The 53,377-nt window shown below is 72.1% G+C and carries 55 protein-coding genes (1 of these 55 cut by a window edge); 28 read left to right on the top strand and 27 right to left on the bottom strand.

Annotated elements, in window-relative coordinates; genetic code table 11:
* The 6 genes from ACE3Q8_RS18015 to ACE3Q8_RS17990 form a co-directional block, all read right to left on the bottom strand.
* Nucleotides 1–145, bottom strand: the beginning of a protein-coding gene (locus ACE3Q8_RS18015; protein ID WP_374471679.1) for a potassium channel family protein. The gene continues 674 nt to the left of window position 1, outside the view; only the first 145 of its 819 coding nucleotides appear in the window; the start codon lies at nt 143–145; its stop codon lies beyond the left edge, outside the window.
* Between the two features lie 19 nt (nt 146–164).
* Nucleotides 165–647, bottom strand: coding sequence for a DUF2721 domain-containing protein (locus ACE3Q8_RS18010; protein WP_374471678.1), 483 nt, complete (start codon nt 645–647; stop codon nt 165–167).
* Between the two features lie 106 nt (nt 648–753).
* The gene (locus ACE3Q8_RS18005; RefSeq protein ID WP_374471677.1) at nt 754–1,569 is read right to left on the bottom strand and encodes an SDR family oxidoreductase; all 816 of its coding nucleotides are present in this window, start codon (nt 1,567–1,569) and stop codon (nt 754–756) included.
* A 34-nt stretch (nt 1,570–1,603) separates the two neighbouring features.
* Nucleotides 1,604–2,008 (bottom strand): heme-binding protein, encoded by a 405-nt coding sequence (locus ACE3Q8_RS18000; protein WP_374471676.1) that lies wholly within the window; start codon nt 2,006–2,008, stop codon nt 1,604–1,606.
* Between the two features lie 172 nt (nt 2,009–2,180).
* Nucleotides 2,181–2,708: a nuclear transport factor 2 family protein gene (locus ACE3Q8_RS17995; protein WP_374471675.1), complete on the bottom strand. Its 528-nt coding sequence runs from the start codon at nt 2,706–2,708 to the stop codon at nt 2,181–2,183.
* Nucleotides 2,709–2,848: 140 nt separating this feature from the next.
* Nucleotides 2,849–3,778, bottom strand: a complete 930-nt coding sequence (locus tag ACE3Q8_RS17990; protein ID WP_374471674.1) for a LysR family transcriptional regulator — start codon at nt 3,776–3,778, stop codon at nt 2,849–2,851.
* A 108-nt stretch (nt 3,779–3,886) separates the two neighbouring features.
* Here ACE3Q8_RS17990 and ACE3Q8_RS17985 point away from each other — a divergent pair, with 108 nt between their 5' ends.
* Both ACE3Q8_RS17985 and ACE3Q8_RS17980 read left to right on the top strand, forming a co-directional pair.
* Nucleotides 3,887–4,471: an FMN-dependent NADH-azoreductase gene (locus ACE3Q8_RS17985; RefSeq protein WP_374471673.1), complete on the top strand. Its 585-nt coding sequence runs from the start codon at nt 3,887–3,889 to the stop codon at nt 4,469–4,471.
* Between the two features lie 829 nt (nt 4,472–5,300).
* Entirely contained in the window at nt 5,301–7,199 is a 1,899-nt protein-coding gene (locus ACE3Q8_RS17980; protein ID WP_374471672.1) for a BCCT family transporter, read from the top strand.
* 152 nt (nt 7,200–7,351) lie between these two features.
* Here ACE3Q8_RS17980 and ACE3Q8_RS17975 read toward each other — a convergent pair whose 3' ends face one another.
* Nucleotides 7,352–8,227: a hypothetical protein gene (locus ACE3Q8_RS17975; protein ID WP_374471671.1), complete on the bottom strand. Its 876-nt coding sequence runs from the start codon at nt 8,225–8,227 to the stop codon at nt 7,352–7,354.
* A gap of 5 nt (nt 8,228–8,232) precedes the next feature.
* A complete protein-coding gene (locus ACE3Q8_RS17970; protein ID WP_374471670.1) occupies nt 8,233–9,525 on the bottom strand; it encodes a hemolysin family protein in 1,293 nt (430 codons plus the stop codon).
* Nucleotides 9,526–10,130: 605 nt separating this feature from the next.
* Between ACE3Q8_RS17970 and ACE3Q8_RS17965 the strand changes: the two genes are divergently transcribed.
* From ACE3Q8_RS17965 to ACE3Q8_RS17950, 4 genes are all read left to right on the top strand, one after another.
* Nucleotides 10,131–11,705 carry a transglycosylase SLT domain-containing protein gene (locus ACE3Q8_RS17965; RefSeq protein WP_374471669.1) on the top strand — a complete coding sequence of 525 codons (1,575 nt, stop codon included), beginning with the start codon at nt 10,131–10,133 and terminating at the stop codon, nt 11,703–11,705.
* A gap of 366 nt (nt 11,706–12,071) precedes the next feature.
* On the top strand, nt 12,072–12,494 hold the full coding sequence (locus ACE3Q8_RS17960; RefSeq protein ID WP_374471668.1) for a PRC-barrel domain-containing protein: 423 nt from the start codon (nt 12,072–12,074) through the stop codon (nt 12,492–12,494).
* Between the two features lie 95 nt (nt 12,495–12,589).
* Complete coding sequence (locus ACE3Q8_RS17955; RefSeq protein ID WP_374471667.1) at nt 12,590–13,744, top strand: glutathione S-transferase C-terminal domain-containing protein; 1,155 nt, start codon at nt 12,590–12,592, stop codon at nt 13,742–13,744.
* A gap of 158 nt (nt 13,745–13,902) precedes the next feature.
* Nucleotides 13,903–15,189 (top strand): cation:proton antiporter, encoded by a 1,287-nt coding sequence (locus tag ACE3Q8_RS17950; protein WP_374471666.1) that lies wholly within the window; start codon nt 13,903–13,905, stop codon nt 15,187–15,189.
* Between the two features lie 4 nt (nt 15,190–15,193).
* Here ACE3Q8_RS17950 and ACE3Q8_RS17945 read toward each other — a convergent pair whose 3' ends face one another.
* On the bottom strand, nt 15,194–15,850 hold the full coding sequence (locus ACE3Q8_RS17945; protein WP_374471665.1) for a fasciclin domain-containing protein: 657 nt from the start codon (nt 15,848–15,850) through the stop codon (nt 15,194–15,196).
* A gap of 168 nt (nt 15,851–16,018) precedes the next feature.
* Here ACE3Q8_RS17945 and ACE3Q8_RS17940 point away from each other — a divergent pair, with 168 nt between their 5' ends.
* The 3 genes from ACE3Q8_RS17940 to ACE3Q8_RS17930 all read left to right on the top strand — a co-directional run bounded on the left by ACE3Q8_RS17940 (nt 16,019) and on the right by ACE3Q8_RS17930 (nt 16,711).
* A complete protein-coding gene (locus ACE3Q8_RS17940) occupies nt 16,019–16,240 on the top strand; it encodes a hypothetical protein (protein WP_374471664.1) in 222 nt (73 codons plus the stop codon).
* A 68-nt stretch (nt 16,241–16,308) separates the two neighbouring features.
* On the top strand, nt 16,309–16,557 hold the full coding sequence (locus ACE3Q8_RS17935; RefSeq protein ID WP_374471663.1) for a hypothetical protein: 249 nt from the start codon (nt 16,309–16,311) through the stop codon (nt 16,555–16,557).
* A gap of 13 nt (nt 16,558–16,570) precedes the next feature.
* On the top strand, nt 16,571–16,711 hold the full coding sequence (locus ACE3Q8_RS17930; protein WP_374471662.1) for a hypothetical protein: 141 nt from the start codon (nt 16,571–16,573) through the stop codon (nt 16,709–16,711).
* On the opposite strand, the gene ACE3Q8_RS17925 is transcribed toward ACE3Q8_RS17930, so the two are convergent.
* From ACE3Q8_RS17925 to ACE3Q8_RS17900, 6 genes are read right to left on the bottom strand one after another with little or no spacing between them, the layout of a single operon-like run.
* Nucleotides 16,708–16,872: a hypothetical protein gene (locus ACE3Q8_RS17925; protein WP_374471661.1), complete on the bottom strand. Its 165-nt coding sequence runs from the start codon at nt 16,870–16,872 to the stop codon at nt 16,708–16,710. The two genes, ACE3Q8_RS17930 and ACE3Q8_RS17925, sit on opposite strands and share 4 nt — an antisense overlap.
* Before the next feature lie 29 nt (nt 16,873–16,901).
* Complete coding sequence (locus ACE3Q8_RS17920; RefSeq protein WP_374471660.1) at nt 16,902–17,972, bottom strand: sodium:calcium antiporter; 1,071 nt, start codon at nt 17,970–17,972, stop codon at nt 16,902–16,904.
* An 8-nt stretch (nt 17,973–17,980) separates the two neighbouring features.
* Entirely contained in the window at nt 17,981–18,286 is a 306-nt protein-coding gene (locus tag ACE3Q8_RS17915; RefSeq protein ID WP_374471659.1) for a hypothetical protein, read from the bottom strand.
* 1 nt (nt 18,287) lies between these two features.
* The gene (locus ACE3Q8_RS17910) at nt 18,288–20,822 is read right to left on the bottom strand and encodes a cbb3-type cytochrome c oxidase subunit I (RefSeq protein WP_374471658.1); all 2,535 of its coding nucleotides are present in this window, start codon (nt 20,820–20,822) and stop codon (nt 18,288–18,290) included.
* Nucleotides 20,819–21,799, bottom strand: coding sequence for a cytochrome c oxidase subunit II (coxB, locus tag ACE3Q8_RS17905; protein WP_374471657.1), 981 nt, complete (start codon nt 21,797–21,799; stop codon nt 20,819–20,821). The genes ACE3Q8_RS17910 and coxB overlap by 4 nt, the downstream gene beginning before the upstream one ends.
* Nucleotides 21,762–22,151: a c-type cytochrome gene (locus ACE3Q8_RS17900; protein WP_374471656.1), complete on the bottom strand. Its 390-nt coding sequence runs from the start codon at nt 22,149–22,151 to the stop codon at nt 21,762–21,764. Before ACE3Q8_RS17900 ends, coxB begins: the two co-directional genes overlap by 38 nt.
* A gap of 83 nt (nt 22,152–22,234) precedes the next feature.
* Here ACE3Q8_RS17900 and ACE3Q8_RS17895 point away from each other — a divergent pair, with 83 nt between their 5' ends.
* Nucleotides 22,235–22,930, top strand: coding sequence for a cytochrome c (locus ACE3Q8_RS17895; RefSeq protein WP_374471655.1), 696 nt, complete (start codon nt 22,235–22,237; stop codon nt 22,928–22,930).
* On the opposite strand, the gene ACE3Q8_RS17890 is transcribed toward ACE3Q8_RS17895, so the two are convergent.
* Together ACE3Q8_RS17890 and ACE3Q8_RS17885 are read right to left on the bottom strand one after the other, a co-directional pair.
* A complete protein-coding gene (locus tag ACE3Q8_RS17890) occupies nt 22,812–23,501 on the bottom strand; it encodes a cytochrome b (RefSeq protein ID WP_374471654.1) in 690 nt (229 codons plus the stop codon). The two genes, ACE3Q8_RS17895 and ACE3Q8_RS17890, sit on opposite strands and share 119 nt — an antisense overlap.
* Entirely contained in the window at nt 23,498–24,238 is a 741-nt protein-coding gene (locus ACE3Q8_RS17885; protein ID WP_374471653.1) for a cytochrome c oxidase assembly protein, read from the bottom strand. The genes ACE3Q8_RS17890 and ACE3Q8_RS17885 overlap by 4 nt, the downstream gene beginning before the upstream one ends.
* Nucleotides 24,239–24,396: 158 nt before the next feature.
* On the opposite strand from ACE3Q8_RS17885, the gene ACE3Q8_RS17880 reads away from it, so the two are divergent.
* Nucleotides 24,397–26,814, top strand: a complete 2,418-nt coding sequence (locus ACE3Q8_RS17880; RefSeq protein WP_374471652.1) for a membrane-bound PQQ-dependent dehydrogenase, glucose/quinate/shikimate family — start codon at nt 24,397–24,399, stop codon at nt 26,812–26,814.
* A 20-nt stretch (nt 26,815–26,834) separates the two neighbouring features.
* On the opposite strand, the gene ACE3Q8_RS17875 is transcribed toward ACE3Q8_RS17880, so the two are convergent.
* The 3 genes from ACE3Q8_RS17875 to ACE3Q8_RS17865 form a co-directional block, all read right to left on the bottom strand.
* Nucleotides 26,835–27,614 carry a universal stress protein gene (locus tag ACE3Q8_RS17875; protein WP_374471651.1) on the bottom strand — a complete coding sequence of 260 codons (780 nt, stop codon included), beginning with the start codon at nt 27,612–27,614 and terminating at the stop codon, nt 26,835–26,837.
* Nucleotides 27,614–27,907 carry a hypothetical protein gene (locus tag ACE3Q8_RS17870; protein ID WP_374471650.1) on the bottom strand — a complete coding sequence of 98 codons (294 nt, stop codon included), beginning with the start codon at nt 27,905–27,907 and terminating at the stop codon, nt 27,614–27,616. Before ACE3Q8_RS17870 ends, ACE3Q8_RS17875 begins: the two co-directional genes overlap by 1 nt.
* Nucleotides 27,908–27,988: 81 nt before the next feature.
* Complete coding sequence (locus ACE3Q8_RS17865; protein ID WP_374471649.1) at nt 27,989–28,498, bottom strand: MarR family winged helix-turn-helix transcriptional regulator; 510 nt, start codon at nt 28,496–28,498, stop codon at nt 27,989–27,991.
* A 206-nt stretch (nt 28,499–28,704) separates the two neighbouring features.
* Between ACE3Q8_RS17865 and ACE3Q8_RS17860 the strand changes: the two genes are divergently transcribed.
* The 5 genes from ACE3Q8_RS17860 to ACE3Q8_RS17840 all read left to right on the top strand — a co-directional run bounded on the left by ACE3Q8_RS17860 (nt 28,705) and on the right by ACE3Q8_RS17840 (nt 31,803).
* Entirely contained in the window at nt 28,705–28,998 is a 294-nt protein-coding gene (locus ACE3Q8_RS17860) for a hypothetical protein (protein WP_374471648.1), read from the top strand.
* A gap of 118 nt (nt 28,999–29,116) precedes the next feature.
* Nucleotides 29,117–29,557 (top strand): hypothetical protein, encoded by a 441-nt coding sequence (locus ACE3Q8_RS17855; protein ID WP_374471647.1) that lies wholly within the window; start codon nt 29,117–29,119, stop codon nt 29,555–29,557.
* On the top strand, nt 29,548–30,525 hold the full coding sequence (locus ACE3Q8_RS17850) for a L,D-transpeptidase family protein (protein ID WP_374471646.1): 978 nt from the start codon (nt 29,548–29,550) through the stop codon (nt 30,523–30,525). Before ACE3Q8_RS17855 ends, ACE3Q8_RS17850 begins: the two co-directional genes overlap by 10 nt.
* 131 nt (nt 30,526–30,656) lie before the next feature.
* Nucleotides 30,657–31,010, top strand: coding sequence for a DUF1622 domain-containing protein (locus ACE3Q8_RS17845; protein WP_374471645.1), 354 nt, complete (start codon nt 30,657–30,659; stop codon nt 31,008–31,010).
* A complete protein-coding gene (locus tag ACE3Q8_RS17840) occupies nt 31,000–31,803 on the top strand; it encodes a Crp/Fnr family transcriptional regulator (RefSeq protein WP_374471644.1) in 804 nt (267 codons plus the stop codon). Before ACE3Q8_RS17845 ends, ACE3Q8_RS17840 begins: the two co-directional genes overlap by 11 nt.
* On the opposite strand, the gene ACE3Q8_RS17835 is transcribed toward ACE3Q8_RS17840, so the two are convergent.
* The 3 genes from ACE3Q8_RS17835 to ACE3Q8_RS17825 are packed head-to-tail and all read right to left on the bottom strand — an operon-like array spanning nt 31,797 to nt 37,980.
* A complete protein-coding gene (locus ACE3Q8_RS17835) occupies nt 31,797–32,078 on the bottom strand; it encodes a hypothetical protein (protein WP_374471643.1) in 282 nt (93 codons plus the stop codon). The genes ACE3Q8_RS17840 and ACE3Q8_RS17835 overlap by 7 nt on opposite strands.
* Complete coding sequence (locus ACE3Q8_RS17830; protein ID WP_374471642.1) at nt 32,075–36,253, bottom strand: translocation/assembly module TamB domain-containing protein; 4,179 nt, start codon at nt 36,251–36,253, stop codon at nt 32,075–32,077. Before ACE3Q8_RS17830 ends, ACE3Q8_RS17835 begins: the two co-directional genes overlap by 4 nt.
* Nucleotides 36,250–37,980 carry an autotransporter assembly complex family protein gene (locus ACE3Q8_RS17825; protein WP_374471641.1) on the bottom strand — a complete coding sequence of 577 codons (1,731 nt, stop codon included), beginning with the start codon at nt 37,978–37,980 and terminating at the stop codon, nt 36,250–36,252. Before ACE3Q8_RS17825 ends, ACE3Q8_RS17830 begins: the two co-directional genes overlap by 4 nt.
* 212 nt (nt 37,981–38,192) lie before the next feature.
* Between ACE3Q8_RS17825 and ACE3Q8_RS17820 the strand changes: the two genes are divergently transcribed.
* Genes ACE3Q8_RS17820 through ACE3Q8_RS17805 form a run of 4 tightly spaced genes read left to right on the top strand, consistent with a single transcriptional unit; the run spans nt 38,193 to nt 40,441 of the window.
* Nucleotides 38,193–38,738: a hypothetical protein gene (locus tag ACE3Q8_RS17820; protein WP_374471640.1), complete on the top strand. Its 546-nt coding sequence runs from the start codon at nt 38,193–38,195 to the stop codon at nt 38,736–38,738.
* Nucleotides 38,735–39,565, top strand: a complete 831-nt coding sequence (locus tag ACE3Q8_RS17815; protein ID WP_374471639.1) for a hypothetical protein — start codon at nt 38,735–38,737, stop codon at nt 39,563–39,565. Before ACE3Q8_RS17820 ends, ACE3Q8_RS17815 begins: the two co-directional genes overlap by 4 nt.
* The gene (locus tag ACE3Q8_RS17810) at nt 39,558–39,902 is read left to right on the top strand and encodes a hypothetical protein (RefSeq protein ID WP_374471638.1); all 345 of its coding nucleotides are present in this window, start codon (nt 39,558–39,560) and stop codon (nt 39,900–39,902) included. Before ACE3Q8_RS17815 ends, ACE3Q8_RS17810 begins: the two co-directional genes overlap by 8 nt.
* Nucleotides 39,902–40,441, top strand: a complete 540-nt coding sequence (locus ACE3Q8_RS17805) for a hypothetical protein (protein ID WP_374471637.1) — start codon at nt 39,902–39,904, stop codon at nt 40,439–40,441. Before ACE3Q8_RS17810 ends, ACE3Q8_RS17805 begins: the two co-directional genes overlap by 1 nt.
* Before the next feature lie 29 nt (nt 40,442–40,470).
* On the opposite strand, the gene ACE3Q8_RS17800 is transcribed toward ACE3Q8_RS17805, so the two are convergent.
* From ACE3Q8_RS17800 to ACE3Q8_RS17790, 3 genes are all read right to left on the bottom strand, one after another.
* A complete protein-coding gene (locus ACE3Q8_RS17800; protein WP_374471636.1) occupies nt 40,471–42,345 on the bottom strand; it encodes a transglycosylase domain-containing protein in 1,875 nt (624 codons plus the stop codon).
* 68 nt (nt 42,346–42,413) lie between these two features.
* A complete protein-coding gene (locus tag ACE3Q8_RS17795; protein WP_374471635.1) occupies nt 42,414–43,478 on the bottom strand; it encodes an AI-2E family transporter in 1,065 nt (354 codons plus the stop codon).
* A gap of 2 nt (nt 43,479–43,480) precedes the next feature.
* The gene (locus ACE3Q8_RS17790) at nt 43,481–43,975 is read right to left on the bottom strand and encodes a DUF421 domain-containing protein (RefSeq protein WP_374471634.1); all 495 of its coding nucleotides are present in this window, start codon (nt 43,973–43,975) and stop codon (nt 43,481–43,483) included.
* Between the two features lie 72 nt (nt 43,976–44,047).
* Here ACE3Q8_RS17790 and ACE3Q8_RS17785 point away from each other — a divergent pair, with 72 nt between their 5' ends.
* Together ACE3Q8_RS17785 and ACE3Q8_RS17780 are read left to right on the top strand one after the other, a co-directional pair.
* Complete coding sequence (locus ACE3Q8_RS17785) at nt 44,048–45,031, top strand: mechanosensitive ion channel family protein (protein ID WP_374471633.1); 984 nt, start codon at nt 44,048–44,050, stop codon at nt 45,029–45,031.
* Between the two features lie 80 nt (nt 45,032–45,111).
* Nucleotides 45,112–46,377, top strand: a complete 1,266-nt coding sequence (locus ACE3Q8_RS17780) for a DUF2254 domain-containing protein (RefSeq protein ID WP_374471632.1) — start codon at nt 45,112–45,114, stop codon at nt 46,375–46,377.
* Nucleotides 46,378–46,667: 290 nt separating this feature from the next.
* Here ACE3Q8_RS17780 and ACE3Q8_RS17775 read toward each other — a convergent pair whose 3' ends face one another.
* On the bottom strand, nt 46,668–47,264 hold the full coding sequence (locus ACE3Q8_RS17775; RefSeq protein WP_374471631.1) for a DUF305 domain-containing protein: 597 nt from the start codon (nt 47,262–47,264) through the stop codon (nt 46,668–46,670).
* Between the two features lie 633 nt (nt 47,265–47,897).
* Here ACE3Q8_RS17775 and trbB point away from each other — a divergent pair.
* The 6 genes from trbB to trbL form a co-directional block, all read left to right on the top strand.
* A complete protein-coding gene (gene trbB, locus ACE3Q8_RS17770) occupies nt 47,898–48,818 on the top strand; it encodes a P-type conjugative transfer ATPase TrbB (RefSeq protein ID WP_374471691.1) in 921 nt (306 codons plus the stop codon).
* A gap of 1 nt (nt 48,819) precedes the next feature.
* Entirely contained in the window at nt 48,820–49,125 is a 306-nt protein-coding gene (locus ACE3Q8_RS17765; RefSeq protein WP_374471630.1) for a TrbC/VirB2 family protein, read from the top strand.
* Nucleotides 49,125–49,379 (top strand): VirB3 family type IV secretion system protein, encoded by a 255-nt coding sequence (locus tag ACE3Q8_RS17760; RefSeq protein ID WP_374471629.1) that lies wholly within the window; start codon nt 49,125–49,127, stop codon nt 49,377–49,379. The genes ACE3Q8_RS17765 and ACE3Q8_RS17760 overlap by 1 nt, the downstream gene beginning before the upstream one ends.
* 1 nt (nt 49,380) lies before the next feature.
* Nucleotides 49,381–51,822: a conjugal transfer protein TrbE gene (gene trbE, locus ACE3Q8_RS17755; protein ID WP_374471628.1), complete on the top strand. Its 2,442-nt coding sequence runs from the start codon at nt 49,381–49,383 to the stop codon at nt 51,820–51,822.
* Nucleotides 51,819–52,496, top strand: a complete 678-nt coding sequence (gene trbJ, locus ACE3Q8_RS17750) for a P-type conjugative transfer protein TrbJ (RefSeq protein WP_374471627.1) — start codon at nt 51,819–51,821, stop codon at nt 52,494–52,496. Before trbE ends, trbJ begins: the two co-directional genes overlap by 4 nt.
* Nucleotides 52,493–53,377: P-type conjugative transfer protein TrbL (trbL, locus tag ACE3Q8_RS17745; protein ID WP_374471626.1), on the top strand; the 885-nt coding region annotated here is incomplete at its 3' end. The genes trbJ and trbL, both read left to right, overlap by 4 nt.

Here is a 53,377-nt window from a genome sequence, read left to right as displayed (position 1 = left end):
TATGGCTCCCCCCGCCGCGGCCGCGGTGCCGGGCCGAGAGCGCCCCGGGGCGGGGGGGGGGCGGCCCCCCCGCCCCCCCCCCCCGGCCCGCCCCCCGCCCCCCCCCGCGGCCGCCGTGCGGTCGGGGGCGAGAGCGCTTGGCCAACGGAGCGGCCTCGACGCCCTCAGGGCTGTCCGCCCGGGAGCGCGGCGGCCCGGGGCGCCACCTGCAGCTGCAGCAGCGCGCGCGCACAGGCGATCTCGAGGGCGAACAGCGCCATGGCGGACAGCAACGCCAGCAGGCCGGCGGCGCCGGCCGCGGGCACCAGCCAGACCGGGACCAGGCGGAGCTCCTGCGCGGCGGCCACCGCCCCGGCCAGGCCGAGCAGGGTGGCGGCGCCGAAGCCCGCCAGCGCCGCGTACAACAGGTCGAGGCCGCGCAGGAGCAGCCGCAGGCGGCGCTCGGCGAGGCGCAGCGCCCGCTCGGGGGCGGCGTAGAGGTCGGCCAGCAGCCGGTCGCCGGCGGCCAGCGAGGCCCTGAACTCGCGCCACTGCGGGATGGCCAGGTGGTAGCGCAGGGTGGCGCTGTTCAGCAGGGTGGCGCAGGCGTTGGTGAGGATCGCCGGCCCGGCGATGTAGGTCAGCGGCAGGAAGGGATTGTCGCTCACGGCAGGGCTCCTGGCGCGGGGCGGGGATGCCTGGGCCCGGCTCCGGGGGGTGTCGGGAGTCGGGCCCAGGCTGCGGGCAGGGCTGGGGAGGCTGCCCGACCGCGGCTCAGATCTGGTTGTCCCAGGCCTTGAGCTGGTGGTCCTTCAGCATGTCCTCGATCGCCTTCGGCACGACGTTGCGGAACTTGCCGGTGTCGGCCGGGACGATGTCGATCATCCGCTCGATCATCTCCTGCGGGTCCATGCGGCCCTCCGGGGTGGCGAAGAAGTCGTCGAAGCCCTTCCGCAGGTCGGCCCGCTTGGTGAAGTTCTTCGCGTCGTCGAGCCAGCGGAACGGGTTGTCGGCCATGGTCTCGTTGTAGCCGGTGTAGTAGGCGCCGGGATTGATCGTCTGGACCTTGATCCCGTAGGCGGCGAGCTCCTGCTGCATGGCCTCGGCGAAGGCCTCGAGGGCATGTTTGGTGGAGACGTAGGTCCCCCAGTTCGCCGGCGTGAACAGGCCGCCCATGGAGGAGGTGAAGACCACCTTCTTGCCCTGGCTGCGGCCCTCCCGGACCCAGCGCTGCACCACGCCCTGGGTGAGGGTCAGCGGCAGGAAGACGTTGACCTCGTAGTTCCTGCGCACGAGGTCGACGGGGATCTCCCAGACCGGACCGGCCTCGCCCATGCCGGCGTTGTTCCACAGGACGTCGATGTCCCAGCCGATCGCCTGGCGGATGTCGTAGGGGTCGGTGAGGTCGAGCCGGGCCACCCGGACGCGGTCCTGGAGGCCCAGCGCGGCCACCTCCTCGCGCAGCGGCGTCACCTGGGAGGAGACGTGCGCGGTGGCGATGATGTCGTGGCCGTTGCGGGCCATGCCGAGCGCGGCGGCCTTGCCGAAGCCGGAGCCGGCGCCGGTGATGAGGATGGTCTTCTGGGTCATGGCTGTCCTTGCAGCTGGCGGGGGTGAGCGGTTGTCAGCGGGGCAGGGCGGCGGCGGCGGCCCGGGCGATCTCGAGGTCCTGGTCGACGGCGCCGCCGGAGACGCCCACGGCGCCGATCAGGCCGCCGGCCGCGTCTGTCAGGGCGACGCCGCCGCCGAACGGGGCCAGGCCGCCGTTGCTGAGCTCGAGGGCATGGGCGGGCGCGCCAGGCCGGCAGTAGTCCCAGACCGCCTCGCTGTCGCAGGCGAACAGGACCGCGGTCTTCGCCTTGCGCAGGGCCAGGTCGATGGACCCCAGCACCGCGCCGTCCATCCGGTCGAAGGCCTTGAGGTGGCCGCCGGCGTCGAGCACCGCGACGTTCACCGCCACCCCGAGCGCGGCGGCGCGGTCCTGCGCCGCCGCGATGATCCCGTGGGCGCCGTCCGAGGTGAGTTGCATGGGGTCGGTCTCCGTGCCTGTCCGAGGGCCATCATCGCGGTCCGCCGGGCCGGGCGCGCGTGGACCGATGACAGCCGCCGTGAGGCCGCGTGAGCGCCAGGGGGGCTGCAGGGGCGGACAACGCAGAAAGGGCGCGCTTGCGCGCGCCCTGGGCCCAGCGGCGAGGCGGATGTCAGGGGGAGACGCGCCGCCAGAGATCGTTGAAGGCCAGGCTGTCGTAGAAGGCGTGGGCCCGCGCCACCCGGCCGTCGCGCATCTCCCAGAACCAGGCGTAGGTGTTGACATAGGGCTGGCCGTCGCGGGCCACGCCCTGGGCGTCGAAGAAGATGATCACCCGGTCTCCGTCGGTGGTGAGCTGTCGGATGGTCGGCCTCAGCGGCTCGCGCATGCGGGCGTTGAAGGGGCGGATGACGTCGCGCATGAAGGCTTCGCGGCTCGGATAGGTGCGGGAGGCGTCGGAGCGGCCCACGATCGTCCAGACCACCGCGTCGTCCAGCAGGTCATAGGGTCCGCCGGTCCCGGCGGACCAGCTGGCGAAGGCGGCTTCGACCAGGGCCCGGTTGCGGGCTTCCGGCGTCCCGGCGGCGGTCGGCGTCATCTGGGGGGCTCCTTGGGATTGCGCCTGAGCCTCGGGGGCCGCGACGGCGGCGCCTGCCAGGACGGCGGCGCCGAAGAGGCTGATCAGCTGCTCGGACGTCATGGGTGTGCTCCGGCGTGAGGGGATGGCACGCAGCCTAGTCTGCGGCGCCCGCCGCGGGCTGTTCGCTCCAGTGAGCCGGCGTGAGCTGATGCGAGCGGGCCGCGGCGCGCCGGGGCGGCGCCCGGATCCGCCGCTCCCCCTTAGAGCAGCGTCAGGTCCGCCACCTGCCAGGCGGGCGAGCCGGAGCGCAGCGTCGCGGCCAGGAAGTCGAGCGTCGCCCGCACCCCGGGCAGGAGCCCGCGCCGGGAGGTGAACACCAGGTGCAGGATGCCCTGCGGCGCCTCCCAGTCAGGCAGGACCCGGACCAGCCGGCCGCTCTCCAGGAATTCGCGGGCGGCGTATTCCGGCAGCAGGCCGACGCCGACCCCGCCCAGAACGGCTTCGCGGAGCAGCGGGAAAGCGCTGGCGGTCAGCCGCGGCTCGTGCGCCGCCTCGACGGTCTCGCCGTCGCGGTTGGTCAGCCGCCACCGGTCGGGGCCCGGGGCCTCGCCCAGCGACACCGTCGGGAAGGTGGCGAGGTCCGCCGGCGAGGCCGGGGTCCCCCGCGCCGCCAGCAGCTCGGGGCTCGCCGCCAGCACCAGGCTGGTGCGCTCGATCAGCTTCACCTGCAGGTCGGCGTCGGTGTCCAGCTGCTGGCGGACCCTGACGGCGATGTCGACGCCCTCCTCGATGAGGTCGACCCGGCGGTTGCTGACCAGGAACTGCAGCTTCAGCTTCGGATGCGCCGCCATGAAGTGGGGCAGGCATCCCGACACCAGCCGGTCCACCCCGGGCGGGCAGCTGATGCGCACCAGGCCCTGCGGCTCGGCCCGCATCCGCGAGATCACCGCGTCGATCGCCTCGGCCTCCAGCAGCGCGGCGCGGGCGTGGCGATAGACGTCCTGGCCCACGTCGGTGACCTTGAAGCGGCGCGTCGACCTTTCCACCAGGCGCACGCCCAGCTGGTCCTCCAGCGCCGCGACCCGCCGGCTGACCCGCGACTTGGGGACGCCCAGGGCGCGCGACGCGGCCGAGAAGCCGCCGTTCGCCACCACCGCCGCGAAGAAGCTCAGGTCGTTCAGGTCCGGCATCCAGCGTCCTGTTTCTGCAACGTAGTGTCCCGAAGCCGCCGACTACTGCCCCGCTCGTTGCAGCAGCAAATAGGCCGTGCCCCATCCCACTGGAAGGACACGCCCCTCATGAAGCTGCTCCATGTCGACGCCGGCATCACCGGACCCGCCTCGGCCAGCCGCCAGATCTCCGCCGCCGCGGTGGCGGCCCTGACCGCCGCCGATCCCTCCCTGGAGATCGTCCGCCGCGACCTCGAGGCCAAGCCCGTCGGGCACCTGGACGGCGCCGGCCTCGCCGGCCTCGCCGACAACCCCGTGCTGCGGGAGTTCCTCGAGGCGGACGTCTTGGTGATCGGCGCGCCCATGTACAATTTCGCCATGGCCAGCCAGCTGAAGGCCTGGTTCGACCACATCCTGGTGAGCGGGCGGACGTTCCGATACGGCCCGGACGGCCCCGAGGGCCTGGCGGGCGGCAAGAGGGTGGTGGTCGCCTCCGCGCGCGGCGGCGTCTACGCGCCAGGCTCGCCGGCCGCCGCCCTGGACTTCCAGGAGCCGCACCTCCTGCAGCTGCTGAGCTTCATCGGCATCGAGGACATCACGGTCATCCGCGCCGAGGGCCTGGCGCTCGGGCCCGAGGCGCGCGAAGCCGCGCTCGCCCAGGCGCTGGCCGAGGCCGCCCGTCTTCGCGCTTCGCGAGGACGGCTGGTGGCGTAGGGGCGGCCGGGGGGCGGCTGGCCGTCGGGCCGCTGACGCTGCGGCGCTGATGTTCCCGACCCTCAGAGCGCTCCGCCGGCCGCACTTGGCGGCGCGGGGCACGTGCGGACCGACGGCGAACGACCCGAGCATGAGTCGCGCAACTAGCCTCATGCATCCAGGCGCCGGCCTCTCCCTCGCAGCAACAGGCACGCACCCACCCGTGGCGGATCCCCGATCGAGCGCGGCGCGGAATGTGCGTTTGCAGCGCCAGAGCGACGGTCAGCTTGCCACCTCTAGCTGACATTCGAAGGTACGCCTCACGGTGGAGCCGGACGTTGGCGTCAGTGCGCGAGGCCGAAATTCGGAGCAGGTCCGCGGCGCGCCTTCAGCTGCCGCGACGAACGTCGGCTATGGGTGGTCAGCGCAGGCCCCCTAACATAGCTTTTGGAGGAGCGGAGGGCCCGGTGGCTGAAGCTTGGTTCCGCTGGCGGAAGCCAGACGAAGGTGAGGGCTACTCTATCGCCGGCTCGGTAGCGCCCGCCCTGATCGGACGGGGCTCTCTGGCCTCCTTCCTCATCGGGGCTCCTTTTCAGCTTCTGCATCGCAGTTCTGATCGCCACGATCCGCGCCCATAGCGACTGGCGTGGATGAGTCGACCGAAGGCCCTCAAGGGTCGTCAGGCCAATGTTCGCGGTGGGTCGGAAGCGGCCGTTGCTTCGGCTCGACGAGAAGGCCTCGGAACGCCCTCTGCATGGGGCTTCGATGCGGCGGCGAAGCCGCCGTCGTCGGCAGCATGACGGAACGTTAGCTCGGCAGCACGCGCTTGGTGAGGATGCTCAGATCCGTCATGAACCCCCGGGTCTTCTGGGGCTCGAGCGCCGCCGTGGTGGCGTTGCTCGGGGCGGCTGTCGCCGCGCCAGACGCCTCGCAGGCGGCCTTCCAAGCGGCGCAGACGTGGGTCATCGACACGTTCGGATGGTTCTATGTCGTGGTGGTGGCCGGGTTCGTCCTGGCGGTGCTAGCCCTGGCGCTCGGTCCCGCCGGACGTCTCCGACTGGGGGCTGACGACGCCGAGCCGGATTTCCCCTACGCCTCCTGGCTGGCGATGCTCTTCGCCTCCGGCATGGGCATCGGTTTGATGTACTTCGCGGTCGCCGAGCCCATCCAGCACTATGCCGCGCCGCCTGAAGCCGAGGCGGGCACTTTCGCCGCGGCGCGTGAGGCGATGGTGATCACCTTCGTGCACTGGGGCGTCCATGCCTGGGCCATCTACGCGGTGGTGGGGCTGAGCCTGGCCTTCTTCGCCCACAGGAAGGGATTGCCGCTGACGCTCCGGTCCGGGTTGCACCCGCTCCTCGGCAAGAGGATCCACGGCCCTATCGGCGACGCGGTCGATATCTTCGCCATCTGGGGCACGCTGTTTGGGATCGCCACGTCCCTCGGGCTGGGCGTCGGCCAGATCAGCAGCGGCATATCCTACCTGACGGGCGCGCCCTCCAATCTCCCGTTCGGACTGGGCCTGGTTGTGTTGGTGATGGGCGCCGCCACAGTATCGGTCCTGACCGGGCTCGATCGAGGGGTGCGGAGGCTTTCGGAGCTGAACCTGGCGATCGCGATCTGCTTGATGCTGTTCGTGCTGGCGGTGGGCCCGACCGGCTTCCTGGTGAAGGCCCTCGTCCAGAACTTCGGGCTCTACCTCGATCACTTCTTCATCCGGACCTTCAATCTTTATGCCTACGAGCCGCGCGGCTGGATGGCGAATTGGACGCTCTTCTACTGGGCCTGGTGGATCGCCTGGTCCCCCTTCGTTGGCATGTTCATCGCCCGCATCTCGCGCGGCCGCACGGTGCGGGAATTCGTCATTGGCGTATTGCTCGTGCCGACCGGCTTCACCTTCCTCTGGATGACGGTCTTCGGAAACACAGCCATCGTGCTGGACATGGGAGGCGCGGCCGGCGCGATTTCGCGGGCCGTCGAGGGGGATCTCTCCACCTCCCTGTTCCACTTCTTCGAACATCTGCCCGGCTCGGCCGTCACCTCGGCCCTGGCCGTCGTTCTGGTCGCGGTGTTCTTCGTCACGTCCGCAGATTCCGGGTCCCTGGTGATCGATACGATCGCCTCGGGCGGCGCGGAAGAGACGCCGCGCTGGCAGCGGGTCTACTGGTGCGGCCTGGAAGGCGCAGCCGCGGCAGTGCTGCTTCTCGCCGGCGGGCTGGGAGCGCTTCAGGCCGCCACGCTCGTCGCAGCGCTGCCGTTCGCCGTGATCATGATCTTGCTGTTGGTCGGCCTCATCCGACAGATGAATGCTGATCTGGCCGGCGTGCCGGTGGAGACGCAGAGTGCGCCTCTCGCCGAGCGTCTCAAGCGAATTCTGGCGCCGCCGCGCCGCTCGGATATCGAGCAGCAGATCCAAACAGATGGCGTCCAGGCCCTCGAAAGGGTCCGCGAGGCTCTTGCTGGCGACCAGGGCCTGCGCGCCGAAACCAGCCTCGCCCTGTCCGGTGCGCAACTCAGCGTCTGGTTCGCCGACGGTGCGACGTTCGAGTACAGCCTGGCGGCGGTGGCTCGACCGCGCCCAGCCTATACTCCGCTGGAAGCGCCTGAGGGGCGGCGCGGTCAGGAATGGCGTCTCGTTGCGCGCGTGCCAGGCGTCGGCCGCGATCGCGGCCGTGATGTCACCGGATTCACGCGCAACCAATTGATCGCCGACGTGCTGGACCAGCTCGAACAATGGCGGCGCCGATGACGGTGAGGCCGAGAGGCTAAGGTCTTGTCGGCTTGCCGCCGGCTTCCGCAGCCGACACCCGTTCGCACTTCGACCGCGGGCGGAGACGTCGGGCTCGGAGGTCCGGGTCCGGTCGTCGCCGAACCTCCAAGGCGATGTCACACCGGACCGGCTCAGCAGGGCAGGCTTTGGGTGTGGACGATGCCGGGTAGGCGCAGACGCAGCAGCAACCTTGATCCCAGGCGCCGCCGGACGTCTTCCGTGAGGCCCGCGCCGGCCAGGTAGCAGGCGAGGGCGGAGTTCGAGTTGCGGCGCAGGAGCCTGTAGGCCAGATGGCTCTCATCCAGGCGCCGGGTGAAGGCGCCGAGGCCCTCCGCGATCTTCGCGGTCTCCTCCGGGTCACGAGTCAGCAGCACAAGGTCATGCAGCGGCTCGCCCGGCGTGGGGAAGTCGTAGGCGCCCGGGCGGTAGGTCTCGACGACCCCGTGGAGGGTGTTCTCGTCACCGCTCCGGTGAAACGCTCCCCGCAGGCTGGCTGTGGCCTCGTAGGCCTCGGGCCATCGGTCCCCCTGCCGGTGGGGCACCACCAGAAGGTAGCCGTGGCGCGGGAAGATCAGATAGTGCGTGAGCAGAGGGCCGGGCCAGCGGTCGGGACCGATGGGGCCGGCCGCGAGATAGACCCCGGGCGGAACCGTGCGGCCATCGATCGCGCCGAAACGCGCCAGGATGTGTCGCACGAGAATGACGTCGAGCAGGGCCGGCTCCCCCGCCTCAAGATCAGCGGCCAGGTGGCTACGGATCGCGTCGGCGCCGGCCTCCGGCCTGAGGTCCTCGCCGTAGGTCGTCGCGAAAGCCGCCTGGATGGTGACGCGGTTTTCGGAGAGTTGATGCGCCACTGCGATGCGTCTCCAGTCGCTCGCCAGCCGAGCCGCGCCCTCGCCTGGCCCGAAGAGGGCCAGCATGAGGGTGGCGTTCGCCAGCACCACCAGCCCGCCCACGGCCGCGAGGCCGCGGAGCGCCGCACCCGCGAGGCGTGTGGGGCGCGGCATCGGTGTCAGTTCCGGGAGCGGCGGCGGAACAGCAGCTTGTTGATCCGCCGCTCATCCACATCGATCGCGTCGACGTCGAAGTCGCCCACATGCAGGACTTCGCCCTTCTCCGGAATGCGCCCAGCGGCGGCGAGGACCAGTCCGGCCGCCGTGTGGAAGCCGCCAGCTTTCAAGTCGTCGACCCCGAGAGCCTCTCCCAGTTCCACCAGATCCACCCGGCCATCGACGAGGAAGGAGCCGTCCTCGTGTGGCCGCACCATGGCCGCGGGACCGTCGTGCGCCTCCGGCAGGTCCCCAGCGATCATCTCCAGGAGGTCGGTGGGAGACATGACACCCTGGAGCACGCCGAACTCGTCGACCACGAGCGCCAGGTGGACCTCGGATGTCCGGAACTGCTCCAGCGCCTGCAGCAGCGACGCGGTCTCCGGGATGTATAACGGGGCCCGCGCGAGGCCGGAGAGATCCAGCGGCCTGCTGCAGAGCAGGGCGTCGGCGATGTCGCGCTTGTGCACGACGCCCAGCGGGCCGTCGAGGTTCTCGCCGCGTGCGAGAATGAAGCGGGAATAGGGGCAGGTGCGGATCTCTTCGCGCCAGCGCTCCTCGGGATGGTCCAGAGAGACCCAGTAGACCTCGGTGCGCGGTGTCATGGCCACACGGACGGCGCGGTCGCCCAGCCGCATGATCTCATGCATCATGGCCTCTTCCTGGGGCTCGATAAGACCGGCGCCGGCGCCTTCCGCCAGTACGGCCTCGACTTCTTCCTGAGTGACTTTGGTGCCGTCGCTGTCGCGGACCCGCAGCAGCGTCAGCACGGCGGCCGTCGAAATGGTGAGCAGGGTGACGAACGGCCCCATGAGCCGCGCGAGGAGCGACAGCGGCCGCGCCACGAGGCTGGCGATGGCTTCGGGGTGTATCAGCGCCAGTCGTTTGGGAACGAGCTCGCCGAGGATCAGGGAAAGGTAGGTCAGCAGGACCACGACCACGACGGTCGCGATCTCCTCCGAGTAGGGTCCGAGGCCGGGCGCGCCCTCGAGCAGCAGGTCCAGTTCGCTCGCAATGGTCGCCTGGCCAAAGGCGCCGGCGAAGATGCCGATCAGGGTGATGCCCACCTGAACGGCCGACAGGAACCGTGTGGGGTCTTCGGAGAGCTTCAGAGCCGCCCGGGCTCCGCCGTCCCCCTGCTGGGCGCGCGACTGCAGCCTCGACTTGCGAGAGGAGACCACGGCCAGCTCGGACATGGCGAAAAGGCCGTTCAGCAGCACCAGGAGGAGCACGACGGCAGCGGCGAGCAGGAGCATTGTTTCGACTTCTGGCGAGGTCTCGCGGACCTTCGAATGTGAGCGGATGTTCTGGCGCGGACGGCGCTGGGGTTCACCGCACAGCTGTGTGAGGCGCAGGATGGGCCCAGAGCCGCCGCGCGCCCACGCCACCATGCGGCGAGCGCTGGCCTGTGGGTTCCGCATCCCGGGCGCGTTCGTGGGCGCGCCCGCCTCTCGGCCGAGCCGAGCCTGGCTGTGAGGGCGGCCGAGATCCCTGGCTTCCGCCCTTCGCGAACGTGCTCGGCGGGCTGGCGATGATCACTGGGTCGTTCGCCCCCGGAGCGCGGGCGACCATCGCGCGGCGGTGTTTCGATCGACGTGCGCAGCAGGTTATGCGCAGTCGAGCGGATGCAGCCAGGAAGATCTTCCGCAGTCCGAATGGGCCGCCTGCGGTTGATGATGAATACTGCAGGCGCTTTTGGGCAGTCCGTCAAAGCTTAGCCATGCTGCGGGGTGGATTGTGGGTTCGGTCTCACAGTCTTGTGAGACGGTTCTGCGGCGTCCGCTCCCTGATGTCCGGCAGATTCGATGTACGGGATGTTGTCGCTGGAGGGTGGTAACGTTCTGTTTCCTGAGGGGCAAAGTTGAAACGTATCCTGGTGTCGGGGCTCGCCGCGGCGACCCTTGGTCTGACCGCATCGGCTCAGGACGGCGTGGCCTCGTTCGGGGTGGCGTCGAGCGCCCAGCCGACCCCGGTCGGCTTGCGCAGCCCGACCTCGCAGCCCGCAGTCCTCGGCGCGGCGCTGAGGGCCGCCCATCGCGGCGACGTCGCCGCAGCGCGCGCCCGGCAGTCAAGTCTGCACGATCCGGTGGAGATCGCCCTGGTCGACTGGGCCCTGTCGACCGTCGCGGCGCGGCGTCTCTCGCTTGCTGAACTGGAGGCGGCGGAGCGGCGCCTGCGCGGCTGGCCGGGCGAGGACGCCCGTGTCCGGACGCTCGCCGCGCGACGTGGCGAGGCCGGCGCGACGCCGGCGGAGGGGCGGCGCGCCCCGGCCGGCGACTACCGCCAGCGGCGGCTCCGCATGAGCGCCGCGCTGCAGCGAGGGGACGCGCGCGCCGCGTACGTCGCGGTCGTCGGCCACGTGCAGCGGCCCGGTTCGGTCGCCTACGCCGAACTCGAGTCGTTCGCCGGCTGGCTTGCATTGACCAGGCTCGGAGACCCTGCGGCCGCCGAGCGCCACTTCGCCCGCCTGGACGCCGCGGTCCGAAGTCCGGTCAGCAAGGCGCGCGCCGCCTACTGGCGCGGCCGGGCCGCCGAAGCCGCCGGGGATCCGATCGGCGCCTTGCAGTTCTACGCCCGAGGCGCCGCGTACAAGACCACCTTCTACGGCCAGCTGGCGGCCGAGAAGGCCGGGGTCGAGGCGCTTGTCCTTCCGGCCGACCCGAAGCCGGACGGGGCGGCGCGCGCCGCCTTCCGCTCTTCCGAGCTCACCCGCGCCCTGCATAGACTCTCGGCGGCGGGAGAGCGTGGCCTTCTGAAGCAGTTCGCACTCCAGCTCGGCGACCGCGCCGCCAGCGCCGCCGAGCTCGCCCTGCTGGTCGATGAACTCCGGCGGCTGGGGGAGCAGGAGACGGCGCTGCTGGCCTATCGTCGGGGCGCCCGACATGGCCACGTGCTGTTCGAGCGCGGCTATCCGATCGTGAGCCTGCCGTCGGTGGCTGGCGGTGCGGACCCGGCCCTGGTTCTGGCGGTCACCCGCCAGGAAAGCCAGTTCGATCCGCGGGTGAGGTCCGGCGCTGATGCGCGGGGCATGATGCAGCTGCTCCCCGGCACCGGGCGGCAGGTGGCCGGGCGGCTCGGCATGGCCTGGAGCGATGCGCTGCTCTGGGACGCGACAGCCAACATGCGGCTCGGGTCGCGGTACCTGGGCGATCTGTCGGCCCGGTTCGGGGGCAGCTATGTCCTGGCGGTCGCGGGCTACAACGCCGGGCCCGGCCGGCCGGGGAACTGGGTGAGCTACTGCGGCGACCCGCGCGCACCCGGGATCGATCCGGTCGACTTTATCGAATGCATCCCTTTCGGCGAGACGCGGGACTACGTGATGAACGTCCTGGCCAACTATCAGGTCTACCGCGCGCGGCTCGCCGGCGGGCGCGCCGAGCTGCGCGCGGAGCAGGCCCTCCGCGCGCCCGGGGGAGAACGCCAGGAGACGGACTAAGCCCCAACGCCCCGCCTGGGGGGGCTCGACCACCGACCTGTGGCCACGCGCGGCCACGGCGGCCGGGCTGGCGGCGGCGCTCGCCGCCGCGCAGCGGCGCGGCCTGACCGCGAGAGCTTGTCCACCACTGGGCGGCGCCTCGCGGCAAGCCAATCGGATGGCGTCGGAACCGGGCCCGCTGAGCGGCTCTGCCGGAGGCGTGATCGAGCAGCACAGAACCTCGGCGGTGCGGGGCTGTTCCTGGCGCATGGCCGCGCGGCGTGCGGCGGTCCCGCCGCCTGGCGCCAAAGCCAGGCCGAGCTCCCGCCGCGACCCGGAGCGCGGCGGCGATGGGGCGCTGGGCCCCACATTCGAAGGAGACGGCAGATGATGATGGAAGAGCGCGAGAACCCTGTCCGTGAAGCGCAGGACGTGCGGCCGGAAGGACCTGACCACCCGCTGATCCCGGCGGGCCGGGTCAACGGTACGGAGGTCTACAGTCCTTCGGGAGAGAAGCTGGGCAAGATCGAGGACGTGGCGCTGGAGAAGGTGTCCGGCGAGGTCGCCTACGCCATCGTCAGCTTCGGCGGCTTCCTCGGCCTGGGCTCCGAGCATCATCCTGTCCCTTGGCGCATGCTGCGCTACGACCTGGGGCTGCGGGGCTATGTGATCCCCTGCGAGAAGGAGCAGCTCAAGGCGGCTCCGGGCATCGACCGCGACGCGCTGAGCGGATGGGACGACGCCATCGAGCGCGAGGGAATCTACAACTTCTACGGTCCCTACGGCGCGCGGCCGTACTGGATGCCCTGACCACCGCGGGCCTCGGAGGCGTGCGTTGCCCGGCCGGAGCCGCGCCGCTAGGCTCGGCCATGGCCGTGGGCCACGCAACGGAGCCGCCGCCGCCGATGACCTACCGCCTGTATGGAACCCCAGGCTCGCTCTACACCGGCAAGGCTCGGTCCTATCTCGTCAAGCAGCGGATTCCGTTCGAGAACCGCGCGGCCGGCGAGGCGCGGTTCCGTGCCGAGATCGTGCCGCGCATCCAGCGCTGGATCATCCCGGTGCTGGAGACGCCCGACGGCGAGCTGGTCCAGGACGGCTCGGAGATCATCGCCTGGTTCGAGGCGCGAGGCGGCGTTCCGCTCCCGGCCAGCCCGCCCACGCCGCTGCACAGGCTCGTGGGCCAGATCTTCGAGCTGTTCGGCGGCGAAGGGCTGCTGCGCCCCGCCATGCACTACCGGTGGAACTTCGACGCCATCAACGGGCCCTTCCTTCGCCGGGACTTCCCGGCGGCCCTGGCGCCCACCGGCGCGGGCGCGGCGGAGCAGGCGGCGGCGTTCGAGATGGCCAGCGGCCGCATGCGCCGGGCCATGGCGGGATTCGGCGTCTCCCCGGACACGATCCCGCCCATCGAGGCCGCCTACGCGGAGTTCCTCGCCCTCTTCGAGGACCACCTGGCGGGGTCGCCCTACCTATTGGGCGGGCGCCCGACCATCGGCGACTATGGGCTGGTGGCGCCGCTGTACGCGCATCTTGGACGGGATCCGTATCCGGCGCAGCTCATGAAGGCCACGGCCTTCCGCGTGTGGCGCTGGGTCGAGCGGATGAACGCTGCGGACCAGGACGCGGGCGAATACGGTGCGCCCCCAGCGGAGCTGTTCCCCGAGGACGGCGTCCCCGAGACGCTCCGGCGTCTGCTGCGGTTCGTGGCCGAGGACTATCTTCCCGAGGTGCGGGCCTTCGTCGGCTTCACCAACGCGTGGCTGGCGGAGCGGCCCGGGATGGCGCCCGGAACGACCGGTCTGCCGCGGCCGCAGGACCGGGTGATCGGCCAGACGTCCTTCACCTGGCGCGGACTGCGGATGCAGGTGAACGTGCTCCCCTACAGACTCTACCTCCTCCAGAAGGTGCAGGACGCATTCGACGCGGCGCAGCCCCACGCGCGCGACGCGATAACGGTCCTGCTGGCAGAGACCGGGCTCTCGGAGCTGCTGACTCTGCGGACGACACGGCGCATCGAGCGACGGGGGCATCTCGAGGTCTGGGGCGAGGCGGCCTAGCCGCCGAAGACTGACCGCGCCGGCGCGATCGGGGGCGCCGGCACGGTTCACGAGCGTGGCTGGCGCGGGCCAATGCATGCGGAACGGCGGGAGCGCATGCGCGCTAGCTGAGGGCCCCGGACGTCGCGGTGCTCGTCGCCCGCTAGGGGAGGGAGGCCATGCTGAACGACATCGGTCTTTCGCCCTTCGACGCCGCCGCGGTGCTCATCGTCGTGTCGGCGGCGCTCGGCTGGGCCAACCACCGCTTCCTGCGGCTGCCGCCGACCGTCGGGCTTACGGTGATGGGCGCGCTCGCTTCGGTGGCGGTGGTGGTCACTGACCGGCTGCTGCCGGCCAGCCGCCTCGCCGAAACCTTCCGCGAGTTCCTCGCCGGCATCGACTTCCATCGCACGCTGATGGAAGGAATGCTGTCGTTCCTTCTGTTCGCCGGCGCGCTGCATGTCGACCTGCAGCAGTTGCGCCAGGGGCGCTGGCAGATCGCCTTCCTGAGCACGGTGGGTGTGGTGGCCTCCACCGCCATCGTCGGCGGCGGACTGTTCGGCCTGACACATCTGCTCGGCCTTGCAGTCCCGCTGGCCTGGTGCCTCGTGTTCGGAGCGCTGATCAGCCCCACCGACCCGGTGGCCGTGATGGGGGTGATGCGCACCGCCACGGTCCCGCCGCGGCTCGAGGCGACCATCGCCGGCGAGAGCCTGTTCAACGACGGAGTTGGGGTGGTGATCTTCTCGATCCTGCTGGCGGCGGCGCTCGGGGTCGACGGCGGCTTCTCGGTGATCCACGCGGCGGAGCTTTTCCTCGTGGAGGCGGTGGGCGGCGCGGTGCTCGGCCTGGCCGTCGGCTTCATCGCCTTCCGGGCGATGAAGGCGATCAATGACTATTCCACCGAGCTGCTGATCACCCTGGCCGCGGTGATGGGGGGCTATTCGCTGGCCGCGGGTCTGGGGATCAGCGGGCCAGTGGCCATGGCGGTGGCCGGCCTTCTGATCGGGAACCAGGGGGTCACCTACGCCATGAGCGAGATCACACGGGACCATCTGCTGAAGTTCTGGTCGCTGGTGGACGACGTGCTGAACGCCGTGCTGTTCCTGCTCATCGGTCTGGAAGGGGTGGTCATCGCCGAGCGGATCGGTCTGCTCGGGCTTGGCCTGCTCACCATCCCCCTGGTCCTCGGCGCCAGGGCGCTGTCGGTCGGCGTGCCCCTGCTGTTCTGGCGCAGGACCCTGCCTTTCCGGCTGACCTTCCGGGTGATGACCTGGGGCGGCCTGCGTGGCGGCATCTCCATCGCGCTCGCCCTGTCCCTGCCCCAGGGATCCGCCAAGGACGTCCTGCTCGCCGTCACCTATGTGGTGGTGCTGTTCTCGGTGGTCGGGCAGGGCGGGACCATCGGTCCCGCGCTCCGGCGCTGGAACAGTGGAGCCAGGCGGAGCGCGGACGCCGCGGGCTGACGCCTCAGGAAGCCGTCGGCGCGGCGGCGGCCGGAGCGGCGCCGGGCCGAAGGACCTGGTCCACCACGTGCAGCACGCCGTTCGAGGCCGCCACGTCGGCCTGACGGATGGTCGCCTCGCCGACGGCGAGCGTGTCGCTGGTCCCATCCAGGAGGATCGCCTGTCCGGACACGGCGGGGACCGGACCCTTGGCGCCCTTGATCTTCGCGGCGTCGATCCTGGCGTTGATCAGGTGGTGCAAAAGCAGGGACTGGAGCGCCGCCTTGTCGGCCATCAGCCGGTCCAGCTCGTTCGCCGGCAGGGCGGCGAACGCGGCGTCGGTAGGCGCGAACAGGGTGAGATTCGGTGTCGTCTTGAGCAGGCTGACGAGGTTCGTCGCCTCCAGGCCTTTCACCAGGGTGGTGAAACGTCCATCCGCCCGAAGCGTCTGAACGAGGTCGCCCTTGGCCACGACGGGACGTTCCTCGAGACTCGGCGTGGCCGTGGCCGTGGCCGTGGCCGTGGGCGGGGGCGTCGCCGTCGCCGGTGTCGCAGCGGGCGTCACGGCGGAGTTGGCCGCCTCCGGCTGCGCCGCCGCCAGGCCGGCGGCTGGTGTTTGGTCGGCGACGGCGACGGCCGCCAGGGCGGCGCCCAGGCTGAGGGCGATGGTCGTGGGTCTCATGAGCGCTCCGAAGCGTGTTTCCAGGGCGCCACCCTCGCGCCGGGCGCGAGGGTGGCTCCTGTGGTCTAGCTGCGCACAAAATAGATCGTAAGACGATCCATATGACATTGTCGTGAGATGAGCGGGAAGCGGCGCATCCGCGGGCGCAAATCGGGTAGGGGCGGGGCCATGCGAATGCGAAAGACGGCCGGCGACGGCGGAATTCGAGGCGCCTGGGCCCTGGCTTGCCTGGTGCTCCTGGCCGGCGCCGCCGCCTCGGCGCTCGCCGGTGCGGCGGCCGGGGCGCGGCTCCGGATCGCTGACGACGAACTCCGGGGCGGTGGCGCGCCGCCGCACCTGTTCATCAGCGGCCCGGCGGACGGCGGGCTTCCCGCAGGCGGCCCGGCGTGAAGCGCATTCCCGAACCCGGAGGCGCGCGAGCCGTTGAGCCGCTGCAGGTCCAGCCAAGGGAGGTGAATATGGCGGAAGACGGCAGGCCGGCGATCGCGAGTGGGCGCGGCGGGACGGACGGGCCGCCGGTCGCGAACCTCACCCTCTCTGAGGCGCTGCAGACCCTGGTGGACGCTGGCGAGCTCAGCGAGGGATCGCCGGACTACATGATCGCCCAGAAGGTGGTCCGTGAGGGCGAGGGCGCGCTGTCCGGCGAAGAGCGGGCCGTGTGGGACAGCAGGGTCCGCGGGCGTCTCGCCCCCGGTCCTGCGCGCTGAGTGAGCGGTCGGTATGGGGCGGCCCCTGACCTACCTGCTCGCCGCGGCGCTGGTCCTCCTTCTGGCGATCCTCGCCTACAGGTTCGCCATGGGCGTCCAGCGCGGCGACTTGCCGGCGGGCGACGCGCCGCCGGTGGCCGGCAGGTCGCCCTAGCCGGCGACCCGCGGCGGAGTCGGCGGGCTGACCGGCGCGGGCGTCGGATCGGGTGTCCCGCGGTCGCAGGCGGCGACCAGCGCCGTCACGAACAGGAGCGCTGTGGTGAGGCCGGCGCCCCGGGTGGGGCGGGCGGGAGGCGTGGCGCGGGAAGCAGGCATCTCGATCTCCGTCGAAGAGACGCAGCCTGTCAGGTGGCGTCGCGCAGGTTGTAGAGCAGCACCAGCCCCGCGGCGTAGACGGCGAGCACCATGGCGCTGTCGTAACCCATGCGCAGCACCGTCCGGTCGCGGCGTTCCACCAGGCCCACGATGTAGATCGAGCAGATCACGGCCCCGAGGCCGGCGGCGACGACGGAGAACGGTCCCAGCGTGCCCAGGACCGGACCGTCCCGGTAGAAGACGTCGACCAGCCCCAGCAGGGCGAGATTGAACAGGTTGCCGCCGAGGACATCGCCCATGGCCATCTGCGGCCGCTTCAGGCGCACCGCCCCGATCGCGCTGGACAGCTCGGGCAGGGAGGTGGCGCCGCCCAGGAACACGGCGCCGAAGAAATTCGCGCCGAGGCCGGTCTGTCCGGCGAGGCTTTCGCCCGAGCGGGTCAGCAGGTAGCCCCCGGCTAGGATCACCGCGCCGGCGGCGCCGAGCAGGAGGCTGAGCCTGCCCATCGAGCCGGGATCGTCCGGCTCGGGAGAGTCCTCCGGCGCAGCGGCGTGGGGCGACTCGGCCGGCCGCCAGCCGGCGCCGCGGCTCAGGCTTGCGGCCGACCACAGGCAGAGGCCGTAGACCGCGAGGATGAGGACCGCCCCGGCGCCCACGCCCGAACCGAACAGCTCGACCTCGCCGGCGGCGATCGTCATGGCGATGATCACCAGCAGGGCGATGTTCATGGCCGCGTAGGCGAGCACGTCCGGGCGCGGGACGATCGCGGTGAGGGCGCCGCGCCCGACCAGGATGTCCACCACGGCCAGGACGACAAGCTGCAAGGCGACGCCGCCGACGAGATTGTTGGCCGCCAGGTCGCCGGAGCCGCCCACAGCGGCGGTGATCGAGGTGGAGATCTCCGGCAACGAGGTGATGCCGCCCAGCAGCAGCAGGCCCACGAGCGCGCCGCTGAGGCCGGTGGCCCGGGCGAAGCGGTCCGCATAGCCCGCCAGCCTTGTGCCGGCCCGCCAGACCACCACGGCGGCGGTGAGGAAGATGGCGGCCGAGCTCCAGAGGCTGTCGCCGCCGTTCAGGAGCAAGTCCAGGACCGTCGCCATCTTGGAACCTAGTGGCCGACGAGGGCCGGCAGGCCCTGCCAGAGGATCGCCACGAGGGAGACGCCGGCGCCCAATCCGGCGATCGAGTTGATGAAGCGGTCCGCCTCGTCCTGGGGCGGCCGCCGGCGCAGGACGAGGGCCAGGAAGAGCGCGCAGGCGCCGGCGCAGAGCAGGGTCAACGCGCCGACGGCCAGCCGGGACGCTGGCGCGTCGGGGCGGCTCACCACGGCGGCGACGCTGGCGATGCCGTAGACGCCCATGAAGTGGACCGCCCAGATGAGCAGCGGGGCGAAGAGAAACAGCCATCGCCGCATGTCAGCCCGCCCCCGGGAACAGACGGACGAGCAGAGCCCCGAGCATGCCCTGCGCCGCGGTGAAGACCACGAACAGCCCCACCACCTCGAGGCTCGCCGGGCGCTCGGGACGGAGCAGGCCACGAAGGGCGCGGGCCGCCAGGAAGCCGGCCATGAGCAGGGCGACGGCCAGCAGCAGGCCCTGCCAACTCAGCAGCGCGAACACCGTCGCGCCCTGGCTGCTGGCCGAGGGGCTCAGCCCTGCGTCTGTCCAGCTCAGGAGGTCGGCGCCCCAGGCGGCGAGGGCCGAGAGGGTCGCCAAGGTCATCAGCGTGGGGCCCGTCCAACGCCCATGCGGACGCCGGCCGGCGCGGGGCGCGGCGAAGGCGAGCGCGCCGGAAACCCCATAGGCGACGACAACCGCGCCGAGCCAGGGAAGCGCCGGCGGGTCAATCCAGAGGTCCGGTCGCCGGCTCCACAGGAAGACGTAGCTGAACGCGGCCATCAGGAAGATCATGCCCGCCACCGTGAGCAGCACGATCATGGCCCACCAGCCGTGGCTTCCCGGGCCGGTCACATAGGTGGGCGCCCGGATCCCGGCGCCGATGTCCACCTCCTCGGCCGGCATGGGCCGGTCGGTCTCCCACAGCCAGCGGAGCACGCACCCAACGGCGAGAACGCCGCTGATGGCGCCCGGCCAGTAGGCCTGGACGGTGAGCAGGAGGAAGAAGCCTGCCGTGAACACCGCAGCCAGAACATGCCAGGCCGATGGCCCCGGCATGCTCTGGACATACTGCGGCTCGGCGCGGAGCGGGCTCGTGATGATGGTCTCGCGCAGCCCGGTGGCCGTCCGGGGCAGGAAGTACCGCCCTTCCTCGACGTCCCGGGACAGGTTGGGATCGTCCCATAGCGGGTAGCGGCTCGTGACGCGCGGGATGGAGCGGGTGGAGTAGAGGCCGGTGGGGAGCCACTCCAGGGTGCCGGCGCCGTAGACGTTGCCGGCCTCGTCGTCGGCCGTGAACCGGAAGTTCCGCAGGAGATCGATGAGGAACAGCAGGACGCCCGCGGCCAGGATGAACGCTCCGACGGTGGAGATCAGATTAGGCAGTTCCCAGCCGCGGCCGGGCAGGTAGGTGTAGACCCGGCGTGGCATGCCCATGAGGCCCGTCAGGTGCATGGGCAGGAAGGCCAGGTGCATGCCGGCGAACATCAGGCCGAAGACCCAGCGGCCGAGCCGCTCGGACAGGGCCCGGCGGCTCACCATGGGTGTCCAGTAGTAGAAGGCGGCGAAGAGCGGGAACACCATCCCGCCGATCAGCACATAGTGGAGGTGGGCGACGATGAAGTAGGTGTCGTGCGCCTGCCAGTCGAAGGGGACCATGGCGACCATCACGCCGGTGAGCCCGCCCATGACGAAGATGATCACCGAGCCCACGACGAAGAGGGCGGGCGTCGTCCAGCGGACGCGGCCGCCCGCCAGGGTGACGATCCAGGAAAACACCTGCACGCCCGCGGGCACGCTGACAGCCATGCTGGCGGCCGAGAAGAAGCTCACCGACAGCGTCGGCATCCCGGTCGCGAACATGTGGTGCGCCCAGACCCCGAAGCTGATGAACCCGGTGGCCAGCAGGGCGAGCACGACGAGGCGGTAGCCGATCAGCGGCGTGCGGGCGATGGTCGGGATCATCATCGACATCAGGCCCGCAGCCGGCAGGAAGATGATGTAGACCTCGGGGTGCCCGAAGAACCAGAACAGGTGCTGCCAGAGCAGGGGATCGCCGCCAAGCAGGGGGTCGAAGAAGGGCCAGCCGAGGGCGCGTTCGAGCTCGAGCAGCAGGGTGCCCAGGATCACCGCCGGGAAGCCGATGATGATCATGGCGGCGAACACCAGCATCGCCCAGGCGAAGATCGGCATCTTGTCGAGGGTCATGCCAGGGGCGCGGGTCTTGAGCACGCCCACCACGATCTCCACGGCGCCCGCGATGGCGCTGATCTCGATGAAGCCGATGCCCAGCAGCCAGAAGTCGGCGTTGACGCCCGGCGAGAAGGTCTTGCTGGTCAGCGGCGGGTACATGAACCAGCCCCCGTCGGGCGCCAGGCCGAAGAAGATCGAGGCGAAGAAGCAGAGGCCGCCCACCAGATAGGCCCAGAAGGCGTAGGCCGAGAGCCTCGGGAACGGCAGGTCGCGGGCGGCCAGCATCTGTGGGAGGAGCATGACTCCCAGCGCCTCCATGGCGGGCACGGCGAACAGGAACATCATCACCGTGCCGTGCATGGTGAAGACCTGGTTGTAGGTGGCCTGCGGCAGCACCCCGTTCAGCGGCAGGGCCAGCTGGGTGCGCATCAGCAGCGCCAGAACGCCGGCGAGCAGGAAGAACAGGAAGGCCGCCGCGACGTAGTAGGCGCCGACGTAGTTGTTGTTGACCACGGTGAGGCGGGCCCAGCCGCGCGGCGCCCGCCACACCCGCTCTAGGTCTTCGAGCTCGCCGTCCGGCCGCGGCTCGCGCGTCGGGAAGCGCTCGAACAGCCGGGGGTCGAAGCCGGTTTCGGAGGTCATCGCCGGCTCGCCAGATAGGCGGCGAGGGCGCGAAGGTCCTCGCCGGACAGCATCTTGAACGGCGGCATGCGGGCCCCCGGCTTGATGGCCTGGCTGTCGGACACCCAGCCGGCCAGGGTGCCCTGGTTGTTCGCCAGGATCCCCGCGCCGATCGAGCGGCGCGCGCCCACATAGGTGAGGTCGGGACCGGCCAGTCCGTTGGCGGGGGTGCCGGCGATCCGATGGCAGGCGCCGCAGCCGGACTGCCTGAACAGGAGTTCACCGCGCGCCACGAGCGGATCGCTCGGTGCGGCCGCCATCGCCAGACGCGCGGCGCGCCAGCGGTCGAACGCCTCGGCCGGCTGGGCGACGACCACGAACCCCATCAGGGCGTGGGGACCGCCGCAGTACTCGGCGCATTGTCCTGCGAACACGCCCGGCCGGTCGGCCTGCAGGCGCAGGATGTTGCGCCGGCCCGGGATCATGTCGAGCTTGCCGCCGAGCTGCGGGACCCAGAAGCTGTGGATCACGTCGGAGGCCTCGAGTTCGAACGTCACCGGCCGACCGACCGGGATGTGGACCTCGTTGGCGTCGAGCATCAGCGGCCGGCCGGCGGGGTCGAGGTAGGCGACCCGCCACCACCACATCTCCCCAGTCACCCGGACCCGCATTTCGCCCGGCTGCGGCGGGCGCGAGAGCTGGTGCGTGGCGGTAAGGCCGTAGACCAGGATCCCGGTCAGCACGACCACGGGGAAGGCCAGGCCGCCGATCCAGATGACCCGCTCGCGAGCGATGCGGGCCCGCCACCGCTCGCCGCCGAACAAGGCCACCATCAGCACGGCGAAGACGATCAGCATGACCGCCAGCGCCATGCCGAACAGCACCCAGCTCAGGCTGGCGATGACGCCCCCCGCCGGCCCCGCCGGGTCGAGCGGCGGCGGCGGCCAGCCGCGCAGCGCCTCAGCGAGCGTCGAGCGTGTAGAGGTAGGCGGCGACATCGCGGGCCTCCTGCTCGGTCATCGGGATCGCCGGCATGCCGGTCCGGGGTGACAGCGACGGGGCGTCGCGCACCCACTGGATCAGCACCGGCGGCTGGTTCGGGTAGCGGCCAGCGATCAGGGAGCGGGCGCCGAAACCCTCGAGAGACGGGCCCACGCGGCCCCTGGGCCAAGACACGCCGGGAACAATGTGGCAGGCGCCGCAGCCGAGTTCGGCCACGACCGTGCGGCCGCGTCCGGGGTCGCCGCCGGCCAGCGGAGCCGGACTGACCCGGGTGTCGCTGCAGGCCGCCAGCGCGCCGGCCGAGACGGTCAGCGCGAGCAGCGCCCCAGGCGCGCACGGATACCGCATCTCCCCTTGTCCCCTGCGCGCGGCGGACCGCCGCGCCACCATCCCCTCAAGGAACCGCCGAGCTTGGATCGTGTTCCGAGGTTATGTTCCGCCAGTCGCAAAGGGCCGCCTTCGGACCGGTCGCCCTGGGCGTCGCCGCGCTTCTCGCGGGATGCGCGCCGGACGCCGGCGGACGGCCTTCGCCGTTCAGCGCCACGGGCGAGGTGATCGCCATGGGCGGCGGGGCGGCGGGGATCGAGGGAGCCTGCTTCACCTGCCATGGCCTGCGGGGGCAGGGCGACGGCGCCTTCAGTCCCAGGCTCGCCGCCATGCCGGCGGGCTACCTGCAGAAGCAGTTGGAGGACTACGCCACAGGCCGGCGCGACGATCCGGTGATGGGGCCGATCGCAAAGGCGCTTGGCGCGCCCGCGCGGGCGGCCGTGGCGGACTTCTACGCTCGAATGCCGCGCTCAGCGGCCGCAGCCGGCGAGCCGTCCTCCGGCGAGGGGGCTCGACTCTATCACGCGCGGCAGGGAGGCCCCTCCTGCGCCGACTGCCACGGCGGGGCCGGCCAGGGGGGCGGCCTCGCCAACCCGCCGATCGCCGGCCAGCCGCAACCGTATCTCTCCGAGCAGCTCCGCCGCTGGGACGCGGGCAAGCGGCGCAACGATCCGCTCGGGGTCATGGCGCAGGCGGTCCGGCCCTTCTCCGACGCCCAGCGTCGAATCCTTGCCGAATACGTCTCGGCGCTGCCGCCAGCGCCCGCTCCAGGCGCCGTATTCCCGGCAGCATCCCCCTGAGGACGTCGTCACGGTCGACGAACTCGTGCTTGGCCGTCGCTCCGACGTGGAGGGGGATGAGCGCCAGCAGGAGGATGATGAACCCGAAATGCATCTGCTCGGCCCAGGCCTCGATCAACCAGCGCTGGGCTTCGGGCAGGGCGTCCAGCGGCAACTGCGGCCAGGGGGCGACCCCGGCGACGGACAGCTCCTGCTCGCGGGCGGTGGCCGAGAGCATCGCCCAGCCGCTGAGCGGGAGCCCCAGAAGGCATGCGTACAGGGCCAGATGCGTCAGGTGCGCCGCCTGGCTCTGCCACCCCGGCTTGTCGGCGTCGTTCACGGGCCCCGGGATCATCAGCCGCCAGGCCATCCGCAGGAGGGTCAGCACGAAGATCAGCAGCCCGACCTGGCTATGAACCTCATAGGCCTCGAGCTTGTCGTAGCCCACCGGCAGCCGTCCGGTGCGCCAGCCCCACCAGAGCTGGAACAGGATCAGGCCGGCCACCGTCCAGTGGAAGGCCACGCCGACCGGCGAATACCGCTTGCGGCGGGTGTGGCCGCGGGCCCAGCGCCGCACCGCCTCCAGGATCACGCCGGCGCCCCCCCGCGGGCGTCCTGGGCCGCCAGCCACCGGCTCACGCGGGCCAGGGCGGGCAGCAGGTACGCCAGCGCCATGGGGGCCCACATGGTGAGCCCCGCCAGCTGCTGATCCTCGAGCGGGGTGAGGTTCCAGGCGGCGGTGGCGGCGAAGTGCGGCGCATAGAGGGGCTGGGCGGCGAAGGTCAGCAGGGCGCCGAGAAGCCCGGTCTGCATCATGCTCACGAGCAGCGCTGCGGATGCGGCGAGGGGATGGGCCCGGCGAACCGCCGCCCAGAAGAGAACGGCGGAGGCGAACAGCGTCGCCTCCATCAGCCAGTAGGGCGCCTCGCCGGAGAGCGCCCAGGCATAGGGCGCGGGCGCGTGCCAGAACCAGAACACCGCCGCCTGGATCAGCGTGGTCGCCACGAGCCCGCCCCGCAGCAGGCCGGCAGGGAGCGCGGCGGCGAAAAGCGGGGCGGCGACGACGACGAGGAGGGCGTGGTGCGCCACCCGGGCCGAGAACAGGGCCGAGCTCAGCGCGCAGAGCGGGGTCACGAAGGCGACGGCGAGCACGGCGACCGCCGCGGCCGCCATCCGGTCGTCGCCGGCTGCGCGCCGGCGCGCCAGCCAGTAGCTGCCGGCGGCGACTGCGAGGGCTCCAACCACCCAGGCGTCGAGATTCCAGCTCGCCAGAAGCTCGGCGGGGCGGGGCGGGGGGCCGCAGTAGGCGGCGAGGGCGAGGTCGGGCATGGGGCTCTGGCCTGGCGGGACCGGCGTCTGCGGAACCGCCGCCGGACGGTCCGGTTCCGACGATGATCACGAACGCTCGCGGCACGATGTATTGGTGGAACGGATATGGCTGCGCTCGGTTTCCCTCCCGTCAGCCGAAGCCAAGCCGGAGCGATCGCATGACGGACAGCCCGTCGCCTTCCTCGCGCCCCCTCGCCGCATGGACGCTGCGCCTGCTCGGAGGGCTCCTCGTCCTGCTCGGCGCCGTGCTGACGGCGGGCGGGCTGTGGCTCGCGCTGCTCGGCGGGTCGCTCTACTACCTCCTGGCGGGCCTCGGCCTTGCGGTCGCCGGCATGCTGATCTTCCGGCGCCAGCTGCTCGGCCTCTGGGTCTACGTGGCCCTGTTCCTGGCGACGCTCGCATGGGCGATCTGGGAGGTGGGGCTGCAGGGCTGGCCGCTCGTGCCCCGCCTGGTAGGACCTCTGGTTCTCCTGGTGCTGGTTCTGGCCGCCGCGCCCGCGCTGGCCGGGCGTCCAACCGGGCGGAGGATCGCCCTCGGCGGACTGGCGGGCCTCGCCGTGATGGTCCTCGCCGGCGGCGTCGGGATCGCCCTCGCCAGCCGGGACCCCGCGCCGCGGGATCTGCCGCAGCCGGTCGGCGGCATGGCGGAGCCTTCGGTCCTCAAGGCGGGCGCCGACTGGCCCGCTTACGCCGGAACCTACAGCGCCCGCCATTATTCTCCGCTGAACCAGATCACGCCGGAGAACGTCCGGCAGCTGCAGCGCTTCTGGGTCGCCCACACGGGTGACCTCCCTGACGACCTGAAGGACAACAAGTACGGCGCCGAGACGACGCCGCTGAAGGTGGGGAACGCCCTCTACCTCTGCTCGGCGAAGAACGTGATGATCGCCCTCGACCCTGCCACCGGCCGCGAGCTCTGGCGCTACGATCCGCGCGTGCCAGATGAATGGATCCCCTACACCGCCGCCTGCCGGGGCGTCAGCTACCACGCCGACCCGGCTGCGCCGGCGGGCGCGGAGTGCGCGGCGCGGATAATCGAGGGCACGCTGGACGGGCGGCTGATCGCGGTGGACGCCCGCACGGGCCGGCCCTGCTCGGGGTTTGGCCGCGGGGGCCAGGTGGACATCAAGGTCGGCATGGGGCCGGTCACGCCGGGCATGGTGTCGGTCACCTCGCCCCCGGTCGTCGTCCGCGACGTGCTGGTGACCGGACACCAGGTCCTCGACGGGCAGAAGAACGATGCGCCCTCAGGCGTCATCCAGGGCTTCGACGTCCGCACCGGCCAGCAGCGCTGGGCCTGGGACCTGGGGCGTCCGGGGCAGACCCAGCCGGTCGGACCCGGAGGGATGTACACCCGCGGGACGCCCAACATGTGGACCATCGCCTCGGGGGACGAGGCGCTCGGCCTCGTGTACCTGCCGATGGGCAACTCCGCCGTGGACTACTGGAGCAGCGACCGCTCCCAGCAGGAGAACCTCTACTCAACGTCCCTGGTGGCCTTGGACGTGACCACGGGCAGGCCGGCCTGGCGGTTCCAGACCGTGCACATGGACGTCTGGGACTATGACCTCGGCTCCCAGGCCACCCTTATCGACTTCCCCGGCCAGGGCGGCGCCGTGCCGGCGCTCGTCCTCACCAGCAAGCAGGGGGACATCTACGTGCTGGACCGGCGCACCGGCCGGCCCCTGACCCGGGTGGAGGAGCGACGCGCGCCGCAAGGCGGTGTGGAGCCCGCGCAGCGATCGCCCACCCAGCCGTTCTCCGGCTACCACACCCTGCGCAGGCCCGACCTTCGCGAGAAGGACATGTGGGGCATGTCCCCCATCGATCAGCTGGCTTGCCGGATCCAGTTCCGGCGCGCGGCCTACAGGGGCGTGTACACGCCGCCCACCACGGACCGCCGCTGGATCCAGTACCCGGGGTACAACGGCGGATCGGATTGGGGCGGGGTGGCGGTTGATCCGCTCCGCGGGGTGATCGTCGCCAACTACAACGACATGCCGAACTACAACCGGCTCGTTCCGCGGGAGGAGGCGGACCGCAAGGGGTGGGCGCCGCGCGGCCAGGCCCGAGGCGGCGACATGGGCTCCGGCGCGGAGGGCGCCGGCGACCCGCAGGCCGGCGCGCCCTTCGCCATCGACGTGAACGCCGGCTGGCGACTGCCCTTCACGGGTCTGCTGTGCAAGCAGCCGCCGTACGGCGGGATCCGCGCCATCGACCTGCGCACCGGCCGGACCATCTGGGATCGCCCCATCGGCCAGGCGCGACGGAACGGGCCGTTCGGCGTTCCATCGATGCTGCCGATCACCATCGGCACGCCGAACAACGGCGGGCCCCTCGTCACCGCCGGCGGCGTGGCGTTCCTCGCGGCGACCACAGACAACGTCTTCCGGGCGATCGACCTTCGGACGGGCAAGACCCTCTGGCGAGACGTGCTGCCCGCGGGCGGGCAGGCCACGCCCATGACCTATGAGGCGAACGGCCGGCAGTACGTGGTCATCATGGCCGGCGGCCACCACTTCATGGAGACGCCGATCGGCGATGAGCTGATCGCCTACGCCCTTCCCGGGACCTGAGGTCCCGGGCGTGCCGGCGATCAGGGGTCGAGGCGCGGGGGGAAGAGGATCGGGACGCGCCAGGCGGCGAGCGCAGATGCGAGCGCCGCCATGTCCTCGGCGCAATCCAGCAGGACGGAGCGGGGCGCGACGATCAGGTCGCAGTGCTTCTCCGCGAAGTACTGCGTCAAGGCGCTCGCCGGGCATTGACCGGGCGCCGAACCTCCGCCGAGCTGAGTGACACGGGTTCCGCCCGTCGGAGCGGGAGCCCCAGGGGCGATCGTCGCGATCTCGAAACTGAAACCGTCAAGGGCGGGGTGGCTGGCGAGGAAGCCGGCGAAGCCGGGGTTCGGCCGGCGTTCGTCATAGAGGATCAAGGCCCGGCGCCCGGGCAGGTGCAGCTTTGGAGCGAGGCAGACCGCGGTGTCCACCGTCCGCAGGATCTGCTCGATGTTCCCGCCAAGACCGGACCTCCGCCGCTCCGAGGCGAGGCCGCGTCGTCCCAGGACCAGGCAGCTGGCGCGCCGCGCCAGGCGCGCGGCGACGGGGACGAAGCCCCCGTCGGCGCAGAACAGTTCGTCGAGTTCAGCGCCATTGTCGGTGAGTCGCGCCACGGCGTCCTGCACCACTGGATCGCGCCCGCTGCGGCCTTGACCGTGGAGGCGGACGGCCGGGTCGGCCGCGCCCGCCGGCTCGGCCACATGCAACAGCTCTATCCCGACCCCAAGGCGGGCCGCGATCGTGGCCGCGTGGTCGCAGACGCTGGCGAGGTAGCTCGATCCGTCCACGCAGGCGATGACCGGCCCGCGGGGCGGCGCCATCACGCCGAAAGCCCCGGGCGGCCCTTCAGATAGGCGCAGGGCACGCCCCAGGTCGCCCGCAGGGCCGCGCCAAGCGCCCGGCCGTTGCGTCGACCGGCCAGGGGCTCTCCGATCAGCGCCAGCCCCACCGGCGCCTGCGCCGCGTAGGCCAGGGCCTCCCGAGCGGTGGAAGCCGGTCCCACCACCTCGTAGCCCTGGTCGCTGAGCGTGGTCACCAGTCGCTCCAGCACCTGTGGATCCCCATGCGCCACCAGGATCGCCCTCTCGTTCACGTCGCCTCCGATCTGCTCCACGTCTCAGGCCATGAACCCACAAAGATCGTGAAGCGATCCATTTGGGCAAGTGAACTTGGCGTGAGGGTCGCTGCGTCGCCGTCACTCGTCCGAGGCGCTGGGCGCCGGGTCCGTCCAGACGCCGTCGGCGTGGAGCTGGCGAAGGGTGCCGAGCAGCTCTCGGAAGATGTCCGACGCGCGGTTCAGTTCGCCGAGGTTGTTCCGCGAGATGGTCTCGAGCTTGCCCTCGGCGGCGGGGGTGAGGTGGAGGAGAATCCGCCGCCGGTCCTCCGCGGACGCGCGGCGGACGACGAGGCCGCGGTCCACCAGCCGCGCGACAAGGCCGACGGCGCTGTGGTTCTTGATCAGGAGGCACTCGGCCAGGTCTCCGATCGACATGGGATCTGGGCCCGTGTGCGCGCGGATTGCCAGCAGCGCCTGGTGCTGCTGCGGCGTGAGGTCGAGAGCCTTCGCCCCAGCCTCGCTGAACGCCAGGAACCTGCGAAGCGCGTACCGGAAGGCTCCGAGCGCCTGGTAGTCTGCGGCGGTCAGGCGGCGGCGGCGGACCCTCGCCGGCGGCGCGTCACGGTGGGCGTGTGGAGCGGAGGTCAAGATCGTCCTGTGCGCAAGCTTCTACTCTGTTCTCTGCACCAATCCGTGAACGGCGGCGAGGTTTCGGCTGCGCTCCCGAACCCGTGTGATGAACATGGATATGGATCGCAATACGATGTGCTCGCCGGCGGCGGCTCTTCCGGAGAGGCGCGTCGCGCGCGTCGTCGCGCATCGCCGTCGTAGACCCGCCGCAAAGGAGGCGCGCCATGAACGCCGCTCACCCCCGCGAAGCTGAACCCCGCCCGGCGCGCCGGGCGAGAGCGGGCCGTCCGGGCCGAGCCGACGACGGACTCGTGGTGGTGCGGCCGGTGGAGGGCGGCTGGTCGGTGACGTCGCGCCACTGGGGGGAACGTCTGCTGTTCTGCTCGGGTGCGGCGGCGGAGAGCCAGGCGCGGCGGATGTCCGAATGCCTGGCGAAGCTCGGAGTGGACGTGCGCGTGGACGTCTACGACCGGCGCGACCTGCTCGCCGGCTGCTTCCGCGTCTTCGCCGATCCCTAGCCGGTCTGTTCACGGCTGAACGGTGGGATGTGGCGCGCTGACGTTCGGAACGGACCCGGGCCGCGGCCGCTCCTTCTGCATGCTGAACACGCTGAGGATATGGAGCGCCCCTGCGGCGTTGGCGCTGGCTGTCTCGGTGGCTTGGGCCGCGCCCCAGACTGTGGTGGAGTCCGAGCGGACGGCGGGCGCGCCATCCCCGCCCTGGAGCGTCGTCGCCGAAGCGGAGCTGCGGTCGGCGATCGCCGAGGCCCCGCGCCACGGCCTGAGCCCGAAGCCCTTCCAGGTGCTCCTGCCGCAGCCGGGGGCGCCAGACCGTGACGCGCGCCTGAGGGCGGCGGCGGCGGCCTACGCCCGCGCGCTCGCCCTGGGCGCGACGGACCCGCATCGGATTTTCGATATATACACCCTGGAGCGTCCTGAGCCGGACCTGGAGGCAGGTCTGGCCGCGGCGCTCCAGGAGGGCCGCCTTCGCGCCTGGCTGGACGACCTGCCGCGCAGGATGCGGAATACCGAAGCCTGTCGGCGGCCTATCTCCGCGAGGCCGGCCGCGTGGGGCTGAAGCCGCGCCGGCGGATCGGAGAGGGCCCTCCCATCCGGGCCGGAGGCAGGGACCCGCGCGTCCCGGAGATCCGCGCCCGGCTGGCGGCGGACGTCGGCGGGCTGACGGGGGGCGGGGACATCTATGATCCGGAGCTCGCGCGGGCGGTCCGCAGCTTCCAGGCGGCGCGAGGGATCGCCGCCGACGGGATCGTCGGTCCAGAGACCCTGGAGCAGCTCAATCGCGGTCCCCGGCAACGGGCGAGGCAGCTCGCCGTCAATCTCGAGCGCCGCCGTTGGCTCGTGCGCCGCCCTCCGCCCACGAGGATCGATGTGAACGTGGCGGCCGCGCGGCTCACCTACGTTCTGGAGGACGCCGAGATCTGGAACACGCGGGTGGTCGCGGGCAGCCCGGGGCGTGAGACCCCGCAGCTCCAGGAGGTCTTCAGCCAGCTGGTGGTGAACCCGCCGTGGTACGTGCCGGCTTCGATCGCTCGGGAGGAGATCCTGCCGAACGGGCCCGCCTACCTGCGACGGCACGACATGTACGTCCGTGAGGGGCGGGTCATCCAACGCCCCGGCCCGAGCTCCGCGCTAGGGCGGGTCAAGTTCGACATGCAGAACCGCTACGCCATCTATCTTCACGACACGCCCGCCAAGGCGCTGTTCGAGGCCACGGACCGCCATCGCAGCCACGGGTGCGTGCGGGTGCAGGACGCTGTGGAGTTCGCAAGAGCGCTCGCCGAGGCGGGAGGCGCAGGCGAGGCCTTCAACGAGCAGCTCCGGTCGGGTGAAACGGGCGTGATCGAACTGGGGCGCGCCATCCCCGTGCGGCTGCTCTACCACACAGCCTACCGCAGAACCGGGGGCCAGGTGGCGATGCTGCCGGACCCCTATGGCTGGGACGATCGGGTGGCGCGCGCGCTCAAGCTGCCCTCTCAGGTCCGCTCGCCGGGAGCGCGGAAGCGGCCGGATCCCCTGTCGCCCTGAGACATCACGAACCGGCGAAGTGGCGGGCGGCCAGGAACACGCCAGCGCCGTGGCCATTAGGCTGGGATGGGGACAAGGTGGCACGCCGATCACCTGCCGGCTGCAGGGCAGCGTGCGAGGGCTGGAGCGCCATGAACGGCGTCCGAAGCTATATCGACCATGCGGCGTTCGGCCTGGAGATTGCGGGCGTGGGCGTGATCCTGGTCGGCGCCCTCGTGGCCAGCATCGCCTATCTCCGAGACCGCGAGGGGCTGGTCGGCGGATATGATCGCTATCGGGCCAACCTCGGCCGCGGGATCCTCCTTGGGCTGGAGCTGCTGGTCGGGGCGGACATCATCGCCACCGTGAGCGCCCCCCTGACGTACGAGAGCGTCGGCGTGCTCGCCGCCATCGTGCTGATCCGGACCTTCCTGAGCTTCTCGCTGGAGACCGAGATCAAGGGGCGGCCGCCCTGGCGCGGGGGAGGAACGCGCGATGAGCGGTGACCTGGCGATCTACCCCCCGCGTCTTGCTCGTCCGCCGACCCCGGCGGAGCCGAAGGTCGAGCCGCAGCTGCAGAACGACATTCTGGACGCCCTGGAGGCGCCGGATCTCGAGCGTTTGCGGCCGTACCTGCGGCGGGTGACCCTGGTGGCGGGACAGGTGCTCTATGAACCGGGCGACGAGGTCGACCGGGTCTATTTCCCCGTCTCGGGCCTCGTCTCGATGATCACGCCCATGCTCAGCGGTCGCCACGTGGAGAACGGCAGCCGCGGACGGGATGGTGGGATCGGGTACGTGGAGGCGTGCGGCAGCGGCGCCATGATCTCACGGGTGATGGTCCAGATCTCGGGCGCGGCCTGGGCGCTCTCGGCGCGCCGCTTGAAGGAGGTCGTCCTCACGAGCCCCGAGCTCCAGGGCGCCTTCCACCGCCGGTCGGAGTTCCTGCTCGCCGAGGCGCGCCAGTCGATCGCCTGCCAGGCGACCCATATGGCGCCTGGCCGTCTGGCGCGTCTGCTGCTCGAGACGGCGGACCATACCGGCGAGAACCGGTTCCCGCTCACCCAGGACTACATCGCCGGCCGGATCGGCGTCGGCCGGACGACGGTGACGCATGCGGCCGGCGCGCTGAAGCGTCGGCGGGCGATCCGCTACACGCGGGGCGCCGTGACCGTCGTTGACCGCCAGGCGCTGCGCGCCAGCTGCTGCGAGTGCTACGACGTGGTTCGCGCCATGCGGCGGCGGATCCTGAGGGATCCGCCGCGCGCCGCCGAACCGCCGGACCTCGCCCGCTACTGAACAGGCGGGTCGCCGCTGGCAGTCGAGGGCGGGGTCCGATCCGAGTGGACGATCGAGCCAGCGCCCGCCGCGTTGGGATAGTCCGGCGTCTGCCCGGCGGGACCGCCCGGCAGGGCGGGCGTCACCGGATTCTCCGCCGCGCCGGCGTTGTCCACCGCCACCGTGCCCACCGCGCCCTCGCCGGGCTCGGGCGGCGCGGCGTCCCGTCCGCAGGCCGCCATCGCCAGCGCCATCGCCGCGGCGGCGGCCGCCGCGGCCATCTGGTGTCTCATCATCGGTTGTCTCCCTTGCTCGCTCCGTAATCCTTGCGCCAGCGCACTGCGATGTCGTTGCCCCCCATCTGGGTGAGCCGCGACACGATCGAGATCCGGCGCGTGACACGCCACTCCACCTGCACAGCCGGGCCCGCCCGGCCGCCGCCGATGATCTCGAGGTAGACGTCATCGGACAGGTACTTTCCGCCGGCGACGCCCAGGCCCGAGCCGCCGCCGCCGATGAAGGACAGCCGGTCGAGCCCGGTCAGCGCCCGCAGGTCGCCCAGCACGTCGAAGCCGCCGCCCCCGGACAGGCTGGACAGCGCCGCCGCCAGCCGCGCGGCCTCGAGCGTGGAGAGCTGGGAGGCGGAGCGACCGAACAGAACCTGGGACAGCACCTCGTCCTCGGGGAGTGCGGGGCTGGAGCTGAGGTTGATCTCCGGCCGCGCCGCCGTGCCGCGGACCCGGATCACCGCCGTCAGGGATGGGTCATCGCGCCGGGCGGTCAGGTCGAGGCGGATATCCTCGGGATCGGTCGCCAGATAGACAACGCCCCGCTCGTCGAACGCGAACCGCTTGCCGGCGAAGGTGTAGTCGCCGCGCACCACCCGCGCGGCGCCGCGGAGCGCCGGGTCGGCGATCGTGCCGCCAACATGGGCGTCAAGCGCCAGCTCCACGTCCAGCCCGCGGCCGCGGACGAAGATCCGGCCCGGCGCGTCCAGGTCGATGTCCAACGCCACGCTGGGCCCAGAGGCCGTCGGCGCCGTCGGCCGTTGCAGCCGTGCGGGCTTGTTGATCTCCACCACGTCCATGGTGACGACTCCCGGCGGGCCGAGCGTGGTGGGGGAGATCTCCGCCTCGTTGATCCGCAGCCGGCCGGCGACTGCGATGCGGCCGTCCGCCGAGCGGTGGACCGTCACCGGGCCCGTCGCCCGGGCGGTCGCGAGCTCGTTGTCGATGACCTGGAAGTCCTGCAGCTGCACGCGCAGGTTGCTGAGGCCCCCGCGCAAGAGGCTGATCCGGCCCGAGCCGCGCAGCGAACCCCCGCGCCCGTCGGAGGCCTGCGCCTCCAGGAGATCGACCAAATCATCTGTGAAGCTGGCCCGCAGACTCGCCTCGGTGAGGGTCAGGCCGGTGACGCCGTCGGCGAACCGCCCTTCGGTGACGGTGGCCTGCCCACGCAGCTGCGGGTCATTGAGCGTGCCGCCGAGGCGGGCCGAGATGGCGGCCTCGCCAGACAGCGTTCGCTCGCCGCCGACCAGCAGGTCCCACAGCGGCCTGACCTGGCCATTGGCGGTGACGTCGCCCCGGATGGGTCGGTCCCGCCTCAGGGCCAGCCGCAGCGGCGCGGCAGAGGCTTCGGCGGGCAGAAGGACATCTGCTCGGGCGCGCAGGCCCTGCTCGTTGGACGCGGTGGCGACCAGTTCGAGGGCGCGGCCGGTCAGCCGCCCTTCGACCCGCGCGTCGAGGCCGCTCGCCGGATCGGAGCCGCGGGCCCGGGCGTCGGCCAGCTGCGCGTTGAGCCCCCCCTCCAGCCGACGGCCGCGGCCCTGGAGGTTGACGGTGGCGTTCACCCGCCCGGCGAGGTCTTCGTTGACGAGGGTGAGGCTGAGATTGCGCACCATGGCGCGGAGCTCGGCCGCCTTGTCGGTCAGCCGCGCCTGGGCGGTCACCGCGCCGCCACGACGGGTCACCAGCTCCAGGTCGGCGGTGCGGGCGCCTGCGCCGAACCGGAACACCGCAGGACGGGCGGTGCGCAGCGACTCCTCTCCGAGGGCGCCGCCGCCCGAGAAGCTGGCGGTATAGGCCGATGCTGTTCGGCTGAGCCGGCCGTCGCCGCGCACGCTCCAGTCGCCGCGGGGGCTGTCGCCACGCGCTTCCAGGTCGTAGGCCAGCCGGTTCAGGGGGCCATTGGCTCGCAGACGGGCCTGATCGACGACCAGGCTGGTTCCGTATGGGGCCGCGTCCCGGGCGGTCATCTGCAGCGCGGTCCGGGTCGCGCCCGGACGGCCGGTGATTTGGAGGCTGGCCGAGGCCTGTCCGGCCTGGAGGAGGGCGCCCGGGCCGACGGCGATCTGAAGGTCGGCGGCCGAGGGAGCGCCGTTCCGCAGGGCGACGTCGCCCGATGCCGAGACGCCGCCGGCTTGCAACGACAGATTGGAGAGCCTCAGTGCGCCGGGCGGGAAGCCAAGATCGGCCCGCGCCCGCGCCGGCCCATAGGGCGAGCGGGCGGTGACCGAGATCTCGCCGGCGCGCCCGCCGGGCGTCGGTCCCAGGCGCAGGTCGAGACGTGTGTCTCGCAGAGGCAGGCGCGGGATGTCCACGGTGTCGAACTGCGCCTGCAGGGCCATCGTTGGCGCCGCGAGCCTGCCGCTCACGTGGCCGCTGCCGCGGGCGGCGCCTTGGATTTCCACAGGCCCGATCCCCAGCGGCCCTTCCGCCCGCCAGTCCGCCTGCAGCCGAAGGCCGGCAGGTCCGCCGACGACGCCCTCGAGGGTCATGCGCGCCCGGGCGCCGTTCAGCTCCGCCGTGCGGACCGTGAGCTGGCCACTGCGGAAACTCGCGGCCAGGTCCAGGTCGGGGCTCTGGCCGAGAAGCCGATCCAGGGCGTCGAACCCGGTGGTCAGCCGCCGGCCATCGGCGTCGGCGCTGAGAATCCACGGGCTTTCGACGTTCCGCTGTCGAGCGGTCCAGTCGATGTTCAAGGCGCCCTCTGCGCCAGGCCGGATGGCGCCGAGGTTGGTGAGCTCGGCCTCGCCTCGGAAGTTCAGGGACCCGGTCAGGCTCCGACTGCCGCGGGCGGCGACCTTCAGCCCGCGACCCGTCACGCCGAGGCGCTCGAGCAGCAGCCGCCCGTCCGCCAGGCGGGTCGCCTCCAGCTCTGCGACCGGCGCCCCGCCAAGCAGGGCGGCCAAGGGGCCGTCGCCGCGCCCCCCCTGGCCGCGCAGCCGCGCCTCCAGGCCGAGCACGTCCCGGGCGGAGGCGATCGTCACCGGACCGCCGATGCGTTGCAGTGCGTAGTCGCCTGCGGCGACCTGCTGCACGGCCAGGTCGCCGGCGAGCCGCCAATTGTCGAGGCCTCCGGTCAGCTCGCCTTCATACCGCGCGGCGCCCATCTCCGGCCCTGGCGCCAGCGCTCCGGCGTCCGGGGTCTCGGCGATCACCTGCAGGCCGCGGGCGCTGGTCTTCCGCGCCCTCGGCTCCACCAGACCCGTCACCTGCAGACGGAGGTTTTCGGAGGCGAGGGTGAGGGCGACGTCCTGCATCAGGCCCACCCGCGACGCCGAGAGCCGGAAGCTCGCCTCACGTCCGAGCGCCTGGGCCATCGGCTCGGTGAGCTCGGACGCGGTCAGCAGCACCCGGCCCTGGGCCTGGGCGCCTTCGTTCGACCACTGGCCCGCAGCCTCCAGCGGACGCGCTTCTCCGCTCTGCGCGACCGCGCTGAACCGGCCGGCGCCGGTCCGCCCCCTGGCGTCCACGGCAAGGTTGAACGGCTGGTCGGCCGGCAGGCCGAGCGCGCCGGCGAGCGCACCGCCGCGGGCCTCATGCGCGCGGGCGTCCACCCGCAGCGGCAGCCGACCCCCGAAGCTGAAGCGCGCGTCCAGCCGGTCGCCGGCGTGCAGCTGGCTTACGGCATGCACCTCGCCGGACTGGCCGCTGTTGCGTCGGCCGACGTGCAGCGCGCCGGTCAGGTCGTAGACGCCGCGCTCATAGCTGAAGGCGGGCAGCATCTCCACGCGCGCGCCGAAGCGATCGATATCGAAGCTGATCGGCAGCCCCTGGGACTCGGTCTTCGGCGTCATGACCGGCCGCCGGATCAGCCGCACGTTCTCGGCGGTGATCTCTTCGGCGTCGAAGCGCCGGCGGAACAGCTGGAGGTAGTCCCAGACGACGTGGACGTCGCGCGCCTCGAGCCAGACGCCCTCTTCGTCAGTCAGGATCAGCCGGTCGATCTCGAAGTCGCGCCAGAGGTCCCCTGAAAGCCCCTCCAGCTTCAGGCGCCCGAAGCGTCCGATCTTCAGCCCGTCGGTGCGCGCCTCGATCATCACCTGCGCGCCGGGCGCCAGCACGCCCAGTCGCACTGCGAGGAACAGGCCGCCCAGCAGAACCAGCACGCCCGCGACGATGGCGATAAGCCACCGGCGACGCCGGTGGGGCGCCCGCTCATGCGCAATGCGGGCGACCTCGTCCGTCAAAAGCTCTGTCCGATGCTGAGGTAGACCTGGAACGACTCCCCGCCGCGCTTGCGGGTCAGCGGGAAGGCGATGTCCGCCCGGATCGGCCCGAAGCCCAGGTCGTAGCGCGCGCCCAACCCGGCCCCTATGCCGACGTCGTCCAACCCGGGGACCTGCCGGGCCCCGACGGACCCGGCGTCGAGGAAGGCGACGACGCCCCAGCGGTCCGTGATCTGCTGTCGCGCCTCTATCGACGCCTCGACCAGCGACAGCCCCCCGCGTGGGGTGTTGTCGGGAAGTCTCGGGCCCACCGCCTGGTAGCCGAAGCCGCGCACCGAGCCGCCGCCGCCTGCATAGAAGCGCTCGGACGCTGGGACCTGCGGCAGCTTGCCTCCGGCGATGCCGCCAAGCCGCAGCCGGGCGGCGAGCACCGTGCGCGCATTCTCGCCGAGCGGGAGATAGGCGGACGCCTGGCCCTGCAGTCGCACATAGGCCAGCGTCTCGTCGCCAGAGATGACCGTCGGTTCTGCTCGCCCCTGCGCGCGCCAGCCCCGCGTCGGGTCCAGGGGGTCGTCGGAACGGTCAAGCGACAAGGCCGCCAGCCCCGCCGCGGTGATCAGGCTGCGGCCGAGCTGCGACACTTCACCGGCGCGGACCTGCTCGACCTCGCTGTAGTCGAGGGCGCCGCCCCAGGTCAGATAGGAGGTGCGCCCGAAGCGGCGGGTCAGACTCGCGCGCACGCCGGCGCCTGTCTCGCCGAAGGCGTCGGTGCGGGTCCGATAGCCTTCGACCCCGAGATCGAGGGTCTGTTGCGGCCGCCGCCAGTGCGGCAGCGAGACCTCGGCGCCCAGGCGGCTGTCCAGGGTCGACGCCCGGCCAGTCACCTGCAGGGTGTCGGCGCGCCGCAGCACGTTGTAACGGGTCCACCGGGCGTCCACGCCGACCCCGTCCGTGGTGGCATAGCGCGCCCCGACCTCCACGGTCCAGCGGGGCCGATCGCTGAGGCTGACCACCACGGGCCGGAGTCCCTCCGCCGTGGTCTTCTCGCGAGGGCTCAGGGCGACGGTGACGGTCTCGTACACGCCCGTGTCGAGCAGGCGGCGCTCCAGCTCGGCCACGTCGTCGGGCGCATAGACCTCGCCCGAGCGCCAGGGGGCCAGCCGTTGCAGCCAGGCCAGGCTGGTGCGGGTCCGGCCCGCGACCTCGACGCCGTCGAGCCGGACGAGCTGGCCAGCCACGATGCGGAAGGTCGGGCTCACGGCGGTCGTGGCGTGGTCCACCACCACGCGCCGTGGGGCCGCGACCGCGTCGGCGTAGCCCACGTCCTGCAGCCGGGCGATGACCCGTCCTTCGGCGGCGATCACGTCGGCCGCCCGCGCCGGGTCGCCGGCCTGGATCTGGAGCGCATCGTGCGCCTGCTTGCGTGCGTCGGGCGCGGGGGGCGTCTCACGCCACTCGATCGCGGGGTCGGTGAGGTAGAAGCGCGGCCCGGGATCGATCTTGACGACGCCGACCGGCGGCTCGCCCGCCCGCACGTCGGCGTCGAGCTGATAGCCGTAGTAGCCTTCCGAACGGAGAATCTCCTCGGCGTCCTCAGACGCCTCTCGGGCGCGGCGCCGGGCTTCGAGACGACTGCGCGCGGGGGTCTCGGATTGGGTCACGCCCGTGGCGATGGCGTCGCGAAGGTCCGGCGGCAGGCCACCCTCAATTTCCGCCCTGGGGTATTGCGCGCGCGCCGGCGTCGCCATGGCGAGGCACATGGCGCCGGCCGCCCAAAGGAGCTCCTGTCTTCGCACCTGACCCGTGGTGCCACCGGAGGGCGGCGGCCGTCGGTTCAGTACTGAACAGAGCGGTCCTCCTTTCATCAACATTGCACGTTCAAAACATCGTGCTGCGATAGAACTATGTGTCGAGGTCCTCGTTGGAGAGGCGCACAGCAAAAATTCGGAAAGGTGCAAGCATGCGAACGATCATGCCTTGCGCCGCCGCAGTCGTTTCACTGCTGGCGGCGCCGAGCTTTGCCCAGGCCGAGGGTGCGGATTCACGCACTCCCGAGGCCATCGCCCTGCAAAGCGCGCTGGAGCGCGTGTGCGTCCCCCTGATCGCGGGCCAAGACCCGGACGCGGTCAGCCAGGCTTCGGGCCTCAGGCAGCGCGACGGCCAGTGGGTTCTCACCGTCGACGGGCGCAAGGAACTCTTGGTCCTCCCGCCGACCCCGGCCAACCCCAACGTCTGCTCCCTGACGGTGACGTACGACGCCGGGGGGGAGAAGCCGATCCTGGACCTTCTGAACGCGTGGGCGCTGGCCAACAGCCTGGAGGTGCGGCGGGTGCGGGAGCCTTCGGAGGGGCCGCTTCGCGACCGACGTACGTCATCCTGGGAGGGAAGCCGCCAGGGCGCCCCGACCGCGCTGGTGTTCTCCGAGGAGAAGACCAAGGACGGTAAGCCGGTCGCAGGCGACCTCGATCAGGCGACGGTCCTGCTGAGCATTGCACGCGCCGCATGAACCTTCGGCGCGTCGTGCTGGGCGGCCTCGCGCTCGCCTGTTCCGGCTGCAGCGGCCGGGAGCCCGAAGAGGGGGCGGCGACGCCCGTTGCGCCTCCCGCGGGCCCTGCCGCCTATGTCGGGGTCTGGGCCGCGCAGCCGGATCTCTGCGGCCGAACCGTCTGGCGGCTCAGTCCCACCGCGCTCACTGCGGAGTCCGGCGCCACCTGTCTCCTGGAAGAGATGCGGCCGGACGCCGGCGGCTGGACCGGCGTCGCCCGCTGCGGCGAGGCCGCGCCGGGCGTGATCTCGCTGCGGGTGACCGCGGCTCCGACGGACTCGATGGTGGTGAGCGCGCCCTTCTCGGCCGTGCCGATCACCTTGCTGCGGTGTCCAGATCCGGGGGAGGGACCCGCCTTGCACGACCCGCACGGATTCCTCGACCGCGCCGCCGGGATCGATCGCCGGATCGCCGCCGGCGGCGATGAGATTTCGTCGGTCCGTCCCGAGGACAATGTCGTGGTGCAAGCCGTCTGGGCCGCCGACGGTCGGGTCTTGAAGATCTCGACGCCGTTTCCGGACGGCGACAACGCCGCGCGAGCCCGCGACTACTACTTCGATCCTGAGGGGGAGCTGTTCCTGGTGCAGGACCCTCGCGGAGCGTTCGGTTTCGTGGGCGACCGGTTGGTGACCCTCTATGGCCCCAGCGGCGCCGTCCTGCCGCCTTCGCAGGCTCCGGAGGCCGGATTGGAGGCCAGCCTGCTCAGGCAGGCCGGCGTCGTCCGCCCCCTTGCGGAGTCTCTCCTCGAGTCGAGGCGCCAGGCGACCCGGGAAGGTCGAGATGGCTAGCGCCACCTTGATCTGTCGCCTCCCTGCGGAGGCCTGGCTGCCCGCCGCCCGCGCGCTGGATGACGAACAGGCGCTGCGCATCATCGCGGCCCGCGGCAGGCCCGCAGCGCGAAAAGGGGCCGTGCGGCGCGTCGCTCAGGTGGCGGTCGGCGGATTGGCGGCCGCTGTCCTGGCGGTGTTCGTGGCCGAACTGGCGCGGACCTGGACCGATCCGCAGATCCGCAAGATCGCGCCGCACCTCACGTTCACCGGCCTCAATGACCTTGGCCCGCTGCGCCAGCGGCTCGCTTCGGCCGAGGACGCGCCGCCGAATGACATGACAAGGGAGACCTCCTGATGATCTTGCGAACCCCGAGCGCCGTCGCCGCCGCCCTGCTCCTGACCGCCTGCGGCGACAGGAACGAAGGAAAGATGGACCCTGCGACCATCGACGAGGGGGCGTTCCGCACGCCACTCGCCTCCACGCCCGCGCCGCCCATGGCGAGCACGACGCTGCCCTCCGGGACGGCCGTCTACGCCACCCCCGCCGCGCAGGAGATCCAGGCCTACCTCGCCTCCGCCGAACCGCCGGGCAAGGCCTTCGTCCTGCCGTCCATCGGTTTCGTGGAGGGGGGACAGGTCCGCGAGGATCCCGACGGCTCCATCGCCTCGCTCGTCGCTGTCCTGCGCGCCTATCCGACCGCGCGCATCCGGATCGAGACGCCCCACGCCAACCCACAGCAGGCGCAGGTGAGCGAGGCCTCGGAGGACCGCGCCCGGCGCGTCGCCGAAGCCTTCGTCCGGAACGGCATGCCAGCGGACAGGGTGACCAGCACCGGGGTGAATGCGCCGGTGAGCCAGGTTCCTGCGGTCCGGCTTGTGGTGGTGCAGAAGTAACGGCGGCCGGCCCCTGACGGCCCGGCGGACTAGATTCCGAAGATCGACCGCAGCCGGCCGAACCAGCCCTCGTGTTCGGGCGCCATCGGCTCCGTCTCAGGCTCCGGTTTCAAGACGGGCTCCGTCATGCGGCGGGCCTCGGCGATCTCGTCGGCCAGGGCGATCTCCATGAACTCCCGCCAGATCCGAGCGGGGAGGGCGCCCCCGGCCTGGCCCTTCATCGGCGTCTCGTCATCGTTGCCGACCCAGACCCCCACCACGAGGTCTCCCGCGAAGCCGACGAACACCGCGTCCCGGTAGTTCTGGGTGGTGCCGGTCTTGCCATAGACCGGGATAGGGAGGGCGGCAGCGCGACCTGTCCCGCGCTCGGCCGCCGACTGGAGGAGTTGCAGGAGCGGCCGCTGCTCGTGCTCCCAGTCGAGCGTGACCGTGGGCAGGCGCGGCGCGTCGGGCAGCGCCGTTGGGCTGACCGGGTAGGCGCCGGCGGCCACGGCGGCATAGGCGGAGGTGAGCTCCAGGAGGCTGACGCCGGATGTGCCCAACGGCAGGCTGTCCACCGGCGCCAGGGGCGCGGTGACCCCCAGGTCCCGCGCCGCGCGGATGATTTCCTCCGACCCGACCTCCCGCCCAAGGCGGACAGCGGCGAGATTGCTGGACCGGGCGAAAGCTTCGTCGAGCGTCAGCGCCTCGTGCGTGCTGCCGTCGGCGTTTCGCGGCCGCCAGTCGCCGATCCTCAGGGGCTGGTCGGAGACCAGCGACCACGGGTTCGCGCCGCTGCGGAAGGCGGCGAGGTAGACGAACAGCTTGAAGGCCGAACCCGGCTGCCGCAGGGCCTGCGTCGCACGGTTGTACTGGCTCTTGCCGTGGTCGCCGCCCCCGACCATGGCCACGACCGTGCCGTCCGTGCGCATGGCCACCAGCGCCGCCTGGCTGACGTGTCCCCGACGGCCCTCCTGGCGCAGCGCCTGGGCGACGAGCGTCTCGGCGTGACGCTGCAGGGCCAGATTGAGACCGGTGCGCACGGCGACCTCGCCGTAGCCTGCGGCGAGCCCCTCGGCGAGGCGGGGGTAGGCCCAGTCCGCATAGTAGGCTCCGGCGCGCGGCAGTCGGCGGGTGGCGGCCGGCTTCGCCGCCGGGATGCCGGCGGCGGCGGCGAAGCTGATCATCCCGGCATGGGCCATGGCCGACAGCACCGTGCGTTGGCGGGCCTGGGCCGCCGCCAGGTGGCGGCTGGGGGCAAGTTGCGAGGGAGCCTTCACCAGACCCGCCAGCATGGCCGCCTCGCCGAGCGACAACTGTTGCGGCGCCTTGTCGAAGTAGATGCAGGCTGCCGCGCCCAGGCCATAGGCGCCCTCGCCGAAGTAGGCGGTGCTCAGGTAGCGGGAGAGGATGTCGTGCTTTTCGAGCCGCGCGTCGAGCCAGACGGCTGCGATCGCCTCGCGCAGCTTGCGGCCGTAGGTCCGCTCCGGTCCGAGCAGGGTGTTCTTCACGAGTTGCTGGGTGATGGTGCTGCCGCCCTGCACCACCCGGCCGGCGCGCGCGTTGGCGAGGGCTGCGCGGCCGAGGCCCTGGAGGTCGACCCCATGATGGGCATAGAACCGGCGGTCCTCGATCGCGATGAACGGCTGGACCACGTGCGGGGGCAATGTGCGCACGTCCACGGGTGGCGCGCGCAGCACGCCGCGCCTGGCGAAGGGGGCGCCGGAGCTGTCGAGCAGCACGACGGCCGGTTCCGCGGGCGCTGGCGGTTGCGGGGCGCGCAGGGTGGCGATCACCCCGGTCGCGTAGAGCGCCAGCGCCAGGCCAAGCGCCGCCAGGCCGCCGGCCAGCAGCCTCACGGCGGCGCGAAAGGGCGCCGGTCGGAGCGTCGGCGGTCGCAGGGTGGGGGGCGGCGTCGCTTGCATCCCTCCCTGCTCTTCGGAAAAGCCGGCGGAGTTCGGGCGGGCTCGTGCGTGATCTCGCCGCAGCCGGCCTAGCCGCTCTTCTCTCCGGGCGCCGTGACGTCGTCGCCAAGGGTGTTTCTCAGGTAGAGCACCTTGGTCAGGGTGTAGATCACGACAAGAAGGGGCGTGGCGAAGATGACGCCCAGCCAGCCGAACAGCACCCCGAAGCCCATCACCGCGAGCAGCGACAGGTACGGCGGCAGGTCCACCGCCCGGCGCTGGATGAACGGGTAGATCAGGTTGCCCTCGATCTGCTGGACGATGACGTACATCAGCAAGGTCCACAGGAGCATGTCGGGACCCAGCTGCACGGCGACCAGCAGTCCGGGTATCGTGGAGGCGATCGGGCCGATGACCGGCACGAAGGTGGCGAGCCCGGCCAGCAGGCCGAGAGCGGCGGGAGAAGGAAGGCCGATCAGGGAGGCTCCCAGGAAGGTCAGCGCGCCGGTCACGACCATGTCGGCGAGGGTGCCCAGCAGCCACAGGCGCAGCGCCCGCCCGCAGGTGTTCAGCCCGTCCCGGACCGGCTCGCGGGCGCTTGGTGGCAGGAGCATCACCAGCCCGTCGCGCGCGCGCCCCGGGCTGGTGGACAGGAACGCGCCTGCGAAGAGCACCAGCACCAGGTTGGTGACGCCGCTGACGAAGTTCATGGCATAGCCGCCGATCCGGCCGGCCAGGCCCTGCAGACCCGACGGCAAGGCGCCGACATTGTCGAGCTGCGCAGCGATCTGACCGCCGAAGGGCCAGTGCGTCACCTGTTCCCGAAGCTCCGCCATGGAGTGCGGCAGCACGCCGGCCAGCGCCGTCAACTGGCTCGACAGCATGGATCCGAACACCCAGCCGGCGCCGCCCAGGATGGCGAGGATGAGCAGCCCGGCCGCCAGGAGCGCCAGGGAGTCGTTCATCGGCGTGTGTTCGCGGATTGGATCCGCGAGGCTGCGGATCAGCACCGCGATGATCACCGCGCCGAACGCCAGCAGGAGGACGTCGGCCACCTGCCACACCAGGAAGAGCATGGCCGCGACGGCGAAGACGAAGAAGGTCCGCCGGGCGAACGCGGCGTCCACGGCGGGACCGGGGTTGTGCGTCGGCATCCCTACGCGCCGGGAGACCTGGCGTCGGCCAGCAGCGCCGTGAGCGTGCCGTCTGACTCCAGGATGACGGCGGAGGCCGCGGCGAAGGTCGTGGCGCCGGCGTCGCGGATAGCCGACATCACCTCGTCCGGCGTCACCCGCTCCCGGCGCATGGCGTCCGACAGCAGCTCGCCGTTGCGCAGGAGGAGCGAGGGCTCGGACTTAACAATCCGATCGAACCGACGGCTGCGCACCGCCAGCGATGTGACCACCAGCTGCAGGCCCACCAGCAGGGCGAGCGCGGTCACCCCCTCGGCGAGCGAGAGGGTCTTCGAGGTGAGCACCGAGGCGAGTGTCGAGCCCAGGGCGATGGTCACCACGAAGTCGAAGGCGTTCAGCTTCGAAAGCGTACGCTTGCCCGAGATCCGCAGGATCAGGACCAGGCTCACGTAAGCCGCCGCGCCGACCGCGAGCACGCGGCCGATGTCGTTCCAGTTGGTGAAGAAGGCGCCGTCCATCCGTCCTCCGGCAATCGGGGAACGCGTGCTGCCGCCGACGGTTCAGCTGCACGGGGACGGGGAGACGGCGGGATGGATTTCACGGGCCCGAACGGAGCGCTGCAGGTGCTCGGCGTGACGCTGATCGGCGTGACGCCGGAGAATGGACGCAAGCTCCTGCTGACCCTGGTGTTCGTGCTCGCCGCGTGGGCGGCCGGGCGGGGTGTCGCCGCAACGCTGGGCGCCGTCACCCGCGGGGATCCGAACCCGCGGGTGAAGTTCTGGACGCGCCAGGCCATCAAGATCCTGATGGCGCTGGTCAGTCTCATCGGTGTCCTCTCCATCTGGTTTGACGATCCGACGCGCCTCGCCACCGCGCTCGGTCTCGTCACCGCGGGCCTGGCCTTTGCGCTCCAGCGGGTGATCACCGCGATGGCCGGCTACGTGGTCATCCTGCGCGGCAAGACTTTCAACGTGGGCGACCGCATCGTCATGGGCGGCGTTCGAGGCGACGTGATCGCGCTCGACTTCATGCAGACCACGATCATGGAGATGGGCCAGCCGCCGCCCGTGCAGAACGACGACCCCGCCATGTGGGTGAGGGCCCGGCAATACACCGGCCGGATCGTCACGGTGACCAACGCAAAGATCTTCGATGAGCCGATCTACAACTACAGCCGCGACTTCGGCTACCTGTTCGAGGAGATGACGATCCCGGTGGCCTTTGAGGCGGATCGCGGCCGCGCGGAGGCGATCCTCCTCGACGTGGCGCGCCGACACACCCGCGAGTGCATGCAACTCGCCGAGGCGGAGGCCCGCGAGCTGCAGCGCCGCTATTTCATGGCCACCACGGACTTCAGCCCGCGCGTCTACTGGCGGATCACCGACAATTGGCTGGAACTCACGCTGCGGTTCGTCGCGCGTGACCATGGTGTGCGCGAGCTCAAGGACGCGATCAGCCGGGACGTGCTCGCCGCATTCGACGACGCGCGGATCGGCATCGCCTCGGCGACCGTGCAGGTCGTCGGCCTGCCGCCGCTACGCATCCGCGCCGCCGCCGAAGGGAAGGCTGGCTAGGGGGGAACGAGCTCCAGCATGCCCCGTTCTCCCGTCATGCCCCTCGACAGCATAGTCCGGCGACGCCGCGGTCGCGCGTAATGCCGAGCTGGCTGTTCCATGTCCTCGAGATGCGCCGGCGGCTGTGGTTCACCGTCGCGCTCTACAGCGCCTTTGGTGTCCTCGCGGCGCTCGTGGCCGCCCGCTTCGGCCGCTATGTGCCCTCAGACTTCCCCCTGAGGCTTGGATCGGATGCGGTCGACGACCTGCTCTCCATCCTGGCGAGCAGCATGCTGGCCGTAGCCACCTTCTCCCTCGCCACCCTGGTGACCGCCTACACCTCCGTCGCGGCGAATCTCGCGCCGCACGCGGCCCAGCTGCTGGTGTCGGTCAGCGCCATTCGCAACACCCTCGCCACCTTCATCGGGGCGTTCGTCTACGCGATGGTGGGCATCGTCGCCGTCCACACCGGCTACTACGGCGCGCAGGGACGGGTCATCCTCTTCTTCTTCACGCTGGTCGTGCTGGGCGGCGTCATCGTGGCCATGTTGCGGTGGGTGGGGGAGTTGTCGCGGCTTGGCCAGTCCAACGACGTGATCGGACGGGTGGCCGACGCCACGAGCCAGGCCCTGCGCAGCCCTGTCGGCCGGCGAGCCGTTGGTCCCCCGCCGCCCCGGCCCGACGAGGCCCTCCCGGTCCACGCGGGAAGCATGGGGTTCGTCCAGAACGTGGACCTCGGTGGCCTGCGCCGCATTGTCGAGGCGCGGGGCGGCCAGATCTTCCTCGCTGTGCAGCCAGGCGACTTCGTGCACCGGGGACAGCCGATCCTCTGGATGTCCGGCGGGCGGTTCGACTCAGCCTGCGTGCACGAGCTGCAGCGCCGCGTCACCCTCGGTGCTCAGCGCACCCACCAGCAGGACCCCCGCTACGGCATGCGGGTGCTGGGCGAGGTCGCCGGGCGCGCTCTCTCGCCAGGTGTGAACGACCCGGGCACCGCCCGCGACGTGCTCGCGCGATCGACGCTGCTGGTCAACCTCTGGGTCGAGGCGTGCCCGCCGGATGACGCCCCGCGCGTCGACGTCGTCGCTCCCGGGTTATCGGCCGAGGCGCTTCTTGAGGAGGCCCTGGGTCCCATCATCCGCCACGGGGCGGACGACCCAGGCTTGCAGGTGGAGCTCCAGCACGCCCTCGCCGGCCTGGCTGCCCTGCACGACCGCGAGGTGGCCAGGGCGGCGTGGAAGCTGTCGCGCAAGGCGCTCGACGCCGCGTCGGAGGTGCTGGGCCAGGCCGAGCGCCGCCAGGTGCGCGAGGCGGCCGGGCGTGTCCTGGGCGCGGCCCGGATGTCCACAGAGGCGGGACCCCTCTGATGGTCGGCGGACGATAAGGAACTGAGACTCAACCCATGAACCCGCGGCCTGTCGTGGATTCGAGGTGGAGGGCCTGGCGGTCTGCAGAGCGAGCACCACAAGCCTCAGCGATGGGTGGAGCCCGGACATCCGGTGGCGCGACGCTTGGATGGCTCCCGCTCGAGCCGAAGCGTCGGACCCGGTCGAGCGCGGGATGGTCACGGCTCACGAGAGGATGATGCGCAACCATCGCGGCGCCGCCGAGCCTGCATAGGGCCGGTGCGGCGCCAGGGCGGATCGGAACCTTCCGGTTAGGGCCGACGCTGAAGGGGCTCGTCCTCGAGGAGCTGGCCGCTCAACAGCTCGCTCGCCTCACTGGCGGCTTCAGGGCGCAGAGAAGCCGGACCTGCCCGGAGCGGCACATCGGCTCTCCGTCCATGTTGCTGGATATCTTCGATGAGCATCTTCATCTCCGTGATTTCCTTCACCTGATCACGGGTGATGCGGTCGGCGAGGTAGCGAACCCGCGGGTCGCGGATGTCGGCCTTCCGAGCATTGTTGATGGCGATGGAATGGTGCGGGATCATCGCCCGCATGAAGGCGGTGTCGTCGATCAGAGCCTGACTCCGGTTGATCCCGAGCAGCAGGATCCCACCGACCACCGCGGCCGCGAGCACAGCCAGCTTCGCCGCGGTCGGGCGATACATGTTCCACATGAATGCGAGCATGACGGCTGTCATCACGCAGGCCATCACCAGGGCGGAGATCAGACGGGTAAGGCTGAACAGCAGGTGCTCGGCGCTATAGACCAGCTGGTACATCAGCAGGAACATGATCGACGTCGAGACGGCGATCATCGCAGCGAAGCGGCCCCAGCCCATGCTCATCGGTGGGTGTTTGTGTTCCATGGCGTTCTCCCATTCCGGACGAACACTCCGAGCCAAGACCGGGTTCAAGGCGCGGAGGCGCCATTCGCCTCCTTAACCCCCGCGATCGAAGTCCCCTCCCGGGCCACGCTCAAGGTCCCTGCCGACCCCATCTGACGGTGGGAGCGTCCGCGCTGCGGCTTGGCGCTCCTGTCTGTTGACGCGCCCAACCTTCCGGGGGAGCGCGCTGCGAACACCCCTCGAGCCTGTTTCGGCAGGCGCGACCCGCGTTGGCTCCCAGATCCGCGGCCGGAGGGTCGTGTCTTGCGAAGGCTCTGGAGAGCCGTGTCCCGCGGCGCCTCAGGGTGGCGGCGGAGACGCTGGCGGGCGCGCTCCGGGCGAGCTTCCCCGGCTGGGACGGCCGATCAGACGATCAGGTCTGCGGAAGGCGAGCGCACGCCCAGTCTGGGCGAAGCTGGCGCGATGCCGGCCCGGCCGAATCGCGGGGGAGGGCGCCCTCGCCGGGGCCTGCCGCTGCGCGACGGGGCGCGAGCGCCGCGACGGGGGTGTTGATCCGGGCCCGCCGCGGGTCTCCTTGGGCGTCTCCTTCGCTTCGGATACACACCCTTGTCCCTCATCTCGCTCCAGGACGAAGTCGCCGCCCGCTCGGCGCGCATGCTGCGCTCGGCGCTGGGCCCGCGGATCTGCGGCTGGCTCGACGACCCTGACATCTGCGAGGTGATGCTCAACCCGGACGGCCGGGTGTGGCTGGACCGGCTGGGGTCCGGGCTGTGGGCCACCGACCTGGTGCTGCGGCCGGCCGAGGGCGAGCGGGTGATCCGGCTGGCCGCCCACCACGCGGGACGCGAGGCCCACCCGGGCGCGCCGCGGGTCTCGGCCGAGCTGCCGGGCGGCGGCGAGCGCTTCGAGGGCCTGCTGCCGCCGGTGACCGCGGGGCCCGCCTTCGCCATCCGCAAGGCCGCGGGACAGGCGCTGCGGCTGGCGGACTATGTGGCCCAGGGCGTGATGAGCGGCCGGGCGGCGGACGCCCTGGCGGCGGCGGTGGCGTCCCGGGCCAACATCCTGGTGGCGGGGCCCACCTCCAGCGGCAAGACCACCCTCGCCAACGCCCTGCTGGCGGAGCCGGCCCTGGCCGCCGACCGGGTGGTGATCCTGGAGGACGTGCGCGAGCTGCGCTGCCCGGCGCCCAATTCGCTGGCCCTGCGGGTGGCGGACCCCGGCGTGTCCATGGCCGCCCTGGTGCGCTCGGCCTTGCGCCTGCGGCCGGACCGGATCGTGGTGGGGGAGGTGCGCGGCGGCGAGGCCCTGGACCTGCTGAAGGCCTGGGCCACCGGCCACCCCGGCGGGGTGGGGACGGTGCACGCGGGCTCGGCGGCCGGGGCGCTCGCCCGGCTGGAGCACCTCGTCCAGGAGGTGGCGGCGGCGGTCCCCCGGGGCCTGATCGCCGAGGCCGTGCAGGTGGTGGCGGTGCTCGCCGGCCGCGGCGCCGAGCGCCGGCTCGTGGAGCTCGCCCGGGTCGCGGGGCCGGCGCCGGACGGCTGGCGGCTGGAGCCGCTGGCGGGCGGGGCGGGCTGAGATGCGCCGCACCTGCCTGTCTCTCCTTCTGGGGCTGTTCCTGCTGGCGGCGGGCCCCGCCCGGGCCGCCGGCTCCGCCATGCCCTGGGAGGCGCCCCTGCAGCAGATCCTGCAGTCCATCGAGGGGCCGGTGGCCAAGGTGGTGGCGGTGATCATCATCGTCAGCACGGGCCTGGCCCTGGCCTTCGGCGACACCTCCGGCGGCTTCCGGCGGCTGATCCAGATCGTCTTCGGCCTGTCCATCGCCTTCGCCGCCTCGAGCTTCTTCCTCTCCTTCTTCGCCTTCGGGGGCGGGGCGGTGATCTGATGGAGGGCTCCTATGCCGCGCCGGTCCACCGGGCCCTCTACGAGCCGATCCTGCTGGCCGGGGCGCCGCGCGGCCTGGCCATCCTCAACGGGACCCTCGCGGCCGCCCTCGGGCTCGGCCTGCGGGCCTGGCTGGCCGGGCTCCTGGTGTTCGCCGCCGGCCACCTGGCGGCCGCCGCTGCGGCCCGGCGCGACCCCCAGGTGCTGGAGGTGCTGCGCCGCGCCGTGCGCCTGCCGGCGCGGCTGGAGGCCTGAGATGATGGACCTGCGGGAGTACCGCGGCGGCGGCCACGCCCTGGCCGACTGGCTCCCCTGGGCGGCGCTGGTGGCGCCCGGCGTGGTGCTGAACAAGGACGGAAGCTTCCAGCGCAGCGCCCGCTTCCGGGGCCTCGACCTGGACTCCGCCGAGCCCGCCGACCTGGCCGCCGCCGCGGCCCGGGTGAACGCGGTCCTGCGCGGGCTCGGCTCCGGCTGGGCGCTGTTCTGCGAGGCCCGCCGCATGCCGGCCCTGGCCTATCCCGAGGCCGCCTTCCCGGACCCGGTGTCCGCCCTGGCGGACGAGGAGCGTCGGGCGGCGTTCGAGGCCGGCGCCCACTTCGAGAGCCGCTATGTGCTCACCTTCCTGTGGCGGGCGCCGGCCGAGCGGGGCCGCGGGATGCGGCGCTGGTTCCTGGAGGGGGAGGGCGGCGGCGCGGCCACGGACTGGCGGGCCGAGCTCGCCGCCTTCGCGGACCGGACCGACCGGGTGCTGGCGGCCCTGGCTCCGCACGCCGCCGAGCTCGCCTGGATGGATGACGCCGAGACCCTCGGCTACCTGGCCGCCTCGGTGGGCGGCGAGCTCCGGCCCCTGGCGACGCCCGAGGTCCCGGAATGCCTGGACGTCCGCCTGGCGGGCGTCCCCCTGGTGACGGGCCTGGCGCCGCGGCTCGGCGAGGCGCACCTGCGGGTGCTCACCGTCACCGGCCTGCCCGCCGAGACCTGGCCTGGCCTGCTCGACGACCTCAACCGGCTGGCCTTTCCCTGCCGCTGGATGACCCGGGCGATCCTGCTCGACCGCCAGGAGGCGGCGCGCCTGGTCGGCCGGATCCGCCGGCAGTGGTTCGCCAAGCGCAAGTCCGTGGCGGCCCTCCTGCAGGAGGCGCTCACCCAGGAGCCCGCCGCCCTGGTGGACACCGACGCCGAGAACAAGGCGGCCGACGCCGACGCGGCCCTGCAGGACCTGGGCGCCGACGCGGTCAGCTGCGCCTACCTCACCGCCGCCATCGTGGTCTGGGACCGGGACCGGGCTGTGGCCGACGCCCGGCTGCGGCAGGTGGAGCGCGTGGTCCAGGGGCGCGACCTCGCCTGCCGGATCGAGGGGCTGAACGCCGTGGAGGCCTGGCTCGGAACCATTCCCGGCCAGGTCTACGCCAATGTCCGCCAGCCGCCGGTCTCCACCCTGAACCTCGCCCACATGCTGCCGCTGTCCGCCCCCTGGGCCGGACCCGAGCGCAATCCCCACCTGGGCGGACCCTGCCTGCTGCAGGCCCGCACCGCGGGCGCCGCGCCCTTCCGCCTCTCCCTGCACGTGGGCGACGTGGGCCACGCCCTGGTGGTGGGGCCCACCGGGGCGGGGAAGAGCGTGCTGCTGGCCCTGCTGGCGCTGCAGTTCCGCCGTTACCCCGGGGCCCGGGTCTTCGCCTTCGACCACGGCGGCTCGATCCGCGCCGCGGTCCTGGCCATGGGCGGCGCCTGGGCGGCGCTGGGCGAGGACCGCGGCGGGGCAGGGCCGGCCCTGCAGCCGCTGGCCGGGGTCGACCAGACCGCGGAGCGCGCCTGGGCGGCCGGCTGGGCGGAGGCGCTGCTGGCGCGCGAGGGGGTGGGGATGGACCCGGGGCGGCGGGCGCGGCTGTGGTCGGCGCTGGAGAGCCTCGGCGCGGCCGCGCCCGCCGAGCGGACGCTGAGCGGGCTGCAGGCCCTGCTGCAGGACGCCGAGCTCAAGGCGGCGATCGCCCCCTACACCCTGACAGGGCCGTTCGGGCGGCTGCTGGACGCCGAGGCCGAGCGGCTGGCGGCGGCGGAGGTCCAGGCCTTCGAGACCGAGGGCCTGCTGGGGACCGCCGCCGCGCCTGCGGTCCTCGACGCCCTGTTCCATCGGCTGGAGGCCAGGCTCGACGGCCGCCCGGCCCTGATCCTGGTGGACGAGGCCTGGCTGGCCCTGGGCGATCCCGCCTTCGCGCCGCGCCTGCGGGCCTGGCTGAAAACCCTGCGCAAGCGGAACGCCTCGGTGGTGCTGGCCACCCAGTCCCTGGCCGACCTGCAGGCGAGCCCGCTCGCTCCCGTCCTCGTGGAGAGCTGCCCGGCGCGGATCTTCCTGCCCAACCCGCGGGCCCGCGAGCCGGCCCAGGCGGCCCTCTACCGGAGCTTTGGTCTCACCGACCGGCAGCTCGCCATCCTGGCGGAGGCCCAGCCGAAGCGCGACTACTGGTTCCAGTCGCCCGAGGGGGCGCGCCTCTTCGACCTGGAGCTCGGGGCGGTGGCGCGGGCGCTCTGCGTTGCCGGCCGCCGGGAGGACCAGGCCGCCATGGACCGGGTCCTGGCGGCGGCCGGGCCGCAGGGCTTCCCCGCCGCCTGGCTCCGCGAGCGCGGCCTGGGCTGGGCCGCCGAGCTCGTCGAGGCCGACCAGGCCGTGGCGCCGCTCCGGACCTGCGCGCCATGAGCCGCCGGACCCTGCTGGCCGCCTTCGCCGCCGCGCTGGCCGGCGCCCTCGCCGCGCCGGCCCGGGCGCAGCTCGCCGTCCACGATCCCGCCAACCTCGCCCAGAACATGCTGCAGGCGGCCCGCGCCCTGGAGCAGGTGCAGAACCAGCTGGCCAGCTTGCAGAACGAGGCCCGCAACCTGCGCCCGCTCGGCCTGCGCGCCGCCGGCGCCCTGGACGCCGACCTCGCCCGGGTGAACGCCCTGCTGGCCGAGGCCGGTCGCCTCGCCCGGGAGACCGCCGCGCTGCGCGCCCAGTACGACCGGGAATACGCTTACGACCGCGCCGCGACCCCGGGGCGCGCGCTTGCCGCCCTGGCCGACGCCCGCCTGGCCAACGCCACGGAGGCGCTGCGCCGGACGCTGGCCGTCCAGGCTGCGGTGCGGGACTCCCTGGCCACGACGCACGCCCAGGCCACGACCCTGGCCCGGGCCAGCGAGGAGGCCGGGGGCGCGCTCGAGGCGGCCCAGGCCGGCAACCAGCTGCTGGCCGTGCAGGCCCGGCAGCTCGCCGACCTCTCCGCCCTGCTGGCCGCCCAGGGGGAGGCCCAGGCCCTGGAACAGGCCCGGGCGGCGGCCGCCGCCGCGGACGCCCGCGCCCGCCTCGACCGCTTCCTGGCCAGGCGCCCGCGATGACCGACACCGGCGTCATCGACCAGTTCCTGGCGGTGTTCGGCCGCTACATCGACTCCGGCTTCGGCCTGGTGCGCGGCGACGTGGCCTCGCTCGCCCGCCTCCTGGTGGCCCTGGACGTCACCCTGGCCGCCCTCGTCTGGGCCTGGGGGACCGGGGAGGAGGTCCTCGCCCGGCTGGTGCGCAAGGTCCTCTATGTGGGCGCCTTCGCCTTCCTGATCGGCGACTTCCCCAGGCTCGCCCAGGCGGTGTTCGACAGCTTCGCCGGCCTCGGCCTCAAGGCGTCCGGCGCGCCGCTCGCCGCCGCCGACCTCCTGCGCCCCGGCCGCATCGCCGGCGTCGGCGTGGAGGCCGTCCGGCCCATGCTGGCGGCGGCCGGAGAGATGGCGGGCTTCCCGGCCCTCTTCGAGAACGCCGTCCAGGTCGGGGTGCTGATGGCCGCCGCCCTCGTGGTGCTCATCGCCTTCTTCGTGCTGGCGGTGCAGCTCTTCGTGACGCTCGTGGAGTTCAAGCTGGTCACCCTGGCCGGCTTCGTCCTCGTCCCCTTCGGCCTGTTCGGCCGCACCGCCTTCCTCGCCGAGCGGGCGCTGGGCGCGGTCATGGCCGCCGGCGTCAAGGTGCTGGTCCTGGCGGTGATCACCGGCATCGGCGCGACCCTGTTCGAGGGCTTCCTGGGCGCGCCGGGCGGCGAACTCCCCGACCTGGAGGCGGTGCTGGCGCTGGCGCTGGGCGCCGCCTCGCTGCTCGGCCTCGGGATCTTCGGGCCGGGGATCGCCTCGGGCCTGGTCTCCGGCGGCCCGCAGCTGGGCGCCGGCGCCGCCGCCGCCACGACCGTGGGCCTGGGCGGGCTGGGCGCGGCGGGCGTCGCCGGCGTGCGCTCGGCG

Source organism: Phenylobacterium sp. (assembly GCF_041913825.1).
Lineage (GTDB): Bacteria > Pseudomonadota > Alphaproteobacteria > Caulobacterales > Caulobacteraceae > Phenylobacterium.
Note: the sequence above shows the minus strand (reverse complement) of the source record. Positions and strands in the feature narration are given on the sequence as shown.

Excerpts from the sequence above, each read along its gene's own strand:
- ACE3Q8_RS17995 (WP_374471675.1), bottom strand. The coding sequence starts at position 2,708 with ATGACGTCCGAGCAGCTGATCAGCCTCTTCGGCGCCGCCGTCCTGGCA.
- trbJ (WP_374471627.1), top strand. The coding sequence starts at position 51,819 with ATGAGCCGCCGGACCCTGCTGGCCGCCTTCGCCGCCGCGCTGGCCGGC.
- ACE3Q8_RS17920 (WP_374471660.1), bottom strand. The coding sequence starts at position 17,972 with ATGGCGACGGTCCTGGACTTGCTCCTGAACGGCGGCGACAGCCTCTGG.
- ACE3Q8_RS17975 (WP_374471671.1), bottom strand. The coding sequence starts at position 8,227 with ATGCCGCGCCCCACACGCCTCGCGGGTGCGGCGCTCCGCGGCCTCGCG.
- ACE3Q8_RS17985 (WP_374471673.1), top strand. The coding sequence starts at position 3,887 with ATGAAGCTGCTCCATGTCGACGCCGGCATCACCGGACCCGCCTCGGCC.
- ACE3Q8_RS17950 (WP_374471666.1), top strand. The coding sequence starts at position 13,903 with ATGCTGAACGACATCGGTCTTTCGCCCTTCGACGCCGCCGCGGTGCTC.
- trbB (WP_374471691.1), top strand. The coding sequence starts at position 47,898 with ATGCTGCGCTCGGCGCTGGGCCCGCGGATCTGCGGCTGGCTCGACGAC.
- trbE (WP_374471628.1), top strand. The coding sequence starts at position 49,381 with ATGATGGACCTGCGGGAGTACCGCGGCGGCGGCCACGCCCTGGCCGAC.
- ACE3Q8_RS17810 (WP_374471638.1), top strand. The coding sequence starts at position 39,558 with ATGGCTAGCGCCACCTTGATCTGTCGCCTCCCTGCGGAGGCCTGGCTG.
- ACE3Q8_RS17780 (WP_374471632.1), top strand. The coding sequence starts at position 45,112 with ATGCCGAGCTGGCTGTTCCATGTCCTCGAGATGCGCCGGCGGCTGTGG.
- ACE3Q8_RS17785 (WP_374471633.1), top strand. The coding sequence starts at position 44,048 with ATGGATTTCACGGGCCCGAACGGAGCGCTGCAGGTGCTCGGCGTGACG.
- ACE3Q8_RS17825 (WP_374471641.1), bottom strand. The coding sequence starts at position 37,980 with ATGGCGACGCCGGCGCGCGCGCAATACCCCAGGGCGGAAATTGAGGGT.
- ACE3Q8_RS17845 (WP_374471645.1), top strand. The coding sequence starts at position 30,657 with ATGAACGGCGTCCGAAGCTATATCGACCATGCGGCGTTCGGCCTGGAG.
- ACE3Q8_RS17970 (WP_374471670.1), bottom strand. The coding sequence starts at position 9,525 with ATGCTCCTGCTCGCCGCTGCCGTCGTGCTCCTCCTGGTGCTGCTGAAC.
- ACE3Q8_RS17910 (WP_374471658.1), bottom strand. The coding sequence starts at position 20,822 with ATGACCTCCGAAACCGGCTTCGACCCCCGGCTGTTCGAGCGCTTCCCG.
- ACE3Q8_RS18000 (WP_374471676.1), bottom strand. The coding sequence starts at position 2,008 with ATGCAACTCACCTCGGACGGCGCCCACGGGATCATCGCGGCGGCGCAG.
- ACE3Q8_RS17815 (WP_374471639.1), top strand. The coding sequence starts at position 38,735 with ATGAACCTTCGGCGCGTCGTGCTGGGCGGCCTCGCGCTCGCCTGTTCC.
- ACE3Q8_RS17805 (WP_374471637.1), top strand. The coding sequence starts at position 39,902 with ATGATCTTGCGAACCCCGAGCGCCGTCGCCGCCGCCCTGCTCCTGACC.
- ACE3Q8_RS17960 (WP_374471668.1), top strand. The coding sequence starts at position 12,072 with ATGATGATGGAAGAGCGCGAGAACCCTGTCCGTGAAGCGCAGGACGTG.
- ACE3Q8_RS17795 (WP_374471635.1), bottom strand. The coding sequence starts at position 43,478 with ATGCCGACGCACAACCCCGGTCCCGCCGTGGACGCCGCGTTCGCCCGG.
- ACE3Q8_RS17800 (WP_374471636.1), bottom strand. The coding sequence starts at position 42,345 with ATGCAAGCGACGCCGCCCCCCACCCTGCGACCGCCGACGCTCCGACCG.
- ACE3Q8_RS17930 (WP_374471662.1), top strand. The coding sequence starts at position 16,571 with ATGGGGCGGCCCCTGACCTACCTGCTCGCCGCGGCGCTGGTCCTCCTT.
- ACE3Q8_RS18005 (WP_374471677.1), bottom strand. The coding sequence starts at position 1,569 with ATGACCCAGAAGACCATCCTCATCACCGGCGCCGGCTCCGGCTTCGGC.
- ACE3Q8_RS17990 (WP_374471674.1), bottom strand. The coding sequence starts at position 3,778 with ATGCCGGACCTGAACGACCTGAGCTTCTTCGCGGCGGTGGTGGCGAAC.
- ACE3Q8_RS17840 (WP_374471644.1), top strand. The coding sequence starts at position 31,000 with ATGAGCGGTGACCTGGCGATCTACCCCCCGCGTCTTGCTCGTCCGCCG.
- ACE3Q8_RS17940 (WP_374471664.1), top strand. The coding sequence starts at position 16,019 with ATGCGAATGCGAAAGACGGCCGGCGACGGCGGAATTCGAGGCGCCTGG.
- ACE3Q8_RS17925 (WP_374471661.1), bottom strand. The coding sequence starts at position 16,872 with ATGCCTGCTTCCCGCGCCACGCCTCCCGCCCGCCCCACCCGGGGCGCC.
- ACE3Q8_RS17760 (WP_374471629.1), top strand. The coding sequence starts at position 49,125 with ATGGAGGGCTCCTATGCCGCGCCGGTCCACCGGGCCCTCTACGAGCCG.
- ACE3Q8_RS17875 (WP_374471651.1), bottom strand. The coding sequence starts at position 27,614 with ATGGCGCCGCCCCGCGGGCCGGTCATCGCCTGCGTGGACGGATCGAGC.
- ACE3Q8_RS17900 (WP_374471656.1), bottom strand. The coding sequence starts at position 22,151 with ATGCGGTATCCGTGCGCGCCTGGGGCGCTGCTCGCGCTGACCGTCTCG.
- ACE3Q8_RS17765 (WP_374471630.1), top strand. The coding sequence starts at position 48,820 with ATGCGCCGCACCTGCCTGTCTCTCCTTCTGGGGCTGTTCCTGCTGGCG.
- ACE3Q8_RS17835 (WP_374471643.1), bottom strand. The coding sequence starts at position 32,078 with ATGATGAGACACCAGATGGCCGCGGCGGCCGCCGCCGCGGCGATGGCG.
- ACE3Q8_RS17955 (WP_374471667.1), top strand. The coding sequence starts at position 12,590 with ATGACCTACCGCCTGTATGGAACCCCAGGCTCGCTCTACACCGGCAAG.
- ACE3Q8_RS17790 (WP_374471634.1), bottom strand. The coding sequence starts at position 43,975 with ATGGACGGCGCCTTCTTCACCAACTGGAACGACATCGGCCGCGTGCTC.
- ACE3Q8_RS17895 (WP_374471655.1), top strand. The coding sequence starts at position 22,235 with ATGTTCCGCCAGTCGCAAAGGGCCGCCTTCGGACCGGTCGCCCTGGGC.
- ACE3Q8_RS17885 (WP_374471653.1), bottom strand. The coding sequence starts at position 24,238 with ATGCCCGACCTCGCCCTCGCCGCCTACTGCGGCCCCCCGCCCCGCCCC.
- ACE3Q8_RS17775 (WP_374471631.1), bottom strand. The coding sequence starts at position 47,264 with ATGGAACACAAACACCCACCGATGAGCATGGGCTGGGGCCGCTTCGCT.
- coxB (WP_374471657.1), bottom strand. The coding sequence starts at position 21,799 with ATGTCGCCGCCTACCTCTACACGCTCGACGCTCGCTGAGGCGCTGCGC.
- ACE3Q8_RS17915 (WP_374471659.1), bottom strand. The coding sequence starts at position 18,286 with ATGCGGCGATGGCTGTTTCTCTTCGCCCCGCTGCTCATCTGGGCGGTC.
- ACE3Q8_RS17820 (WP_374471640.1), top strand. The coding sequence starts at position 38,193 with ATGCGAACGATCATGCCTTGCGCCGCCGCAGTCGTTTCACTGCTGGCG.
- ACE3Q8_RS17945 (WP_374471665.1), bottom strand. The coding sequence starts at position 15,850 with ATGAGACCCACGACCATCGCCCTCAGCCTGGGCGCCGCCCTGGCGGCC.
- ACE3Q8_RS17880 (WP_374471652.1), top strand. The coding sequence starts at position 24,397 with ATGACGGACAGCCCGTCGCCTTCCTCGCGCCCCCTCGCCGCATGGACG.
- ACE3Q8_RS17980 (WP_374471672.1), top strand. The coding sequence starts at position 5,301 with ATGAACCCCCGGGTCTTCTGGGGCTCGAGCGCCGCCGTGGTGGCGTTG.
- ACE3Q8_RS17935 (WP_374471663.1), top strand. The coding sequence starts at position 16,309 with ATGGCGGAAGACGGCAGGCCGGCGATCGCGAGTGGGCGCGGCGGGACG.
- ACE3Q8_RS17860 (WP_374471648.1), top strand. The coding sequence starts at position 28,705 with ATGAACGCCGCTCACCCCCGCGAAGCTGAACCCCGCCCGGCGCGCCGG.